At 75.5% G+C, this 56553-nt stretch carries 55 protein-coding genes and 2 riboswitches (1 of these 57 only partly in view); of the genes, 24 read left to right on the forward strand and 31 right to left on the reverse strand.

The features are described 5' to 3' along the window. Positions 1-265 precede the first annotated feature (265 nt). From sucB to ACI8AA_RS17170, 3 genes are all read right to left on the reverse strand, one after another. Positions 266-2116 (reverse strand): 2-oxoglutarate dehydrogenase, E2 component, dihydrolipoamide succinyltransferase, encoded by a 1851-nt coding sequence (sucB, locus tag ACI8AA_RS17160; protein WP_457045606.1) that lies wholly within the window; start codon positions 2114-2116, stop codon positions 266-268. Positions 2117-2176: 60 nt separating this feature from the next. Beyond that, positions 2177-3556 carry a dihydrolipoyl dehydrogenase gene (gene lpdA, locus ACI8AA_RS17165; RefSeq protein WP_457045607.1) on the reverse strand — a complete coding sequence of 460 codons (1380 nt, stop codon included), beginning with the start codon at positions 3554-3556 and terminating at the stop codon, positions 2177-2179. A 141-nt stretch (positions 3557-3697) separates the two neighbouring features. After that, a complete protein-coding gene (locus ACI8AA_RS17170; protein ID WP_457045608.1) occupies positions 3698-5209 on the reverse strand; it encodes a leucyl aminopeptidase in 1512 nt (503 codons plus the stop codon). 104 nt (positions 5210-5313) lie between these two features. Between ACI8AA_RS17170 and gcvT the strand changes: the two genes are divergently transcribed. Then, positions 5314-6423: a glycine cleavage system aminomethyltransferase GcvT gene (gcvT, locus tag ACI8AA_RS17175; protein ID WP_457045609.1), complete on the forward strand. Its 1110-nt coding sequence runs from the start codon at positions 5314-5316 to the stop codon at positions 6421-6423. A gap of 25 nt (positions 6424-6448) precedes the next feature. On the opposite strand, the gene ACI8AA_RS17180 is transcribed toward gcvT, so the two are convergent. From ACI8AA_RS17180 to ACI8AA_RS17195, 4 genes are read right to left on the reverse strand one after another with little or no spacing between them, the layout of a single operon-like run. Then, a complete protein-coding gene (locus ACI8AA_RS17180; RefSeq protein ID WP_457045610.1) occupies positions 6449-7585 on the reverse strand; it encodes a YihY/virulence factor BrkB family protein in 1137 nt (378 codons plus the stop codon). 37 nt (positions 7586-7622) lie between these two features. Further along, positions 7623-7898, reverse strand: coding sequence for a DUF4235 domain-containing protein (locus ACI8AA_RS17185; protein WP_457045611.1), 276 nt, complete (start codon positions 7896-7898; stop codon positions 7623-7625). Continuing rightward, positions 7895-8356 (reverse strand): DUF3618 domain-containing protein, encoded by a 462-nt coding sequence (locus ACI8AA_RS17190; RefSeq protein ID WP_457045612.1) that lies wholly within the window; start codon positions 8354-8356, stop codon positions 7895-7897. Before ACI8AA_RS17190 ends, ACI8AA_RS17185 begins: the two co-directional genes overlap by 4 nt. Next, a complete protein-coding gene (locus ACI8AA_RS17195; RefSeq protein WP_457045613.1) occupies positions 8353-8790 on the reverse strand; it encodes a phage holin family protein in 438 nt (145 codons plus the stop codon). The genes ACI8AA_RS17190 and ACI8AA_RS17195 overlap by 4 nt, the downstream gene beginning before the upstream one ends. A 136-nt stretch (positions 8791-8926) precedes the next feature. On the opposite strand from ACI8AA_RS17195, the gene ACI8AA_RS17200 reads away from it, so the two are divergent. Then, positions 8927-9139, forward strand: coding sequence for a hypothetical protein (locus tag ACI8AA_RS17200; protein ID WP_457045614.1), 213 nt, complete (start codon positions 8927-8929; stop codon positions 9137-9139). Between the two features lie 36 nt (positions 9140-9175). Here ACI8AA_RS17200 and ACI8AA_RS17205 read toward each other — a convergent pair whose 3' ends face one another. Both ACI8AA_RS17205 and ACI8AA_RS17210 read right to left on the reverse strand, forming a co-directional pair. Continuing rightward, positions 9176-10159 (reverse strand): aldo/keto reductase family protein, encoded by a 984-nt coding sequence (locus ACI8AA_RS17205; protein ID WP_457045615.1) that lies wholly within the window; start codon positions 10157-10159, stop codon positions 9176-9178. Positions 10160-10180: 21 nt separating this feature from the next. Continuing rightward, a complete protein-coding gene (locus ACI8AA_RS17210; protein ID WP_457045616.1) occupies positions 10181-10795 on the reverse strand; it encodes a DUF3043 domain-containing protein in 615 nt (204 codons plus the stop codon). Positions 10796-10938: 143 nt separating this feature from the next. Here ACI8AA_RS17210 and ACI8AA_RS17215 point away from each other — a divergent pair, with 143 nt between their 5' ends. Beyond that, complete coding sequence (locus ACI8AA_RS17215; RefSeq protein WP_089402984.1) at positions 10939-11295, forward strand: HesB/IscA family protein; 357 nt, start codon at positions 10939-10941, stop codon at positions 11293-11295. A gap of 65 nt (positions 11296-11360) precedes the next feature. Here ACI8AA_RS17215 and asnB read toward each other — a convergent pair whose 3' ends face one another. The 3 genes from asnB to ACI8AA_RS17230 are packed head-to-tail and all read right to left on the reverse strand — an operon-like array spanning position 11361 to position 14025. Beyond that, entirely contained in the window at positions 11361-13295 is a 1935-nt protein-coding gene (asnB, locus tag ACI8AA_RS17220) for an asparagine synthase (glutamine-hydrolyzing) (RefSeq protein ID WP_457045617.1), read from the reverse strand. A 30-nt stretch (positions 13296-13325) separates the two neighbouring features. Further along, positions 13326-13670: a DUF3817 domain-containing protein gene (locus ACI8AA_RS17225; RefSeq protein WP_456926568.1), complete on the reverse strand. Its 345-nt coding sequence runs from the start codon at positions 13668-13670 to the stop codon at positions 13326-13328. Next, the gene (locus ACI8AA_RS17230; protein ID WP_457045618.1) at positions 13660-14025 is read right to left on the reverse strand and encodes a metalloprotease; all 366 of its coding nucleotides are present in this window, start codon (positions 14023-14025) and stop codon (positions 13660-13662) included. The genes ACI8AA_RS17225 and ACI8AA_RS17230 overlap by 11 nt, the downstream gene beginning before the upstream one ends. Before the next feature lie 255 nt (positions 14026-14280). Here ACI8AA_RS17230 and ctaC point away from each other — a divergent pair, with 255 nt between their 5' ends. Further along, positions 14281-15153: an aa3-type cytochrome oxidase subunit II gene (ctaC, locus tag ACI8AA_RS17235; RefSeq protein ID WP_457045619.1), complete on the forward strand. Its 873-nt coding sequence runs from the start codon at positions 14281-14283 to the stop codon at positions 15151-15153. A 54-nt stretch (positions 15154-15207) separates the two neighbouring features. Then, complete coding sequence (locus ACI8AA_RS17240; protein ID WP_456938679.1) at positions 15208-15612, forward strand: cytochrome c oxidase subunit 4; 405 nt, start codon at positions 15208-15210, stop codon at positions 15610-15612. A gap of 867 nt (positions 15613-16479) precedes the next feature. Here ACI8AA_RS17240 and qcrB read toward each other — a convergent pair. From qcrB to ctaE, 4 genes are read right to left on the reverse strand one after another with little or no spacing between them, the layout of a single operon-like run. Then, on the reverse strand, positions 16480-18198 hold the full coding sequence (gene qcrB / locus ACI8AA_RS17245) for a cytochrome bc1 complex cytochrome b subunit (protein ID WP_457045620.1): 1719 nt from the start codon (positions 18196-18198) through the stop codon (positions 16480-16482). Next, positions 18198-19310, reverse strand: coding sequence for a cytochrome bc1 complex Rieske iron-sulfur subunit (gene qcrA / locus ACI8AA_RS17250; RefSeq protein ID WP_457045621.1), 1113 nt, complete (start codon positions 19308-19310; stop codon positions 18198-18200). The genes qcrB and qcrA overlap by 1 nt, the downstream gene beginning before the upstream one ends. Further along, positions 19307-20185: a cytochrome bc1 complex diheme cytochrome c subunit gene (gene qcrC, locus ACI8AA_RS17255; protein WP_457045622.1), complete on the reverse strand. Its 879-nt coding sequence runs from the start codon at positions 20183-20185 to the stop codon at positions 19307-19309. The genes qcrA and qcrC overlap by 4 nt, the downstream gene beginning before the upstream one ends. A gap of 7 nt (positions 20186-20192) precedes the next feature. Next, positions 20193-20807: an aa3-type cytochrome oxidase subunit III gene (gene ctaE, locus ACI8AA_RS17260; RefSeq protein ID WP_457045623.1), complete on the reverse strand. Its 615-nt coding sequence runs from the start codon at positions 20805-20807 to the stop codon at positions 20193-20195. A gap of 144 nt (positions 20808-20951) precedes the next feature. Here ctaE and ACI8AA_RS17265 point away from each other — a divergent pair, with 144 nt between their 5' ends. Next, positions 20952-21365, forward strand: a complete 414-nt coding sequence (locus ACI8AA_RS17265) for a hypothetical protein (RefSeq protein WP_456926577.1) — start codon at positions 20952-20954, stop codon at positions 21363-21365. Next, positions 21362-22420, forward strand: a complete 1059-nt coding sequence (gene trpD, locus ACI8AA_RS17270) for an anthranilate phosphoribosyltransferase (protein WP_457045624.1) — start codon at positions 21362-21364, stop codon at positions 22418-22420. The genes ACI8AA_RS17265 and trpD overlap by 4 nt, the downstream gene beginning before the upstream one ends. A 36-nt stretch (positions 22421-22456) precedes the next feature. On the opposite strand, the gene ACI8AA_RS17275 is transcribed toward trpD, so the two are convergent. Then, complete coding sequence (locus ACI8AA_RS17275) at positions 22457-22741, reverse strand: Lrp/AsnC family transcriptional regulator (protein ID WP_457045625.1); 285 nt, start codon at positions 22739-22741, stop codon at positions 22457-22459. Between the two features lie 10 nt (positions 22742-22751). After that, entirely contained in the window at positions 22752-24704 is a 1953-nt protein-coding gene (locus tag ACI8AA_RS17280; protein WP_457045626.1) for a DEDD exonuclease domain-containing protein, read from the reverse strand. Positions 24705-24869: 165 nt separating this feature from the next. Between ACI8AA_RS17280 and ACI8AA_RS17285 the strand changes: the two genes are divergently transcribed. From ACI8AA_RS17285 to ACI8AA_RS17305, 5 genes are all read left to right on the forward strand, one after another. Next, a complete protein-coding gene (locus ACI8AA_RS17285; protein ID WP_457045627.1) occupies positions 24870-26600 on the forward strand; it encodes an NlpC/P60 family protein in 1731 nt (576 codons plus the stop codon). A gap of 110 nt (positions 26601-26710) precedes the next feature. Continuing rightward, positions 26711-26998, forward strand: coding sequence for a hypothetical protein (locus ACI8AA_RS17290; RefSeq protein WP_456903171.1), 288 nt, complete (start codon positions 26711-26713; stop codon positions 26996-26998). 159 nt (positions 26999-27157) lie between these two features. Next, positions 27158-27338: riboswitch (cyclic di-AMP (ydaO/yuaA leader) on the forward strand. Positions 27339-27354: 16 nt separating this feature from the next. Further along, positions 27355-28542, forward strand: a complete 1188-nt coding sequence (locus ACI8AA_RS17295) for an NlpC/P60 family protein (protein ID WP_457045628.1) — start codon at positions 27355-27357, stop codon at positions 28540-28542. A gap of 165 nt (positions 28543-28707) precedes the next feature. Beyond that, a complete protein-coding gene (locus ACI8AA_RS17300; protein ID WP_457045629.1) occupies positions 28708-30033 on the forward strand; it encodes a M48 family metallopeptidase in 1326 nt (441 codons plus the stop codon). Continuing rightward, on the forward strand, positions 30030-31172 hold the full coding sequence (locus tag ACI8AA_RS17305) for a glycosyltransferase family 4 protein (protein WP_457045630.1): 1143 nt from the start codon (positions 30030-30032) through the stop codon (positions 31170-31172). Before ACI8AA_RS17300 ends, ACI8AA_RS17305 begins: the two co-directional genes overlap by 4 nt. Before the next feature lie 43 nt (positions 31173-31215). Here the strand turns inward: ACI8AA_RS17305 and ACI8AA_RS17310 are convergent, their stop codons facing one another. Next, complete coding sequence (locus ACI8AA_RS17310) at positions 31216-33015, reverse strand: AMP-dependent synthetase/ligase (protein WP_457045631.1); 1800 nt, start codon at positions 33013-33015, stop codon at positions 31216-31218. A 155-nt stretch (positions 33016-33170) separates the two neighbouring features. Between ACI8AA_RS17310 and ACI8AA_RS17315 the strand changes: the two genes are divergently transcribed. From ACI8AA_RS17315 to ACI8AA_RS17330, 4 genes are read left to right on the forward strand one after another with little or no spacing between them, the layout of a single operon-like run. Continuing rightward, positions 33171-33602, forward strand: coding sequence for an SRPBCC family protein (locus ACI8AA_RS17315; RefSeq protein WP_457045632.1), 432 nt, complete (start codon positions 33171-33173; stop codon positions 33600-33602). A 5-nt stretch (positions 33603-33607) separates the two neighbouring features. Then, the gene (locus ACI8AA_RS17320; RefSeq protein ID WP_457045633.1) at positions 33608-34819 is read left to right on the forward strand and encodes an ArsA family ATPase; all 1212 of its coding nucleotides are present in this window, start codon (positions 33608-33610) and stop codon (positions 34817-34819) included. Further along, positions 34816-35121: a hypothetical protein gene (locus tag ACI8AA_RS17325; protein WP_457045634.1), complete on the forward strand. Its 306-nt coding sequence runs from the start codon at positions 34816-34818 to the stop codon at positions 35119-35121. The genes ACI8AA_RS17320 and ACI8AA_RS17325 overlap by 4 nt, the downstream gene beginning before the upstream one ends. Then, the gene (locus tag ACI8AA_RS17330; RefSeq protein WP_457045635.1) at positions 35122-36114 is read left to right on the forward strand and encodes an ROK family glucokinase; all 993 of its coding nucleotides are present in this window, start codon (positions 35122-35124) and stop codon (positions 36112-36114) included. On the opposite strand, the gene ACI8AA_RS17335 is transcribed toward ACI8AA_RS17330, so the two are convergent. Next, positions 36111-36821, reverse strand: a complete 711-nt coding sequence (locus ACI8AA_RS17335) for a hypothetical protein (protein WP_457045636.1) — start codon at positions 36819-36821, stop codon at positions 36111-36113. The genes ACI8AA_RS17330 and ACI8AA_RS17335 overlap by 4 nt on opposite strands. A gap of 144 nt (positions 36822-36965) precedes the next feature. Between ACI8AA_RS17335 and ACI8AA_RS17340 the strand changes: the two genes are divergently transcribed. Next, the gene (locus ACI8AA_RS17340) at positions 36966-37727 is read left to right on the forward strand and encodes a lysophospholipid acyltransferase family protein (RefSeq protein WP_457045637.1); all 762 of its coding nucleotides are present in this window, start codon (positions 36966-36968) and stop codon (positions 37725-37727) included. On the opposite strand, the gene ACI8AA_RS17345 is transcribed toward ACI8AA_RS17340, so the two are convergent. From ACI8AA_RS17345 to ACI8AA_RS17355, 3 genes are read right to left on the reverse strand one after another with little or no spacing between them, the layout of a single operon-like run. Beyond that, entirely contained in the window at positions 37724-38299 is a 576-nt protein-coding gene (locus ACI8AA_RS17345; RefSeq protein ID WP_457045638.1) for a TetR/AcrR family transcriptional regulator, read from the reverse strand. The genes ACI8AA_RS17340 and ACI8AA_RS17345 overlap by 4 nt on opposite strands. Before the next feature lie 11 nt (positions 38300-38310). After that, entirely contained in the window at positions 38311-39252 is a 942-nt protein-coding gene (locus ACI8AA_RS17350; RefSeq protein WP_457045639.1) for an alpha/beta fold hydrolase, read from the reverse strand. Beyond that, positions 39249-40781, reverse strand: coding sequence for a flavin-containing monooxygenase (locus ACI8AA_RS17355; protein WP_457045640.1), 1533 nt, complete (start codon positions 40779-40781; stop codon positions 39249-39251). The genes ACI8AA_RS17350 and ACI8AA_RS17355 overlap by 4 nt, the downstream gene beginning before the upstream one ends. Before the next feature lie 103 nt (positions 40782-40884). Here ACI8AA_RS17355 and ACI8AA_RS17360 point away from each other — a divergent pair, with 103 nt between their 5' ends. After that, a complete protein-coding gene (locus ACI8AA_RS17360; protein ID WP_457045641.1) occupies positions 40885-41793 on the forward strand; it encodes a short-chain dehydrogenase/reductase in 909 nt (302 codons plus the stop codon). Between the two features lie 20 nt (positions 41794-41813). Beyond that, positions 41814-42302: a polyadenylate-specific 3'-exoribonuclease AS gene (locus tag ACI8AA_RS17365; RefSeq protein ID WP_457045642.1), complete on the forward strand. Its 489-nt coding sequence runs from the start codon at positions 41814-41816 to the stop codon at positions 42300-42302. Between the two features lie 40 nt (positions 42303-42342). On the opposite strand, the gene ACI8AA_RS17370 is transcribed toward ACI8AA_RS17365, so the two are convergent. Beyond that, positions 42343-44460, reverse strand: a complete 2118-nt coding sequence (locus ACI8AA_RS17370) for a methyl-accepting chemotaxis protein (RefSeq protein ID WP_457045643.1) — start codon at positions 44458-44460, stop codon at positions 42343-42345. A 124-nt stretch (positions 44461-44584) separates the two neighbouring features. Further along, positions 44585-44980: a PaaI family thioesterase gene (locus tag ACI8AA_RS17375; RefSeq protein ID WP_387989316.1), complete on the reverse strand. Its 396-nt coding sequence runs from the start codon at positions 44978-44980 to the stop codon at positions 44585-44587. Between the two features lie 98 nt (positions 44981-45078). Between ACI8AA_RS17375 and ACI8AA_RS17380 the strand changes: the two genes are divergently transcribed. The 3 genes from ACI8AA_RS17380 to ACI8AA_RS17390 all read left to right on the forward strand — a co-directional run bounded on the left by ACI8AA_RS17380 (position 45079) and on the right by ACI8AA_RS17390 (position 48550). Next, positions 45079-46101, forward strand: a complete 1023-nt coding sequence (locus ACI8AA_RS17380) for an ATP-dependent 6-phosphofructokinase (RefSeq protein ID WP_457045644.1) — start codon at positions 45079-45081, stop codon at positions 46099-46101. A gap of 28 nt (positions 46102-46129) precedes the next feature. Further along, entirely contained in the window at positions 46130-47467 is a 1338-nt protein-coding gene (locus tag ACI8AA_RS17385; protein ID WP_457045645.1) for a class II 3-deoxy-7-phosphoheptulonate synthase, read from the forward strand. A gap of 72 nt (positions 47468-47539) precedes the next feature. Then, complete coding sequence (locus ACI8AA_RS17390) at positions 47540-48550, forward strand: threonine aldolase family protein (protein WP_457045646.1); 1011 nt, start codon at positions 47540-47542, stop codon at positions 48548-48550. A gap of 45 nt (positions 48551-48595) precedes the next feature. Here the strand turns inward: ACI8AA_RS17390 and ACI8AA_RS17395 are convergent, their stop codons facing one another. The 4 genes from ACI8AA_RS17395 to pknB form a co-directional block, all read right to left on the reverse strand. Then, positions 48596-49774, reverse strand: coding sequence for a S8 family peptidase (locus tag ACI8AA_RS17395; RefSeq protein WP_457045647.1), 1179 nt, complete (start codon positions 49772-49774; stop codon positions 48596-48598). 206 nt (positions 49775-49980) lie between these two features. After that, entirely contained in the window at positions 49981-50850 is an 870-nt protein-coding gene (locus ACI8AA_RS17400; protein WP_457045648.1) for a hypothetical protein, read from the reverse strand. Positions 50851-50973: 123 nt separating this feature from the next. Then, a complete protein-coding gene (locus tag ACI8AA_RS17405) occupies positions 50974-51852 on the reverse strand; it encodes a deoxyribonuclease IV (RefSeq protein WP_457045649.1) in 879 nt (292 codons plus the stop codon). After that, positions 51849-53840, reverse strand: coding sequence for a Stk1 family PASTA domain-containing Ser/Thr kinase (gene pknB / locus ACI8AA_RS17410; protein ID WP_457045650.1), 1992 nt, complete (start codon positions 53838-53840; stop codon positions 51849-51851). The genes ACI8AA_RS17405 and pknB overlap by 4 nt, the downstream gene beginning before the upstream one ends. 166 nt (positions 53841-54006) lie before the next feature. Between pknB and ACI8AA_RS17415 the strand changes: the two genes are divergently transcribed. Then, a complete protein-coding gene (locus tag ACI8AA_RS17415) occupies positions 54007-54144 on the forward strand; it encodes a hypothetical protein (RefSeq protein ID WP_457045651.1) in 138 nt (45 codons plus the stop codon). A gap of 48 nt (positions 54145-54192) precedes the next feature. On the opposite strand, the gene ACI8AA_RS17420 is transcribed toward ACI8AA_RS17415, so the two are convergent. After that, positions 54193-55650, reverse strand: coding sequence for a glycine hydroxymethyltransferase (locus ACI8AA_RS17420; RefSeq protein WP_457045652.1), 1458 nt, complete (start codon positions 55648-55650; stop codon positions 54193-54195). Between the two features lie 25 nt (positions 55651-55675). Continuing rightward, positions 55676-55759, reverse strand: a riboswitch (ZMP/ZTP riboswitch). Positions 55760-55798: 39 nt separating this feature from the next. On the opposite strand from ACI8AA_RS17420, the gene ACI8AA_RS17425 reads away from it, so the two are divergent. Beyond that, entirely contained in the window at positions 55799-56137 is a 339-nt protein-coding gene (locus ACI8AA_RS17425; protein ID WP_457045653.1) for an Rv2175c family DNA-binding protein, read from the forward strand. A 9-nt stretch (positions 56138-56146) separates the two neighbouring features. Here the strand turns inward: ACI8AA_RS17425 and ACI8AA_RS17430 are convergent, their stop codons facing one another. Further along, a protein-coding gene (locus ACI8AA_RS17430; protein ID WP_457045654.1) for a phytoene/squalene synthase family protein crosses the window boundary here: on the reverse strand, positions 56147-56553 show its 3' portion. 517 nt of this gene lie beyond the right edge of the window; 407 of the gene's 924 nt are visible here — the last part of the coding sequence; its start codon lies beyond the right edge, outside the window; its stop codon occupies positions 56147-56149.

Here is a 56553-nt window from a genome sequence, read left to right on the forward strand (position 1 = left end):
GCTGCCCCTGCCCCCGCCGCTCCCGGCGGCCGCGGGCCAGCTGCTGGACCAGGCCACCCGGGCCCTGGCCGAGGCCCGGCACGCCCCCGACGCGTGCCGCCGCTACGCCACCGCGCACCTGGCGGGGGGGGGGGGCGCCGGGGGCGGGCTGGGCGCCCGCCCCCCCGCCCCCCCCCCCCCCCCCCCCCCCCCCCCCCCCCCCCCCCCCCCCCCCCCCCCCCCCCCCCCCCCCCCCCCCCCCCCCCCCCCCCCCGACCGGGGGACGTCAGCTCAGGCCGAGCTCGCCCTGGAACTGTCCGGCCTCCAGCCGCTCCTTCACCGTGCCGAGGAACCGCGCGGCGTCGGCGCCGTCGACGATCCGGTGGTCGTAGGTGAGGGCCAGGTAGACCATCGAGCGCACCGCGATGACCTCGCCGAGGTCCGGGTCCTGCACCACGACCGGGCGCTTGACCACGGTGCCGGTGCCCAGGATCGCCACCTGCGGCTGGTTGATGATCGGCGTGTCGAACAGGGCGCCGCGGCTGCCGGTGTTGGTCAGCGTGAACGTGCCGCCGCCCAGCTCGTCCGGGGTCACCTTGTTCAGTCGGGTGCGCTCGGCCAGGTCGGCGATCTTGCGGGCGAGCCCGCCGATGCTCAGGTCGCCGGCGCCGTGGATGACCGGCACGAGCAGGCCGCGCTCGGTGTCGACGGCGACGCCCAGGTTCTCCTGGTCGTGGTAGGTGACCGTGCCGGCCTCCACGTCGACCGAGGAGTTCACGGCCGGGTGGGCCTTGAGCGCCTCGACCGCCGCCTTGGCGAAGAACGGCAGGAACGACAGCTTGACGCCCTCGCGGGCCTCGAAGTCCCGCTTGGCCCGGTCGCGCAGCTTGGCGATCCGCGTGACGTCGACCTCGACGACGGTGGTCAGCTGGGCGCTGACCGCCAGCGACTCGACCATCCGCCGGGCGATGACACCGCGCAGGCGGGACATCTTCTCGGTGCGGCCGCGCAGCGAGGTGTCCGGCTGGGCCGCCGGCGACGGCGTGGTGGGCCGGCCGGCGGCGGCCGGAGCCGCGGCCGGGGCGGCAGCAGGAGCCGCGGCCGGGGCGGAGGCGGCCCCCGCGGCGGCCAGGACGTCCTGCTTGCGGATGCGGCCGCCCACGCCGGTGCCGGTGACGCCGGCCAGGTCGACGCCGTGCTCGGCGGCCAGGCGGCGGACCAGAGGGGTCACGTAGGTGCCGCCACCGTCGGCCGGAGCCGCGGGCGCCGGGGCCTGTGCCTGTGCGGGCTGCGAGGGCTGGTTGCTCTGCTGCGCGCGGACGGTCTCGGCCTCGCCGGACCCGTAGTCGGCCCCGGCGGGGACCGACGGCGGCGCGGCCGGCGGCTGGGGTGCGGGCTGCTGCTCCTGCCGCGGCTCGGGGGCGGGAGCCGGGGCAGGGGCGGGAGCCGGGGCCTCCTGCGGGGCGGGGGCGGGTGCACCGCCACGGGCGGCACCGGACCCGATCACGGCCAGCTGGGCGCCGACCTCGACGGTCTCGTCCTCGTTGACCGTGATCGACAGCAGGGTCCCCGACACCGGGGCGGGGATCTCGGTGTCGACCTTGTCGGTCGACACCTCGAGCAGCGGCTCGTCCGCGGTGACCTCGTCGCCGACCGCCTTGAGCCAGCGGGTGACGGTGCCCTCGGTGACGCTCTCGCCGAGCGCCGGCATGGTCACCGGCGTCCCCTCGCCACCGCCCTGACCGCCGCCCTGGTCGGCGGGGGCCGGGGCCTCGGCGGCGGGGGCGGGCTGCGCCTCGTCGGCGGCGCCGGGGCCGGCGTCCTCCACCTGCTCGACCGGGGTCTGCGGGGTGGTGGCGTCCTCGGCGGAGGCCGGACCGCCGGCACCCGCGCCGTCACCGTCGCCGCCGATCACGGCGAGCTCGGCGCCGACCTCGACGGTCTCGTCCTCGGACACGAGGATCTTGGTGAGGACGCCCGCCGCGGGGGAGGGAATCTCGGTGTCGACCTTGTCGGTCGAGACCTCGAGCAGCGGCTCGTCGACCTCGACCTGCTCACCCTCCTGCTTCAGCCAGCGGGTGACCGTGCCCTCGGTGACGCTCTCGCCCAGGGCGGGCATGGTGACGGAGGTCGGCATCGGGGCGGGGCTCCTTCGTGGTGGCGCGGGTGGGGGAGACGGAGAGCGGAGCCGGCCGGCTCAGCTGTGGGCGTGCAGCGGCTTGCCGGCCAGGGCCAGGTGGGCCTCGCCGATCGCCTCGCTCTGCGTGGGGTGCGGGTGGATCAGGGAGGCGACCTCGTCGGGCAGGGCCTCCCAGTTGAAGATCAGCTGGGCCTCGGCGACGAGCTCGCCGACCCGGCTGCCGACCATGTGCACGCCGACGACCGGGCCGTCCTTCTGACGGATCAGCTTGACCGCGCCCTGGGTCTTGAGGATCTGGCTGCGGCCGTTGCCGCCCAGGTCGTAGACGAGGGTCTCGACGTCGCCGTACTTGTCGCGGGCCTGGGTCTCGGTCAGGCCGACCGAGGCGACCTCGGGGTCGGAGTAGGTGACCCGCGGGACGCCGGCGTAGTCGATCGGCACGACCGGCAGGCCCGCCAGCCGCTCGGCGACGAGGATGCCCTCGCCGAACCCGACGTGGGCCAGCTGCAGGGTCGGGATGAGGTCGCCGACGGCGGAGATGGTCGGGACGTTGGTCTGGCAGTACTCGTCGACCAGCACGTAGCCGCGGTCCATCGCGACGCCGGCCTCCTCGTAGCCCAGGCCCTGGCTGACCGGGCCGCGGCCGATGGCCACCAGCACGATCTCGGCCTCGAACTCCTTGCCGTTCTGCAGGGTGACCTTGACGCCGTTCTCGGTGGACTGCACCGAGGACACCATGTTCCCGAGCTCGAAGTTGATCTTCCGGCGGCGGAAGGCGCGCTCGAGGAGCTTGGAGGAGTTCTCGTCCTCCAGCGGGACCAGGTGCTTGAGGCCCTCGATGATCGTGACGTCGACGCCGAAGGACTTCCAGGCGCTGGCGAACTCGCAGCCGATGACCCCGCCGCCCAGGATGATCGCCGAGGTCGGGACGCGGTCGAGCGCGAGGGCCTGCTCGCTGTCCATGACGCGGACGCCGTCGAGCTCGACGCCGGGGATGGAGCGCGAGTAGGAGCCGGTGGCCAGCAGCACGTGGCGGCCCTCGTAGGTCTGCCCGTTGACCGCGACCGCGGTGGGGGAGACCAGCCGGCCCTCGCCCTCGACGTAGGTGATCTTGCGGCTCTTGATCAGGCCCTGCAGGCCCTTGTACAGCCGCGAGATGACACCGTCCTTGTAGGAGTTGACGCCGTCCATGTCGATGCCGGCCAGCGAGGTCTTCACCCCGAACTGCTCGCCCTCGCGGGCCAGGTCGGCGACCTCGCCTGCGTGCAGCAGGGCCTTGGTGGGGATGCACCCGCGGTGCAGGCAGGTGCCGCCGACCTTGTCCTTCTCGACCAGGACGACCGACATCCCCAGCTCCGCGGCCCGCAGCGCGGCGGCGTAGCCACCCGAGCCACCACCGAGGATGACCAGGTCGGCGGGGGTGGTGGGTGCGCTCACGACGTGCTCCTCGATGCTCTCGGCCTGCCCCACCCGAACGGGTGGGGGATGGTCCTCGACCATCCTGCCACTCCGGGTGACGGGGCAGGCCGAGGGCGGTTGCGTGCCGCGTGCGGCCGGGGTCCCCGGCCGCACGCGAGGTCAGCGGGTCAGCAGGTCCTCGATGGTCGCCAGCAGGGTGCGGACCGGCACCCCGGTGCCGCCCTTGGGCGTGTAGCCCCAGGGCGCGCCGGTGTTGAAGCTGGGGCCGGCGATGTCGACGTGCGCCCAGGGCAGCCCGGCCGGGACGAACTCGGCGAGGAAGTGCGCCCCGACGAGCATGCCGCCCATCCGGTCGGCGTTGGCGTTGACGAAGTCGGCGACCGGCGAGTCGATGCCGCGCCGCAGCTCCTCCGGCATCGGCATCGGCCACATCGGCTCGCCGCTGCGCCGGCTGGCCGCGACGACGGCGTCGCGCATGTCGTCGCTGCCCATGACGCCGGCGGTGCGCGCGCCGAGCGCGACCAGCTGCGCGCCGGTCAGCGTCGAGGTCTCGAGCAGGACGTCGGGGGAGTCCTCGGCCGCGCGGGCGATCGCGTCGGCCAGGATCACCCGGCCCTCGGCGTCGGTGTTGGTGATCTCCGCCTTCTTGCCGTTGCGGAAGGTGACCACGTCCGCGGGGCGGTAGGCGGTGCCGCTGGGCAGGTTCTCCGCCATCGGGACGGTGGCGGTGACCTCGACCGGCAGGCCGAGCTGGGCGACCAGGCAGACGGTGGCGATCACGGCCGCGGCGCCGGCCATGTCGCTCTTCATCTCGTCCATCTTCGCGGCGGGCTTGATCGACAGGCCGCCGCTGTCGAAGGTGATGCCCTTGCCGACGAGGGCGACCTTCTGCTGCGCCTTCTTGCCCGTGTAGGTCAGCCGCAGCAGCCGCGGGCCACGCGCCGAGCCCTTCCCGACGGCCAGGATGCCGCCGTAGCCGCCGGCGGCGAGGTCGTCCTCGTCGAGCACCTCGACCTTCAGGCCGGCTGCCTTGCCCGCGGCGGCGCCGCGGGCGGCCATCTCGGCCGGGTAGAGGTCGTTGGGCGGGGTGTTGACCAGGTCGCGCACCAGCGCGACCGCGTCGGCCACGGCGCGGACCCGTGCCAGCGGGGCCTTGGCCGTGCCGGCGTCGGGGACGACGACGGTGAACTCGCGCGGCGGGGTGGGCCGGTCGGCGGGCAGGCCGGACTTGTAGGCGGTGAACTCGTACGCGCCGAGCAGGGCGCCCTCGCCGACGGCGTGCAGCCGCTCGGCGTCCGGGGTCCCGCCGACGGCGGCCAGCAGGGTGACGACCGAGCCGCGGCCGGCCAGCGCGCGGCTGGCCGCGCCGGCGGCGCGCCGGATCGCCTCGGGGGAGTAGCCGCCGGTGGCCTCGGAGGCGCCGAGCCCGACCGCGGCGACGACGGGGAACGGCCCCTGCCCGAGGCTGGCCACCCGGGTGACCTCGTCCTGGGTGCCGCGCGCCCCGAGGTCGGCCAGGGCGGGCAGCAGCCGGCCGCCGAGCAGGCGGTCCACGGCCTCCGCGCCCGGTGTGGGCAGCGGGCCGGAGGAGCCCTTCCCGATGCCGACGACGACGGCGTCGGCGGGGGTCTTCTCGAGCGGGCGGTCGGTGGCGGTGATCGTGGGCGGCACCGCTCGATCCTAGAAGGACCCCCGTGCCCCCCACGCCTCGCAGGCTCGGCGCGGGCCCCTGCACGGGGGGCCGGTTCCAGCAGGTCGCCGGATAGCGTGCGGGGGTGACCGCGCGGACCTCGCCCCTCCACGACCGCCACGTGGCGGCCGGCGCCAAGCTGGCCGACTTCGGCGGGTGGTCGATGCCGATCGAGTACACCGGCGGCGGGGTGCTCGCGGAGCACGCCGCCGTGCGCGAGGCGGTGGGCCTGTTCGACGTCTCGCACCTGGGCACCGGCACCGTGCGCGGGCCCGGTGCCGCGGCCCTGGTCGACGCGTGCCTGACCAACGACCTCGGGCGGATCGGGCCCGGGCAGGCGCAGTACACGCTGTGCTGCGTCCCCGACGGCGAGGCCGACGCCGGCGGCGTGGTCGACGACCTCATCGTCTACCTGCACTCACCCGACGACGTGCTGCTCGTGCCCAACGCCGCCAACGCGCAGGAGGTCCTCGCGCGGATCGCCGCCGCCGCACCGGCCGGCGTCACGGTGACCGACCGGCACGAGGAGGTCGCCGTCCTCGCCGTCCAGGGGCCGCGGTCGGCCGCCGTCCTCGAGGCCGCCGGGCTGGCCGCGGACCTGGACTACATGGCCTTCGCGGGCGGCGCGGGGCAGGAGGTCACCGTCTGCCGCACCGGCTACACCGGCGAGCACGGCTACGAGCTGCTCGTCGCCGCCGAGCGGGCCGGCGCGCTGTGGGACCGGCTGCTCGAGGCCGGCGCCGCCGAGGGCATCCGCGCGTGCGGGCTCGGCGCGCGGGACACCCTGCGCACCGAGATGGGCTACCCGCTGCACGGGCACGAGCTGTCCCGGGAGATCACCCCCAACCAGGCGCGCAGCGGCTGGGCGGTCGGCTGGAGGAAGCCGGCCTTCTGGGGTCGGCAGGCGCTGCTGGCCGAGCGCGAGGACGGCCCGACCCGGCTGCTGTGGGGCCTGCGCGCCACCGGCCGCGGCATCCCGCGTCCCGGCATGGACGTCCTCGACGAGGCCGGCCGCCGCGTCGGCGAGGTCACCAGCGGCACGTTCTCCCCGACGCTGCGCACCGGGATCGCGCTGGCCCTGCTCGACGCCGCGGCCGGCGTCGCCCCGGACACCCCGCTGGCCGTCGACGTCCGTGGCCGCCCGCAGCCCGTGGTCGCCGTCCGGCCGCCGTTCGTGCCCTCGCACGTGCGCTGAGGAGGGCGCCCGCTGGGGGAGGCCGTCAGGCCTTCTTCTTCGACTCCTTGGTCGGCTCGGGCGGGTCGGGCAGCTCGTCGGCCATCGTGGCGTTGCGCTGGCCCATGGGGACCGGCGGGCCCTCGGTGGTGTCCTCGGCCGTCTGGTGCTCGGCCTCGGAGTTGATCTCTGCGCCCAGCAGGACCAGGTAGCAGGTCAGGTACAGCCACAGCATCAGCACGATGACGCCGGCGATGGCGCCGTAGGTCCTGTCGTACGAGCCGAAGTTGTTGACGTAGAAGCTGAAGCCCAGGCTGACCAGCGCCCAGATGACCGTGACCACGATCGCGCCGAGGCTGACCCACTTGAGCTGCGGCGCGTCGCGGTCGGGCGCCACCCGGTAGAGCACCGCCAGCGAGCCGGCGAACACCCCGAGCAGCAGGACCCAGCGCACGACCTGCGCCAGGACCGTCCCGACGACGCCCAGCGGCAGCGCGTCGAGCACCGCCGGGACGACGGCGACCAGCGTGAAGGTGACCAGCACGAACACGATGGCGCCGAGCGTGAGCCCGAGCGCCATGGCCTTGCGCTTGACGAAGCCGCGGGTCTCCACCTCGTCGTAGGCGATGTTCACCGCGGTGATGACGTTGCCCGTGCCGCCCGACGCCGACCACAGCGCCGCGAGCACCGAGATCACCAGCGACACCGACAGCGCGCCGCCGCTGTTCTGCGTGATCGCGGTGAGCTGGTCGCCGATCAGGGCGGCCGCCTCGTCGGGGAGCTGCGCCGACAGGCTCTCGACCTGCCGGGCGACGGTCTCCGGCGAGGCCACCAGGCCGTAGATGGAGATCGTCGCGATCAGCGCCGGGAAGATCGCGAGGAAGGCGAAGAACGCGACACCGCCGGCGATGATCGGCATGTTGTCGGCGTTGTTCTCCGCCCACGCCCGCTTGACGATCTGCTTCCAGCCCCGGGCCGGGATCTCCGTGGGCTTGTCCGCGTGCATCCCGGGGAGCTCGGCCGGGGTCGGGCCCCCGGGCGGCACCCGGCCCGCGTCGGCCGCCTCCTCGCCCCGGGCGGCCCGCTCGGCCGCCTCCCGCGCGGCCGCCCGCCGGGCGGCCTTCTCCTCGACCCGCTCGCGGATCCGGTCGACCGCGCTGTCGCGCTGCCTGGTCCCGGACATGCCAGGCCCCCTCCCGTCGGTCGCCGTCGTCCCGGCGTCAGTCGCCCGGCCAGCTGCCGGTGAGCTTGGTGAAGCCACGCGCGCCGGCCCGGTCGATCGCCGCCTTGGTCGCGGCGAAGATCGCGCCCTGGATCGCCGCGGCGAGGACCACCTCGCGCATGCGGTACTCGCTCTGCAGCGCGTCGGGGGCGTCGTCCTCCCCGGAGATGCGCTTCCACACCTGCTTGAACACCGCCCCGGACACGATGCCGGCGAGGATGCCCCCGACCAGGCCGACCGGGCGGTAGACGAGCTTCGCGCCCTTGCTGCTCACGTGCGCACCTTCCTCGCGGCCTTCCGGGTCCGCTGCTTCGTCCTCCGCGCGTTCCGCGCCACCGCCCGGCGGGCCCGGGCCGCCTCGCGGGCGGCCTCCTTGCGGGCCCGGTGGGCCTCGGCGCGGGCCTGCGCCACGGCGGCCGCCGACCCGGCGGCCGGGGCCCGGCGGCGCTTGCGGCGCCGCCGCCAGACGACCAGCCCGACCAGGCCGGCGAGCGCGGCGCCGGCGCCGATGACGGCGGGCGGGCTCTCGCGGTAGGTCTCGACGGCGGTGTCCTTGGCGCGGGCCGCGCCCTCCTTGGCCCGGGCGGGGACGTCGAGGCGGTGGCTGAGCTCGTCGACGGTGCGGCTGAGCTGCTCGCGGGTGGCCTCGATGTCGGCCTTGATGGCCTCGGGGTCGGTCGGGCCGTTCGCCGCGGCGTCGTCGGGACGGGAGCTCCCGGTCGGGGTGCTCATCGGCGCGCACTCTCCTTCACCGTCGCGATGTCGGCCTTCGTGCTGGCGATCGCCTCGGTGGGCACCGGCGGCGTCCCCTTCTGCACGTCCTTCCTGCCGACCAGCGCCAGGACCCCGGCGACGGCGAACAGCACGACGGCGACGATCAGGGCGGCGAGCCAGGCGGGCAGGACGACGTCCAGGGCCAGGACGGCGGTGGCGACCAGCACGCACAGCCCGAGGAAGCCGAACAGCCCGGCGCCGCCGAACAGGCCGGCGCCGACGCCCAGGCGCTTGGCCTTCTGGGTCATCTCGGCCTGGGCCAGCCGGGCCTCGTCGCGGACCAGGCGGGAGACCTGCTCGGTCAGCTGGCTGATCAGCTGGCCGGTCGAGGCCTCGTCGGCCGTCGGCGGCGGGGGTGTGGCGCGCGAGGCGCCCGCGGGGGGCACGGTCATCGGTCCTCCGGGGGAACGGGGCGGTCGATGACCTCCCATGCCCGGGGAGATCGGCGGCGTAACCCCGCAGGTGGTCACACCCCGGACACGGCGCGGGACGCGGGGCGTGTCGCGGCGCGGTCACTACCCTCGCGCCATGAGCTGGACGTGGCGGCTGGAGGACCCGACCGGCGCGACCCTGGACCCGGCCGCGCTCGGCGTCGAGATGCCGCCCGCGGACAACCAGGGCGACGCCGAGTCGTGGCTGGGGGAGAACTGGCGGGACCTGCTGGCCCGGGGCGTGGCCACGGTGAGCCTGTTCGACGGCGACACCCGGGCCTACGGGCCGATGGCGCTGGCCCCGGCCTGAACCTCGACTCGAGGTCGAGGTCCAGGCCGGGGTCGGTCAGCCCCGGGCGGTCTTGGCCGGGTCGCGCTCCACGACGTCGCCGAGCACCTCGTCGATGCGCGCCATCACGTCGTCCTCGAGGCGCACCCCCGCGGCCTTGACGTTGTCGTGCACCTGCTCCGGGCGGGTCGCGCCGATGATCGCCGCGGCCACGTTCTCGTTCTGCAGCACCCAGGCGACGGCCAGCTGGGCCATCGACAGGCCGAGGCCGTCGGCGACCGCCCGCAGCTCCTGCACGCGGGCGAGGACGTCGTCGCGAAGGAAGCCGCGCATCGACCGGCCGGCCTCCTCGTGCCCGGCCCGGCTGTCGGACGGCGGCTGCTCGCCCGGCCGGTACTTGCCGGTGAGCACGCCCTGGGCCAGCGGCGACCAGACGATCTGCGAGACGCCCTCGCGCTGCGACGTCGGGACGACCTCGTCCTCGATGACCCGCCACAGCATCGAGTACTGCGGCTGGTTGCTGATCAGCTGGACGCCCAGGTCGCGGGCGAGCGCCGCGCCGGCGGCGATCTCCTCGGCCCGCCACTCGGAGACGCCGACGTAGAGCACCTTGCCCGCCCGCACCAGGTCGGCGAAGGCCGTCATCGTCTCCTCGAGCGGCACCGTCGGGTCGTACCGGTGTGCCTGGTAGAGGTCGATGTGGTCGGTCTGCAGCCGCCGCAGCGAGGCGTCGCAGCTCTCGGTGACGTGCTTGCGCCCCAGGCCGCGGTCGTTGGGGCCGGGGCCGGTGGGCCAGTAGACCTTGGTGAAGATCTCCAGGCCCTCGCGGCGCTGACCGGCCAGGGCGCGGCCGAGCACAGACTCGGCGCGGGTGCCGGCGTAGACGTCGGCGGTGTCGAAGGTGGTGATGCCGGCGTCGAGGGCGGCGCGCACGCAGGCCTGCGCGGCGTCCTCCTCGACCTGGCCCCCGTGGGTGAGCCAGTTGCCGTAGGCGATCTCGGAGATGGTCAGGCCGGAACGGCCGAGGCGTCGGTACTCCACGTGCCCCGACGCTAGTGCCGGTCAGACCTCGGCGCCGACCGCCACCTCGGGCTTCGGGAACCGCCAGCGGCGGATCATCGTCGCGCGGCTGACGCCGTACCAGACCAGGCCCTTCATCCGGTGCGGCTGGTCGGGGAAGCGCTGGCGGACCGTCTTCGAGATCCGCCGGCCCAGGAACACCGAGTCGACGATGATCACCAGGAAGAACAGGAACCAGACGAAGACCGTGTAGTTCTGCACCGCCGGGCTCGGGATGAAGTACCCGACCAGCACCAGGGCGGCGACCGGCAGGAAGAAGCTGCCCGCGTTGCGGCGCGCGTCGACCATGTCGCGCACGAGCTTGCGCACCGGGCCGCGGTCGCGCGCCGGGAGGTAGGCGTCGTCGCCGCGCGCCATGCCCGCGCGGGTGTCGGCCCGCCGCTGCGCCTGCTGCTGGCGCATGCGGGCGTAGGCCTCCTTGCGCGTGGTGGGCGGCGGCGGGGGCGGACCGGGACGGCGGCCCTGCGCCTCGGCGCGCCTGGGCGTCGGGCGGCCCTTGCCGCCGGCCTTCACCAGCTGCTGCTCGGTCAGGTCGGCGGCGGTGTCCGGGGCGGTCTCGGCGGTGCGGTCCCGGCGCCCGGGCAGGCGGAGCTTCACGCCCGCGAGTCTACGTGCGTCCCCGCGAGGGACTGGCCTCCCGCGGTGCGCGCCGTACAGTGGGAAGAGGGCCCGCCACGGCGGTGTTGACCCGCGGCAGGGACTGCCGCAACGGACGCCCTCGGATGTGGGAGGACAACGACATGACGGTGCAGGACACCGAGACCACCGGCAGCACCGGCGTGCTGCTCAGCGAGCCGGCCGCCTCGAAGGTCAAGGCGCTGCTGGACCAGGAGGGTCGTGACGACCTGCGTCTGCGCATCGCCGTCCAGCCCGGTGGCTGCTCCGGCCTGCGCTACCAGCTCTTCTTCGACGAGCGGTTCCTCGACGGCGACCAGACCTACGAGTTCGGTGGCGTCGAGGTCATCGTCGACCGGATGAGCGGCCCGTACCTGGGTGGCGCGGTGATCGACTTCGTCGACACCATCGAGAAGCAGGGCTTCACGATCGACAACCCGAACGCGCAGGGCTCCTGCGCGTGCGGTGACTCGTTCCACTGAGCGCCCGCGCCTGAGCGCGAGAACGGCGCCCGTCCCCTCCCGGGGGCGGGCGCCGTTCCGCGTTCTCAGAGCTTGACGGGGTAGACCGTCTCCGGGACGTCGACGACGATCCGCTCCTCGACGAAGATCCCGTGCCACACCATGAAGACCAGCACCGACCACAGCTGACGGGCGATCCGCTTGCTCGGCACCTCCTCGGCGCGCAGCCGGTCGAGCAGGCCGAGGACGACGTCGCGGTCCAGCCACTCCTGCGTCTGGCTCGAGGTGACGATCTCGCGGGCCCACTCGTGCAGCGGGCCGGCGAGGAAGTCCGCCGTCGGCACGGGGAAGCCCAGCTTGCGGCGGTTCATGATCCGCGGCGGCACGATCTGGCGCATCGCCTGGCGCAGCGCGTACTTGGTCGCGTCGCCGCGGCGGGGCACCCGCTGGTCGACCGGGAGCGAGCTCGCGATCGCGAAGACCTCGGGGTCGAGGAACGGCACCCGCAGCTCGAGCGAGTTGGCCATGGTCATCTTGTCGGCCTTGACCAGGATGTCGCCGCGCAGCCAGGTGAACAGGTCCACGTACTGCATCGCCGTCACGTCGTCGTAGCCGGCCTCGCGGGTGCGCCGGTACAGGTCCTCGGTGACCGCCACGTGCGACAGGTCGGGGTCGCGGCCGGGCAGCAGCGCGGCCAGCTCGTCGTCGCGCAGGTTGCGGGCGTTGCCGTAGTACCGCTGCTCGAGCGGGATCGACGCCCGGCGCAGCAGGTCCTGGCCGCGGACGCCCTCGGGGAGCACGTCGGCGATCCGGGCCATCGCCCGGCGGGCGGCCGGCGGCAGCTTCGACGCCCACGCGAGGCTGATCGGCTCGCGGTAGATGGTGTAGCCGCCGAACAGCTCGTCGGCGCCCTCGCCGGACAGCACGACCTTGACGTGCTTGCGGGCCTCGCGGGCGACGAAGTACAGCGGCACGAGCGCGGGGTCGGCGACCGGGTCGTCGAGGTACCAGACCACCTCGGGGATGGCCGCGGCGAACTGCTCGGCGGTGACCTCGACCGGCACGTGCTTGACACCGAGGATCGACGCCGACTCGGCGGCGATCTCGATCTCCGACTGCGCCTGCCGCTGGAAGCCGACCGTGAACGTCAGCAGGTCCGGGTTGTAGCGGTGCGCGAGCGCGGCGATCGCGGTGGAGTCGATGCCGCTGGACAGGAACGACCCGACGGTGACGTCGGCCCGCATGTGCTTGGCCACCGACTCGTCGAGCACCTCGGCGATGCGGTCGTGGAGCTCCTGCTCCCGGCCGGCGGGCACCGGCTGCGGCGTCCAGGCGGGGTGGAAGTAGCGCGCGGTGGACAGTTCGCCGTCGACGACGGTGAAGGTGGTGCCGCTCTCGATCCGGCGGATGCCGCGGTGCAGCGTCGCCGGCTCCGGCACGTACTGCAGCGTCAGGTAGTGCTGCAGCGACGCCGGGTCGACCCCGCCCGCGGCCGCGCTGCCGCCGAGCAGCTGCAGCAGCGCCTTCTTCTCCGAGCTGAAGACCAGCCCGCCGTCGGCCAGCCGCGCGGTGAACAGCGGCTTGATGCCGAACGGGTCGCGGGCGCCGAAGGCGGTGCGGGTCTCGGTGTCCCAGATGACGAAGGAGAACATCCCGCGCAGCCGCCGGACGACGTCCTGGCCCCACAGGTGGTAGCCCGCGACGATCGTCTCCGTGTCGCCGTGCGTGGCCAGCTGCGCGCCGGCGGCCTGCAGCTCCTCGCGCAGCTCGACGTAGTTGTAGATCTCCCCGTTGAAGAGGATCCGGTAGCGGTCACCGGCGTAGGGGAGGGGCTGGGGGCTGCCCTCCACGTCGATGATCGACAGCCGGTTGAAGCCCAGGACGACGTTCTCGTCCGACCAGACCGCGGTGTCGTCGGGGCCGCGGTGGTGCAGGCAGTGCAGCGCCTCGCGGACGTCGTCGACGTGCCTCTCGGCGACCCGGGGCGCGTCGGTGGACAGGTAGGCCAGCAGGCCGCACATGCGGAGTTCTCCCGGGAGTGAGGAGGACGGTCAGAGGGGGCGGCCGGCGCGGACGCGGGTGGTCACCCGGCGCTCCGCGACGAACGACACGAGGGGGACGACGCCGGCCAGCAGCACCAGCAGGGTGCCCTTGGCGGTGAACCGCGCCTTGAGGGCCAGGTCGAACGCCGTCAGGAGGTAGACGATGTAGAGCAGCCCGTGGACGGGCGAGACCACCGCGGACACCTCGGGCACCCCGGCCGCGTAGCGCAGCGGGATGGCGACGGCGACGAGTACCAGGAGCATCACGCCGACGGCGTAGGCCATGACGCGGTAGCGGGTGAGCGCGCCGGCCACCTGGGGGGTCAGCGTCACCTGCTGCGGCTCAGCGGCCACCGGGACCCCGCTGGCCGAGCGCCCGCTCGTTGAGATCGGCGAGGTAGGCGTTGTAGGCGGCCAGCTCCGGGTCCCCGCTGGTGTCCACCCGCGGCCGCTGGTACAGCACGACGGCGGTGGTCGGCTCGTCCTCGTCGGGGTGGCGGTTGAGCTCGACGCGGACCATGCGGACGTAGAACCACAGGCCCATGAACCCGTACAGCGGCCACTGCAGCGCGTAGCTCCAGTTGACCGCGCCGCCGCCGTTCTCGGCCTTGGACAGCTGCCAGTAGCCGAGGAAGAACGTGGCGACGAACAGGGCGGCCACCAGCAGGTGCAGCAGCACCCAGCGGAAGGTCAGCAGCCGCGTCCACACGCCCTCGACTCTAACCGCCCCCGCCGCCGGCGAGGCGGCACGGTGAGCAGGGCCACGGGCGGCCGTCACCGGTGTCCCGGCGGTCCCGGCCGACCCGCCGGTACCGGGTCTCCGGTGGTCGGCCGCCGTGCGGGGTCGGCTAGTCTCGGCCCAGACTGAGGTCGGCGCACGGACCAGGGCGGGTACCCGCCTCGTGGCCGCGCCGGGAGAGCCGCCCGGGGAACCGCCGGGTGGAGGACGAGGAGGCAGCGAGCAGTGGCTCGACGCAGCAGGCTCGCGCGGGTCGCCGCGCTCGGTCTCCTGGGGGTGCTCACCCTCACCGGGTGCGACCTCAACAACGAGTTCTGGCGCTTCGGGTTCCCCGAGGGCGTGACCGAGGAAGCGACGGAGATCCGTCAGCTGTGGACCGGCTCGGTCATCGCCGCGCTGATCGTCGGCTTCATCGTGTGGGGCCTGATCATCTGGTCGGTGGTCATGCACCGGAAGAAGGGCGACGACCTGCCGCGGCAGACGGCGTACAACCTGCCGCTGGAGATCGCGTACTCGATCTTCCCGTTCATCATCATCGCCGCCCTGTTCTTCTTCACCGTCTCGGTGCAGAACGACGTGCAGGAGCGCAGCGACGACCCCGACACGACGATCGCTGTCAACGCCTTCAAGTGGAACTGGCAGTTCGTCTACCCGGAGACCACCGGTCCCGACGGCGAGCCGGTGAACACCGTCGGCGCGACCGACGAGATCCCGATCCTCGTGCTCCCGGTCGACCAGGACATCCGCTTCGAGGTCGCCTCCGCCGACGTCATCCACTCGTTCTGGGTGCCGGAGTTCCTGTTCAAGCTCGACGTCATCCCGGGCAACGAGAACGGCCGGGACAACGTCTTCGAGCTGCACCCGAACGAGACCGGCGCCTACGTCGGGCGCTGTGCGGAGCTCTGCGGCTCCTACCACGCGTACATGAACTTCGAGGTCCGCATCGTCGAGGCCGAGGACTACGAGGCCTACCTGGCCGCTCGCGAGTCGGGCCAGAGCACCCGCGAGGCGCTCGAGAGCATCGGCCAGGACGGCGAGGCCATCACCACCGAGCCGTTCCGCGTGGGCGACGGCTACTACCAGCGTGCGGCCGACTGACGTGTCCGCCGGCACCGAGGACCACCGCACCGACGCTGCGCAGGGAGGACGGCCGTGAAGGTCGAGGCGCTCATCTTCAACCTGATCGCGGTGTTCTGCATCGTCGCCGCGGCCGTGTACGGCTTCTGGGCGCAGGAGCCGATCGGCACCACCGCGCTGATCCTGTCCGGGGGTCTCACCGGCCTCATCGGCGGATTCTTCTGGTTCATCTCCCGCCGCATCGACGCCCGGCCCGAGGACCGCAAGGACGCCGAGATCGCCGAGGGCGCCGGTGAGCTGGGCTTCTTCCCCCCTGCCAGCTACTGGCCCTTCGGCCTCGCCTCGGCCGCGGCCGTCACGGGCCTCGGCCTGGCCTTCTGGTACGACTGGCTGATCATCATCGGGGTCGTGAGCCTGCTCGTGACGATCGGCGGCCTGCTGTTCGAGTTCTACGTCGGGCAGAACGCGCAGTCCAGCTGACGTCCGCCCGCTGACGAGGGCCCCCTCCCGCACCGCGGGAGGGGGCCCTCGTGCTCTCCCACGGCCGGGGGCTGCCCTGTGCGGCTGGGCTGCCGTCGGGGCCGGCCGTGGAAGTGGCGTCCGCGGCCTGACGTACGACGCCCTGACCGAGGGCCGGGCGCTGCCCGGGGGCGCCCCTCCGTCCGCTGCAGCGCGTCTCGGCCGCCGGGTCCGTTCCGTGCCCCTGGCCCGTCGGCCGGGACCGCGACGTCGCCGCCACGGCGTTCCTGCGGCAGGGCGTCGACGGTGTCCCGTTGCTCGACGTGCAGAGACGGGAGCCGGCCGACGGCGGCCGGCGGGTGCCCGGCGGCCGCGAGGGGCCCGGGGACGGGTCGACGGAGCCCCGCCCGCGACCCGCCGACCTGGGAGGTCCGGCGGTGAGCCACGGTCAGGGGGGAACCGTCAGGACGGGGAGCGGCCGAGCCGGACCGGGCAGGGACCGCTGGGTCTCCTGGGCAGAACTGTGGATGGCCGAGGAGGTCCACGTCCTGCGCGTCGGCACCCCGCTCGTGCCGGTCGCCGCCCACGGGTGCGCGGTCGTCGTCCGGACGGGGGCCGGGCCTGGGCTCGCGGCACGGGATGCGTCGGGCGCGGTCCTCGGCCCGGTCCCCGTCCGCGGGGTCGACCGGCGGGGCGGAGCCTCGTCGGGTGGCGCCGGCCCGCGAGAGGGCCCGGAGCGCGAGAGGGCCGAGAGGACGTGCCCGACCCGAGGGGGACGTCCCGGGGCCCGCCGACGCTGCGGTGCAGCCCGGAGATGCAGCAGGGCCCCGGTGGAGTGCTCCACCGGGGCCCTGCGTGCTCAGTGCCGTGCGGCCTGAGTGCCTCGCGTCAGTCGCGCGGTTCCTGCGGGCGTCCACCCTCGGCGGGCCGGCCGCCCTCGGCGGGACGGCCACCCTCGGCCGGGCGCCCACCGTCGGCGGGACGGCCGCTGGTGGTGAGCTCGCGGCCCGGCTCGGCCGCGGACAGGCCCCGCTCCTCGCCGCGCTGCTCGAGCTCCACCGCGGTCGGCTCCTCGATCGGCGAGAAGAACCCGCGGATGGCGCGGCGGGCGCCACCGACCTGGTTCATCTTCTTGGGCACCGGAGCCCCGCCGTAGGCCAGCTGGCTGTGGCCGTGCGCGTCCACCGGGCCGAGAGGCTGGTGGACCTCGATGAACTCACCGTGCGGCAGCCGGCGGATGACACCGGTCTCGATGCCGTGCTCGAGGACCTCGCGGTCGTGCTGCTGCAGACCGAGGCAGATCCGGTAGGTGATCACGTACGCGATCGGCGGCAGGACGATCAGGCCGATGCGGCCGATCCAGGTCATCGCGTTGAGGCTGATCTGGAACTTGTCGGCGATGACGTCGTTCGCGCCCGACAGCAGCAGCACCACGTAGAAGGCGATCGCCATCATGCCGAGCGAGGTGCGCACGGGCACGTCGCGCGGGCGCTGGAGCAGGTGGTGCGAGGCGGTGTCGCCGGTCAGCTTCCGCTCCAGCACCGGGTAGGCGAGCAGGAGCGTGAAGATGATGCCGGGGAGCACCACCGTCGGCCAGAACAGCGCCGGGATGTTGTAGTTGCCCGGCAGGTAGATGTCCCAGGCCGGGAACAGACGGGTCGAGCCGTCGAGGAACATGACGTACCAGTCGGGCTGCGACGCCGAGGACACCTGCGCCGGGTTGTACGGGCCCCACAGCCACACCGGGTTGATCTGCACGAGGCCGCCGAGGGCGGCGCAGACACCGAAGACCACCAGCAGCAGACCGGTCGCCTTGCCGGCGAAGGTCGGGAAGAGCCGGTTGCCGACCACGTTGTGCTCGGTGCGGCCCGGGCCGGGGAACTGGGTGTGCTTCTGCTTGACCAGGATCAGCAGGTGCACCGCGATCAGCGCCAGGATGATCGCCGGGATGAGCAGCACGTGGGCGATGTAGAGCCGCCCGACGATCAGCTCGCCGACGTAGTCACCGCCGAAGACCGCCCAGTGCACCCAGGTGCCGACGACCGGGATCGACAGGATGATCGCCGACATGATCCGGAGGCCGGTGCCCGAGAGCAGGTCGTCCGGCATCGAGTAGCCGGCGAAGCCCTCGAAGATGCCGAGGATCAGCAGCGTGACACCGATGAGCCAGTTGGTCTCGCGCGGCCGGCGGAAGGCGCCGGTGAAGAAGATCCGCAGCATGTGGCAGACGATCGCGGCCATGAACAGCAGCGCCGCCCAGTGGTGGATCTGCCGCATGAGCAGGCCGCCGCGGACGTCGAAGGAGATGTCCAGCGTCGAGGCGTAGGCGATCGACATGTGCACGCCGCGCAGGGGCGCGTACGAGCCGTCGTAGGTGACCTCGGTCATCGAGGCCTGGAAGAAGAACGTCAGGTAGGTGCCGGTGAGCAGCAGGATGATGAACGAGTAGAGCGCGATCTCCCCGAGCAGGAACGACCAGTGGTCGGGGAAGACCTTGTTCAGCGTCCGGCGGAGCGGACCGGCGACGATGAGCCGGTCGTCGACCTCGACAGCGGCCTTGCCGAGGCGCGTGGTGGGCGCCCCCGGCGCGGTGGCGGTGCGAGCCATCAGATGCGCTCCCGGTTCCAGTAGGTGGGACCCACGGCCTCAATGTAGTCGCTGCGCGCGACGAAGAAGCCCTCGTCGTCGACCGTGATGGGCAGCTGGGGGAGCGACCGGGTGGCGGGCCCGAAGACCGGCTTGGCGCCCTGCGTCACGTCGAACTGCGACTGGTGGCACGGGCAGAGGATCCGGCTGGTCTCCTGCTCGTACAGCGACACCGGGCAGCCGGCGTGCGTGCAGATCTTGGAGTAGGCGACGTAGTCGCCGTAGCCGAAGTCCTCCTGGCCCGCCCGCGGCACCGACTCCTCCTGCTGCGAGGGACGCAGCCGGATGAGCATCGTGGCGGCGTCGGACAGCCGGTTGCCGCCGGGGACGGCCGGGAAGACGGTCTCCAGCGAGCCGGGCACCTGGTCACCCGGGCGGATCGGGGTGCCGTCGTCGCGGACGAGCCGGACGCCCTCGGCCCACTCGGTCGTGCCCAGCGGGTTGCCCCGGTTCGGGTTCTTGATCAGGCCGCCCAGCGGGGCGATCAGCATCAGGCCCAGGCCGCCGCCCATGAACAGCAGGCTGCGGGTGAGCAGCTTGCGCCGCTTCAGACCGCTGTTGTGCAGCCCGCCGACGAGGGTGGCGCCGGTGGTGACGCGGTCGAAGTGCGAGCCGTCGTGCTTGTCCTGCACCGCCGTCTCGTGCGGCAGCAGCTTCTTCGTGTAGAGCACCAGGCCCACGCCGAAGAAGGTGAACGCCAGGCCCATGAGGGCGCCGAGCAGCGGGGTGTAGAGCGTGCTGAAGGTGCTGCTGCCCAGCTCCCACTGCCAGTCGGGCAGGAACCAGCCGGCGCCGGCGTAGACGACGACGAAGGCGAACGCCGACAGCCCGGCCAGGCCGAACATGAGGCCGACCTGGCGCACGGCGCGCCGCTCCACCGCCGACCCGGGCTCGGGGCCCGGCTCGACGTGGAGGACCTGCACGCCGTCGTACCGGGCTCCGAGGCGGTCGAGCTCCTCGCGGGGGAGGGCCGCGAGCTGCTCGGGGGTGTAGTCGTCGTCCGGGCCGCCGTGCAGCGGGCCCGGGGTGTCCGCCCCGCCGGTCGAGCCGGGGCGGGTGTCGTGCGTGGTCACGCCTTGCTCCCCATCCAGAAGATCCCGAACATCAGCGCGGAGATCGCGACGGTCCAGATGACCAGGCCCTCGCTGACCGGGCCGATGCGGCCGATGCCCGCGCCACCCGGGTCGGGCATGTCGGTGATCGTCTGCACGTAGTTGATGATCGCCCGCTTCTCCTCGGGGGTGATCTGGTTGTCCCCGAAGACCGGCATGTTCTCGGGGCCGGTCAGCATGGCGGTGTAGATCTCGAGGTCGTTGGAGTCCTCGAGGCTGGGCGCGTACTTGCCGGACGACAGCGCGCCGCCCTGGCCGACGAAGTTGTGGCACTGCGAGCAGTTGAGCCGGAACAGCTCACCGCCGGCGGCCAGGTCGCCGTCGCGCAGGTCCCCGGAGGGGAGGGTCGGGCCGCCGCCGTTGGCCTGGACGTAGGCCATCAGCTGGTCGATCTCCTCGTCGGAGAAGACGGCCGGCTTGTCGGGGGCCTGCTCCGCCTGGCGCACCAGCGGCATGCGGCCGGTGTGCACCTGGAAGTAGACGGCGGCCTCGCCGACGCCGATCAGCGACGGGCCGCGGTTGGGCACGCCCTCGAGGTTCTCGCCGTGGCAGCTGATGCAGCTGCGCTCGTACAGCTCGCGGCCGGCGGCCTCGGCGCTGGACTCGCTGCCCTCGTCGGCGGCCTGGGCGCCCGGGGCGAGGGTCGAGTAGAGCGCGCCGGTCAGGACCAGCCCGGCCATGAGGGCGGCGACGTTGCCGACGCGGCGGCGCTGCTTGGAACGGCGGCGGGCGCGGGCGGCGGCAGCCGGGGTCCCCTCGGCCGGACGGCGCGACCAGCGCGACCGCCGCGGCTCCTCGTCGGGCAGGGTGTCGGACTGCGGGTTCGTGGTGGACACCGGTTCCCTAGCGGATCAGGTAGATCGTGGCGAAGAGCCCGACCCACACGACGTCGACGAAGTGCCAGTAGTAGGAGACCACGATCGCCGAGGTCGCCTGCGCCGGCGTGAAGCGGCCCATGGTGGACCGGATGAGCACGTAGATGAAGGCCACGAGGCCACCGATGACGTGCAGGGCGTGGAAGCCGGTCGTCAGGTAGAAGACCGAGCCGTAGGTGCTGCTCGAGATGGTGGTCGCGTGGTCGGTGACGAGCACCCGGTACTCGTTCGCCTGGCCGAGCACGAAGACCAGCCCCATGACGAACGTGATCGTGAACCACCGGCGCAGGCCGTAGACGTTGCCGCTCTCGGCCGCGAACACGCCGATCTGGCAGGTGACCGAGGAGGCCACCAGGATCAGCGTGAAGACCAGCGCGTACGGCAGGTTCAGCTCGGTGGGTTCCGGGGGCCAGCCCTCGGTCGAGCGCGCCCGCGCGGTGAAGTACATGGCGAACAGCCCGGCGAAGAACATCAGCTCGCTGGAGAGCCAGATGATCGTGCCGACGCTGACCATGTTCGGTCGGGTCAGGGAGTGCACCCGCGAGGTGTCGAAGGTGCTGCTCGCCACGGGGGCCGTTGTCACGCCGCCCATCATGGCATCGGCCGCCGACGTGCACAGACCGTGGGTGGCACGGCGTGGCCGCGCCGTGACCCGCCCGAGACCGTCCCCCGGACGGGGGTCCGCGTCCACCCGGACGGGAGCCGCGCGGGCACTAGGCTGCCGGTCGTGAGCGACGCGCCCGCCACCGTCCTGGTCTACAGCTCCCGGCCCGAGGTCCGCGAGGCCGTCCGCACCGCCGTCGGCCGCCGGCCGGCGCCCGACGTCGGGCCGCTGACCTGGATCGAGTGCGCCACCGGCGAGGACGTCGTCGACACCGTCGACGGCGGCGGCGTGGACCTGTGCATCCTCGACGGCGAGGCGCAGCCGACCGGCGGCCTGGCGCTGTCCCGGCAGCTGACCGTCGAGGTCGCCGACCGGCCGGCCCTGTGCGTGCTGATCGCCCGCCAGCCCGACCGCTGGCTGGCCCACTGGTCGCAGGCCGACGCCACGCTCGCGTTCCCGGTCGACCCGTTGGCCGCCCCCGAGGTGGTCGCCGGCCTGCTGCGCGCGCACGCGGGCCGCCGTCCCGTCTCGCGGTGAGCGCGGGCACCGCCGCCGGGCCGACGTGGCCCGGCCTGCTGACGCGCCTGCTGGCCCGCCAGGACCTCACCGCCGCGGACACCGCCTGGGCGATGCGCGAGGTGATGTCCGGCGAGGCGACGCCGGCGCAGGTGGCCGGGTTCGCCGTCGCCCTGCGCGCGAAGGGCGAGGCGCCGGAGGAGGTCGCCGGGCTCGCCGCCACGATGCTCGAGCGCGCGACGCCGGTCGAGGTGCCGGTGCCCACCGTCGACGTCGTCGGCACCGGCGGCGACGGCGCCCACACGGTGAACATCTCCACGATGGCCGCCGTGGTCACCGCGGCCGCGGGCGTGCCGGTGGCCAAGCACGGCAACCGCGCGGCGTCGTCGTCCTCGGGGGCGGCCGACGTGCTGGAGGCGCTGGGCGTCGTCATCGACCTGCCGGCCCCGGCCGTCGCCCGCTGCGTGCAGGAGGCCGGCATCGGGTTCTTCTTCGCGCCGGTCTTCCACCCGAGCTTCCGGCACACCGCGGCGCCGCGGCGGGAGCTGGGCATCGGGACCGTCTTCAACTTCCTCGGGCCGCTGACCAACCCGGCGCGGCCGGTGGCCGCCGCGATCGGCTGCGCCGACCCGCGCATGGCGCCGGTCCTGGCCGAGGTGGTCGCCGGGCGCGGCGCCCGCGCGCTGGTCTTCCGCGGCGACGACGGGCTGGACGAGCTGACCACCGCGACGACGTCGAGCGTGTGGGTGGCCCGCGACGGCGCGGTGACGCCCGGGCGGGTGGACCCGGCGGCCCTCGGCATCGCCCCGGCCGGGCCGGACGCCCTGCGCGGCGGGGACCCGGCGCACAACGCGGCGGTGTTCCGGCGGGTGCTCGACGGCGAGCGGGGACCGGTGCGCGACGCCGTCCTGCTCAACGCCGCCGCGGCACTGGCCGCCTTCGACGAGCGCGGCGGGGAGCTCGGGGACCTGCTCGGCGCGGGGATCGAGCGGGCCGCCGGCGCGGTCGACGACGGCCGGGCCGCCGCGCTGCTGGACCGGTGGGTGGCCGTCAGCCGCGAGGCCGCCGGCCGCTGAGGCCGCCCGGCGGGCGCCGGGTCGCCGGGCCCCGGGTCACTGGCCCTCGAGGCCCAGGGAGAACGCCGCCTCCAGGTCGTGCCGCGAGTAGGCGCGGAAGGCGATGTGCGTCTCGGTCTCCAGCACGCCGGGCACCTTGTTGATGCGCCCGGCGATCACCTCGGCCACCTGGTCGAACTCGCGGACCCGCACGACCGCGATCAGGTCGACCTCCCCGGCGGTCGAGTAGACCTCGCTCACGCCGTCGAGGTCGGCGATCGCCGCCGCCACCTCGGGGATCGCGTCGGTGGCCGCGTCGATCATCACGATGGCGGTGATCACGCCGGCGATGCTAGTTGAAGGGCCCTCCTGCCCCCCACGCCTCGCTCCGCTCGGCGCGGGCCCCTGCAGGAGGGCCGTTCCAGTACGTCACCGGGCCGCCGGGCGCCGGGCCCGCGGCGGACGAGCCCTCGGGGGCGACCCGCTCGGGGCGGGCGCGGGTGCCCAGCTGCCGGCCGTCGTGGAAGGGGTCGCGCAGCGCCCGGCCGGCCTCCACCCGGGCGAGGAACCCGCCGAGCCCGCCGGTGCCCGGCGCGACGCAGGCGAGCGTGCCGGTGACCTCGACCAGCCGGGTGCCGGGCTTCTCCATCCACCGCATGACCAGCTCGGTCTCGTCGACCGTGGCGGCCAGCCCGCCGTCGTCGGGGGTGGTCTCGGCGGTGGCGCGCAGGACGGCGAGGGTGTCGCGGACCGACGTCCCGCGCGGTGCGCACCCGGCCGCGACCAGCCGGCCCCGCCGGACGACGGACAGCGCCCACCCGCCGGTGCCGTCGGGCCGGGCGATGGTCAGCTCCGGGACGGCGGCCAGCGACTCCAGCCGCTGCCGCCGGCGCACCGCGCGCACGAGGACCGCGACCCGGTCGCGCAGCACCCCGGCGTCCTCGAACCGCTCGGCGGCCGACAGCCGGTCGACCCGGTCCAGCAGCGGCGCCACCAGGGCGCTGGGGTCGCCGGCCACCGCCGCGCGCAGCACCGCGGCGATCGCGGCGTACTCCTCGACCGACTGGTGGCCCGCGCACGGGCCGCCGCAGCGGCCCATGCCGAACAGGGCGCAGGTGTTCGTGTGCACCCGCGGGGACAGCCGGGCGGTGCACTGCCGCAGCGGGAGCGCCTCGTGGATGGCGGCGGTGGCCATCTCCGCGGCCCGCCGGTCGGCGAACGGGCCGAGGAAGAGCCCCGCGTCCGGCCGGACCCGCCGCACGGTCGACAGCCGGGGGAAGGGCTCCTCGGTGAGCCGCAGCCACAGCGCGCGCTCGGGGAAGCGCGAGCGGCGGTTGTACCGCGGCTTGTGCTCGGCGATCAGCCGCAGCTCCCGGACGGCGGCCTCGAGGTCGTGCGCGCACGGGACGGCCTCGACGCGCTGGGCCAGCGCGACCATCTCGGTCATCCGGCTGCGCTGCTCGCCGGAGGAGAAGTAGCTGCGCACGCGGGTGCGCAGGTCGTTCGACGTCCCGACGTAGAGCGGCTCCTCCCGCGGCCCGCGGAAGACGTAGACGCCCGGCCCGGACGGGACGCCGTCGGCCAGGTGGCGCTTCTTCCGGCGCTCCAGGTCGACCTGGCGGGTGAGCCCGTGCAGCTCCTCCAGCGACGTCACCCCGAGCGGGCCGAGTCGTTCGAACAGGCCGTGGAGGACGTCGACGGTCGCGCGGGCGTCGTCGAGGGCCCGGTGGCAGGGCGAGGTCGAGGCGGAGAAGTACGGCGCCAGGGTGGCCAGCTTGCAGTTGGGCACCTCGTCTCGGGAGAGCAGCCGCCGGGCGAGGACCGCGGTGTCGACCGAGGCGGCGGCCGGCCACGGCGTGCCGGTCTGCTCGCAGGCCGCCCTGAGGAACCCGAGGTCGAAGGGGGCGTTGTGCGCCACGAGGACGGCGCCGCGGGCGAACTCCAGGAACGCCGGCAGCACGGCGTCGATCCGCGGGGCGGTGGCGACCATCGCCGTGGTGATCCCGGTGAGCACGCTGATGTAGGGCGGGACCTCGCAGCCCGGGTCGACCAGCGTCTGGAACTCCCCGAGCACCTTGCCGGCGCGCACCTTGACCGCCCCGATCTCGGTGATCGCGCTGTCCTTCGGCGACCCGCCGGTGGTCTCCAGGTCGACGACGACGAAGGTGACGCCGGCCAGCGGCGTGCCCAGGTCGTCGATGCTCGCCTGGACGTAGGGGGTGCGGGGGAGCGGCCGCTCGCCGTGGGCGGGTGCCTGCTCGTGGCGCGGCACCGAGGAGCCCGTGCCGCTGGCGGGGAAGAGCACGGCGGGACGGTAGGCCGGGGGTCGGACAGTCCCGGGGACGCGCGCCCGGGGGAGACCTCGCCCGACCGGGGGACCGGCGGGGCGCGTCGCGCTTGCGGCGGCGGCCCCACGGAGATGACGATCCCCGGGCGGACCAGCGGGGTCCGGAACTGCAGAGGTGGTCCGATGCGCGCGCGTTCCCTGGGGCGCACCCGGCGGGGCGTGGTGTCCGTGCTGGTCACGGCGGTGGCGGCCGTCCTGCTCGCCGCCCCGGCCGCCGCCGAGCCCAGCGACCAGCCCGGCGGGACCAGCGGGGTCCTCGACAGCGAGGCGCTGGACCGGCTGCAGCAACGCGCCGCCGAGGTCCAGGCCGACCTGCAGCTGCGCCAGACCGAGGTGGCCGCCGCCCGGCAGCAGCTGGCCGACGCGCAGGCCGGCGTCGACGCCGCCCGCGCCACCGTCGACGCCGCCGAGGGCGAGCTGGCGCAGTACCGGGCGGTGGTGGCGCGGTACGCGTCCGCGGTCTACCGCGACGGCGGTGCGCTGACGCCGCTCACCGTGCTGCTCACCGGCGGCGACCCGGCCGACGTCGTCGCGGCGCTGGGCTACCTGGAGGCCGTCGACGCGCACACCGCCGACGTGGTCGGCGCGGCCGAGCAGCAGCGGCGGGCCGCGGTCGACCGGCAGACCTCCGCCGACGCCGTCCTCGCCGAGGCGCGGCAGCGGGCCGACCGGCTGGCCGCGGAGGTGGCCGACCTCGAGGCCGCCGCCGACGCGGTGACCGCGGAGCTCGACGTCGCGCTCGGCGACGTCGACCGGCAGCTGTCGGACCTGCAGCGCCAGCAGGTCGACGTCGACACCCAGACGGCGGCCAACTGGCGGGCCTACCTCGGCCAGCTGCGCGATGCCGGGGTGGCCGCGCCGCCGGCGGCCGAGCTGCTCGACCCCGTGCGGGGCCTGCCCGCAGGGCTCACCCCGGTCGGCGCAGCCGCCGGTGGCGCCCAGCGCGGCGCCGCGCAGCTGCCCCGCCAGCCGGTGTCGCTGCTCGTGCTGCCGGCGGAGACGCTGGCCGCGGTCACCGCGGCCATGGACGCCCTCGGCCGGCCGTACGCGCCGGGGACGGCCGGCCCGGACTCCTGGGACTGCGGCTCGCTGGTCTCCGCCGTCTACCGCGGCGCCGGCATCGACCTGCCCGGCGACCAGGCCGGCCTGTTCGCGGTCACCACGCCCGTCGACCTGGCCGACGTCCTGCCCGGCGACCTGGTCTTCCTCGGCACCCCCGAGTCGGGGCTGGGGCACGTGGGGATCGCGCTGGACGCGCAGACCATGCTCGCCGCCGACGCGCGGGCCGGCGCCGTCGTCGTCCGCCGGCTGCCCGCCGACCAGGTGGTCCACGTCGGGCGGCCGAGCCTCGGCCCGCGGCCGGAGGTGCCCGCCCCCGGCCCGGCCGGCGGCGCCCTGCGGGTCGAGTGCGGCAACACCGTCTACCCCCCGAGCTTCGACGGCGCCCGCGCCTGGGGCGGCTACCCCAACGGCCTCATCCCGCCGAGCGCGCTGTGCCCGATCGGGGTGGGCGGCCACTCGCTGCGCTGCGACGCCGCGGCGGCCTGGCGGGCGATGAGCGCGGCCTACGCGTCGGTGTTCGGGCGGCCGATGTGCATCACCGACTCCTACCGCACCTACGCCGGCCAGGTCCGCCTGTACGGGGAGAAGCCGGCGCTGGCCGCGGTCCCGGGCACCAGCAACCACGGCTGGGGGCTGGCGGTCGACCTGTGCGGCGGCATCGACGGCTTCGGCACGCCGCAGTACGCGTGGATGGTCGCCAACGCCGGCCGGTTCGGGTGGCTGCACCCGACCTGGGCCGACCCGGGCAACGGCCGCGAGGAGCCCTGGCACTGGGAGTACGCGGGCAGCTGAGCCGGGACTGTCGGTGGCCGTCCCTAGCGTGCCGGCCAACCGACAGGGAGACCCGTCCCGACCGCGGCCCGGCACCGGGCGGCGCGGCCGGGGCACGGAGGGACACGGCCATGCTCATCGACTGCGACTCGTGCACCGCGCGCGGCGCCGGCTGCGCCGACTGCGTCGTCACCGCCCTGCTGGGCGCCCCGCCCGCGGAGCGGGACACCGGGCCCGTGCTGCTGCCGGTGCCCCCGGTCCCGGCGGCCCGGACGGCCGACGGCGCCCTGCCGCGCCCGGGCGTCGTCGTGGAGCTCGACGACGTCGAGCGGCGGGCCGTGCGGGCGCTGGCCGAGGGCGGCCTGGTGCCGCCGCTGCGGCACCGGCCCTCGCGTGACGGGCGCCGGCGCACGGGCTGACCGGCGAGGGGCCACCCGAAACGGGTACGTACCGGAGTGGCGCGGCTGCTGACCGTGTGTGTTCTCACAGTCCACGCACCCCCCGTTTGTCACAACTGCATCACGTCCGTACTGTGGCGCCGTCCGGCCGGGTGGTCGTCACCCGACGCAGGGTGACCTCGGCCGACACCGCCGAGTCACCGGACGCCCTCCCCGGAGGTGCGCGAGGTGAGCCGGGGACCCACCGCAGCACTGGGGTGAGTTCTCGTGCGCGCCGGTCCCGACCGGGGCGCGGAGATAGGGCACGTCTTCCCAGCCCGAACCCGTCAGCTAACTCGGTAGGCGGTTGCTGAGGAAGAAACGGAGAGCCGCCGCCCGTGGCGACCCCCCGCCCCGCCCTGGGGCATGCACGCGAGAAGTCCACATCGGCCACCCGCACCGCCGGTCCGCACCGCCCGTCGCGGGCCCGCCACCTCGGCCGGGTCACCCTCGTCGGCACCACCGCCGCGCTGACCCTCACCCTGCTGTCCGGCACCGCGGCCGCCGACCCCGAGCGGGCCGGCACCCCGGAGCAGGCCGCCCAGCTCGCCGCCGAGGCCGGTCACCGGCTCGAGGTCGTCACCGAGCAGGTCAACGAGGCCCGCGAGGTCCTCGCCCAGCAGCGGGCCGCCGCCGACGAGGCCGACCGGGCCGCCGCCGAGGCGCAGGGCCAGCTGCAGGAGCTCGACGGCCAGATCCGCCAGGTGGCCCGCAGCGCCTACACCGCCGGCAACGGCGACGGCTTCGCCGGGCTCGACCTGCTGATGACCAGCGACTCCGCCGAGGACTTCGTCGCGTCGCTGGCCACCCTCGGCCAGATCGCCGACCACACCACCTCGGTCCTCGACCGGGTCAACGAGGCGGCCGCCGCCGCCCGGCAGGCGCAGGCCGACGCCGAGGCCGCCGAGGCCGAGGCGCAGCGCACCCTCGACGACCTGAGCGCCCAGGAGGCGCAGCTCCAGGACGACATCGCCGACTACCAGGCGCAGTTCGCCGCGCTCACCGAGGCGCAGCGGCAGGCGGCGCTCGCCGCGCAGGAGGCCGGCCTGGCCGCCGGCGCGCAGGCCGACGAGGACACCGGCGGCGAGCCGGGCGGCGAGGGCGCGCCCGCCGCCGCGGGCACGCAGGCCGCGGCCCCCGCACCGGCCCCGGCGCCGTCGGCGGTCGGCGGCAGCGGTGCCGCGCAGACCGCGGTGCAGACGGCGCTGGCCCAGGTGGGCGACCCCTACGTGTGGGGCGCCGGCGGGCCGAACGCCTTCGACTGCTCGGGCCTGACCCAGTACGCCTACGCGGCGGCCGGGATCAGCCTCCCGCACTCCAGCAGCATGCAGTCGCGCATGGGCACCGCCGTCTCGCGCGCGGACCTGCAGCCGGGCGACCTGATCTTCTACTACAGCCCGGTCAGCCACGTCTCGATGTACATCGGCAACGGCCAGATGGTGCACGCCTCCACGTCGGGGCAGCCGGTGAAGGTCGTGTCGGTCGACTCGATGGGCGGCATCACCGCGATGCGCCGCATCGCCTGAGGAAGGACCTCCCTGCCCCCCACCGCTCGCGAGCTCGCGGCGGGACCCTGCAGGGAGGCCGTTCCATCACGTCGCCGGGGCCGGTGACCCGTCCGGGTCGCCGGCCCTCGGCGTCCGTGGAGGGAGACCCCGGTGCGGCGCCGGCGCGCGCCTAGGATCGGCCGGGTGAGCAGGGCGGGCGGGACGAGCACCCGCCCCGGCCCCGCGGCCACCCGGCCCGACCGCACCGGCTCCCGCCGGGCCGCGCTGCTGGTCGCGCTCGTGCTCGGCGCGGCGCTCGTCGTCGTCATCGCGCTCCGCACGCCCTGGACGCTGCTGCCCACCCCGCCCGGCGGCGCGTCCCCGGTCACCGACGACGCCGGGCTGCCCGCCGAGGTCGTCCGCCGCGCCGAGGCCCTCGCCGCCGACATCCGGCCCGCGTCGCTGACCAACCTGGTGCTCGGGCTCGCGGTCTCGGCGCTGCTCGGCCTCACCCGCCTGGGCAGCCGGCTGGTCACCGCGGTCGGCCGGGCGGGCGGCCGCCGCTGGCCGCTCACCGTGCTGCTGGGCGCGGTCGCGCTGGTCGTCGTCGGCCGGCTGGTGACGCTGCCGATCTCCGCCTACGGCGAGGTGGTGCGGCACCGCTACGGGCTGTCCACGCGCTCCTGGCCCCTGTGGCTGCGCGACGTCGCGGTCTCCACGGCCATCGACGCCGGGCTCACCGCCCTCGGCCTGCTCGTGCTCGTCGCGCTGGCCCGCCGCGCGCCCCGCACGTGGTGGGCCTGGGCGGCCGGCGGCGCGGCCGCGCTGGTCGTCGCCGGCTCCTTCCTCTACCCGGTGGTCATCGAGCCGGCGTTCAACAGCTTCACGCCGCTGCCGGCCGGCGAGCTGCGCACCGACCTGCTGCGGCTGGCCGAGGAGAGCGGCTCCCCGGTCGAGGACGTCCTGGTCGCCGACGCGTCCCGGCGGACGACGTCGCTCAACGCCTACGTGTCCGGGTTCGGCTCGACCCGCCGGGTGGTCCTCTACGACACCCTGCTGGCCGACGTCCCCCCGGAGGAGATCGAGTCGATCGTCGCCCACGAGCTCGGCCACGTGGCCACCGACGACGTCCTGACCGGCACGCTCATCGGGGCGCTCGGCGCGGCCGCCGCCGTCGCCCTGCTCGGCTGGCTGCTGACCTCGGCGCCGCTGCTGCGCCGGGCCGGCGCGGACTCGGCGGGCGACCCGCGCGTGGTGCCGCTGGTGCTGTTCCTCGTCGCGGTCGGCTCCCTGGTCGCGACGCCGGTGCAGAACCTCGTCTCGCGGCACGTCGAGGCCCGGGCGGACCTGCACGCGCTCGACCTCACCCGGGACGCCGCCGCCTTCGTCGAGATGCAGCGGCGGCTGGCCGAGACCAACGTCTCCGACCCGAGCCCGCCGGCGGCGTGGAAGTGGTTCTTCGGCTCCCACCCCACGGCGGCCGAGCGGGTCGCGATGGCCGAGGACTGGCTGCGGCTGGGCGACCGGTGAGCGACCGCGGCCGCACGCTCGTCGTCACCAACGACTTCCCGCCGCGGCAGGGCGGCATCCAGACCTTCGTCGCGGCGCTGCTCGAGCGCCGCCCACCGGACTCCCTCGTCGTGCTGGCCTCCCGCTCCCCGGGCTGGGAGGCCTACGACGCGCAGCTGCCCTATCCTGTGGTCCGGCAGCAGACGGCGATGCTGCTGCCCACCCCGGCGACCGCCCGGGCCGCGACGGCGCTGGCCATCGAGCACGGCTGCGACACCGCCTTCTTCGGCGCCGCCGCGCCGCTGGGCCTGCTGGCGCCGGCCCTCCGCGACGCCGGGGTGCGGCACCTGGTCGGCGCCACCCACGGGCACGAGACCGGCTGGGTCGCGCTGCCCGGTGCCCGGCAGCTGATGCGCCGCATCGCCGGCGGCCTGGACGTGCTGACCTACATCAGCGAGTACACCCGCAGCCGCCTGGAGCCGGCCCTCGGCGGGCGCACCCGGCTGGCGCAGCTGTCGCCCGGGGTCGACGTGGACCTGTTCACCCCCGCCGTCGACGGCACCGCGGTGCGGCGGCGGCACGGGCTGGGGGAGGCGCCGGTCGTGGTCTGCGTGTCCCGGCTGGTGCCGCGCAAGGGGCAGGACGTGCTCGTGGCCGCCTGGCCGCAGGTGCTGGAGGCGCACCCGGGCGCGCGGCTGCTGCTGGTCGGCGGCGGCCCGGACGAGGCCCGGCTGCGGCGGGCGGTGGCCGAGCGGCGGCTGGGCGACTCGGTGGTGCTGACCGGCCCGGTGCCCCCGGACCGGCTGCCCGAGCACTACGCGGCGGGCGACGCGTTCGCCATGCCCTGCCGCACCCGCCGCGGCGGCCTGGACGTCGAGGGCCTGGGCATGGTCTACCTGGAAGCGGCCGCCGTCGGGCTGCCCGTCGTCGCGGGCACCTCGGGCGGGGCGCCGGAGGCGGTGCGCGACGGCGAGACCGGCACCGTCGTCCGCGACCCGCGGTCCCCGGACGCGGTCGCCGCCGCGGTCACCGCGCTGCTCGACGACCCCGTACGCGCCCGCGCCATGGGCGCCGCCGGGCGGGCGTGGGTGGAGCGGCGCTGGTCGTGGACGACGATCGCCGCCGACCTCGCCGCCCTGCTGGAGCCCGCGGACGACTGAGCCCCGCCCCGCACGTGGCGGGACGGGGCTCGGCCGGTCGGGTTCAGCGGCTGTAGAGGGCCTCGACCTCCTGGTCGAACTCCTTCATGACCACCGCGCGCTTGAGCTTCAGGCTCGGCGTCAGCATCCCGTTGTCCTCGGTGAAGTCCGTCGCGAGGACGCGGTACCTCTTGATCGCCTCGGCCTGGGACACCGCCTTGTTCGCGTCGGCGACGGCGGCGTCGAGCTCGGCCCTGACCTCCGGGTCGTCGACCAGCGCCGACGGCGGGGTGTCGGCCGGCTTGCCCTTGCCCTCCAGCCACGCGGGCAGCGCCTCGGCGTCGAGGGTGACCAGCGCGGCGATGAACGGCCGCTGGTCGCCGACGACGATGCACTGGCTGACCAGCCGGTGGGCGCGCAGCCGGTCCTCGAGCACCGCGGGGGCGACGTTCTTGCCGCCGGCGGTCACCAGGATCTCCTTCTTGCGGCCGGTGATCCGGGTGAAGCCGTCGGCGTCGATCTCGCCGATGTCGCCGGTGTGGAACCAGCCGTCGGGGTCGATCGCCTCGGCGGTGGCCTGCTCGTTCCTCCAGTAGCCGCGCATGACGACGCCGCCGCGGATCAGGATCTCGCCGTCGTCGGCGATCCGGAACGAGACGCCGGGCAGCGGGCGGCCGACGCTGCCGATCCGCAGCGCGCGGTCGTGGTTGACCGAGGCGGCGGCGGTGGTCTCGGTGAGGCCGTAGCCCTCGTAGACGGTGACGCCGGCGCCGCGGAAGAAGTGGCCGAGCCGCTCGCCGAGCGGGGCGCCGCCGGAGATGGCGCCGAGGCAGCGGCCGCCGAGCGCGGCGCGCAGCTTGCTGTAGACGAGCTTGTCGTACAGCGCGTGCTGGACGCGCAGCTTCAGGTCCGCGCCGCCGGAGTCCTGGGCGCGGGACCAGGCGATGGCCACCCGGGCGGCCCGGTCGAAGATCTTCCCCTTGACCGGGCTGTCGGCCTCGGCCTTCGCCTTGGCCTGGTTGAACACCTTCTCGAACACGCGCGGGACGGCCAGCACGAACGTCGGCTTGAACCCGCCGAGGTCCTCGACCAGGTTCTTCACGTCCGGCGTGTGGCCGATGACGGTGCGGGTCTTCACCGCGCCCACCTGCATGACGCGCGCCAGCACGTGCGCCAGCGGGATGAACAGCAGCAGCGAGCCCTGCACGTTCATGAACCGGTCGAGCAGGCTCATCCCGTTGCCGACCTCGAACAGGAAGTTGCCGTGGGTGAGCTCGCAGCCCTTGGGCCGGCCGGTGGTGCCCGAGGTGTAGATGAGCGTGGCCAGGCTGTCGGCGTCCAGCGTCGCGCGGCGGGCCTCGAGCTCGCTGTCGGGGACGGTCTCGCCGGCGGCGGTGAGCGTGCCGACGGCGTCGTCCTCGATGACGTACAGCGGACCGAGGTCGGGGGCCTGGTCGCGGACCGAGTCGACGGCCGTGGCGTGCTCGGCCTTCTCGACGATCGCGGCGACCGCGCCGGAGTCGGAGAGGATCCAGGCGACCTGGTCGGGGCTGGAGGTCTCGTACACCGGGACGGTGACCGCGCCGGCCGTCCAGATGGCGAAGTCGATGACGGTCCACTCGTAGCGGGTCTTGGCCTGCAGCGCGACCCGGTCGCCGGGCTGCACGCCCGCGGCGACCAGCCCCTTGGCCACGCCGGCCACCTGCTCACCGAACTCCCGCCAGGTGACGTCGACCCAGCGGCCGTCCCGCTGCCTCCGCAGGCCGACCTCGTCGCCGTGCTCGGCGACGTTCTCCGCCAGCATGTCGGTGAGCGCCTCCGAGGCGCCCACCTCGGTCGTCGCCGGGACGCTGTACTCGCGCACGCTCCGTCCTTCCTCCCCGCGCGGCCGGGGCGCCGCTGCCCGCGGTCCCCGCACGGGACACGTCCCGGCGAATCTACCGGCTGGGGCTACCGGTGAGTAGCCGTGCCCGGTCCACCCACCCTGCGGCTTTCGGGTGAACGGCTAGCCTCAGGCGCATGGCGGAGCAGTCCACCCAGTCGATCGTCGTCTCCGCGCCGGCGGCCGACGTGATGGCCGTGATCGCCGACTTCGAGGCGTATCCGCAGTGGGTGAAGGCGGCCCGGACCGTCGAGGTGCAGGAGCGCGGGCCCGACGGCCGCGCCCGCCGGGTCCGGTTCGTCATCGACGCCACCGTCCTCACCGACGAGTACGTCCTCGACTACACCTGGGACGGCGACCGGCAGGTCTCCTGGACCCTGGTGACCAGCAAGCTGATGAAGCGCCAGGACGGTTCGTACACGCTGCGCGAGACCGGCGGCGGCACCGAGGTGACCTACCGGCTCGCCGTCGACATCGGCGTCCCGATGCTGGGGATGATGAAGCGCCGCGCGGAGAAGGTCATCCTCGACACCGCGCTCAAGGAGCTCAAGAAGCGCGTCGAGGGCTGAGCCCCGTGCGCACACTGCTCCTCACCGGCCCCGGCGGGGCCGGCACGACCACCCTCGCCGCCGCGGCCGCGGTGCGCGCCGCCCGGGACGGGCGCCGGGTCGTGCTGGTGACCCGGCAGCCGGTCCCCGACGGGACGGCGGCCGCGGGCGTCGAGGTGGTCGTCGCCGAGCCGCAGGCCGGGCTGGAGGCGCTGTGGGCCGAGCGGGTGGCCGGCCCGGCGGCCGCGGTGCCCGACCTGGAGCTGCCGCCGGCGAGCTCGGTGGTGCCGCTGCCCGGCGCCGGCGAGCTCGGCGTCCTCGCCGCGCTCGGCCGGGTGCGGCCGGACACCGACCTGGTCGTCCTCGACGCCGGCCCGCTGCCCGCCGCCACGGGACTGGTCGCGCTGCCCGGCGCGCTGCGCTGGTGGCTGGGGCAGGTGCTGACCACCCGGGTGCGGGTGCTCGCCGCCGTCCGCACCGCCGCCGTCCGCGCGGGGACGGTGCGCCGGGGCGCCGCCGACCTCGCCCTCGACGCGCTGCCCGACCTCGAGGCGCTGCTCGACCGGCTCGCCCTGACCGACCCCGCCGCGACCGCGGTCTGGCTGGTGGGCCGGCCGCGGCCCTCCGCCGTCGCGGCGCTGCGGGCCGCGACCACCGCCCTCGCCGTCCACGGGCAGCGCCCGGTGGGCGTGCTCGCCCGCCGGCTGCCCGGCGGCGGGCCGGCGGAGTGGGCGGCCGCGCGGGCGGTCGAGGAGGACGCCGCGCGCGCCGCGCTGGCCGGGGTCGCGCCGGTGCGGGAGGTGGCCGAGGCCGCGGTCGAGCCGGCCGGCGCCGAGGCGCTCGCCGCGCTGCTGCCCGACCTGCCCGAGCCGGCCGGCGGGTCGGTCCCGCCGGTGCCCGCTCCCGAGCGCGTGGACGGCGGCTGGCGGCTGACGCTCCCGCTGCCCTTCGCCGAGCGCGCCGCGGTGCGGCTCACCCGCTGGGACGACGACCTGGTGGTCACCGCCGCCGGCACCCGCCGCTCGCTGCGCCTGGACGCCCTGTTGCGCCGGTGCGTGGTCACGTCGGGCACCCTGGCCGACCCGGGCACCGCCGCCGCGCGGCTGGAGGTCGGCTTCGCCGCCGACCCGCAGCAGTGGCCGGCCGACCTGCTGGCGGCGGTCGGGGCGGACAGTGCGGAGCGGGCGCCGTCGAGCAGTGCGGCGGACGGCCCGGCGGACGACAGGGGGACACGGTGACCGAGGGAGCCGACTGGCTCGATCAGGCGCGGCGGCTGGTCGCCGGGCTGGGACAGGCCTGGGCCGAGACCGGCGTCGCCGCGGAGGGGGAGACGGCCGGGCACGACCCGGGCGGGGACTGCCGCTGGTGCCCGCTGTGCCGGGCGGCCGCCGTCGCCCGCCGGCCGGACGTCAACGAGGCGCTCGCCGAGCTGCTGACCAGCGCCGCGGGGGCACTGCGGTCGGTGTCCACGCCGCCGCCCGCGCCCGAGCCGGCCCCGGCGCCGGAGCCGGCGCCGGTCCAGCACATCGAGCTCGGCTGAGTGGCCGGCGACCGGACCGGTCCCGCCGACCTGCCCGCGCTCGGCGTCGACGTCGGCGGGACCAAGGTGGCCGGCGGCGTCGTCGCGCCGGACGGGACGCTGCTGGACACCGCCCGCCGCTCGACGCCGACCGCGTCGGTGACCGAGACCGAGGCCGCGATCGCCGGGGTGGTCGAGGAGCTCGCCGTCCGGCACGGCGGCCCGCTGGCGGCGGTCGGCGTCGGCGCGGCCGGCTGGTTCGACCGCACCGGCGACGTCGTGCTGTTCAGCCCGCACCTGGCCTGGCGGCACACCGCGCTGCGCCGCGACCTCGCCGCCCGCCTGCGGCGGCCGCTGTGGGTGGGCAACGACGCCGACGCCGCCGCCTGGGCCGAGTACCGCTTCGGCGCCGCGCGCGGGGCGGAGCTGGCCCTGTGCATCACCCTCGGCACCGGCATCGGCGGCGGGATCGTCGCCGGCGGCCGGCTGCAGCGCGGCGCGCACGGGGTGGCGGGGGAGTGGGGGCACATGCGGGTGGTCCCCGACGGGCGGCTGTGCGCCTGCGGCAACCGCGGCTGCTGGGAGCAGTACGCCAGCGGCAGCGCCCTGGCGACCACCGCCCGCGAGGTGGCCACCCGCTCGCCGGCCGCGGCGGCGCGGCTGCTGGACCGCGTCGACGGCGACCCGGCGCGGCTGACCGGCGAGGACGTGGCCCGCGCCGCGGCCGACGGCGACCCGGTGGCGCTGAGCCTGGTGAGCGACGTCGGGGAGTGGCTCGGCCAGGGCATCGCCGACCTCGCCAGCGTGCTCGACCCGGACGTGGTCGTCATCGGCGGCGGGGTGAGCGTGCTCGGCGACATGGTGCTCGACCCGGCACGCGAGCGGCTCGGGCGGGCGCTGCCCGGCCGCGGCTTCCGGCCCGGCCCGCGGGTGGTCGCCGCGGCGCTCGGCGGCTCGGCCGGCCTGGTCGGCGCGGCCGACCTCGCCCGCGCGGCGGTCTGCGCCGGGCTCTAGACGACGGCTCCGTCGTCGCCGTCGTCGTCGCGGTCGCGCATCCGGGACAGCGCCAGGGCGGCGCTGCCGACCAGGGCCGCGACCCCGAGCACGAGGCCGGTCTCGGTCCGGAGGCCCAGCACGCCCGGCGCGCCGACCAGCACCACGCCGGCGGCGGCCAGCAGCACGGCGTACAGCGTCGACGGCGAGGGCATCGGCACCGGCGGGGCCGGCGGGGGCTCGTAGTGCTCCTCGGCGAGCAGGTCGTCCTCGTCCTCGTCGTCGGCCGGCGGCGCGGCGGGCCGGACGACGGCGGGCCCCGCGGGGCCCGCGTCCTCGACGACGGTGCGCCCGTGCTCGGCCTCGTAGGCGGCGACGATGCGCGTCCACTCGGCGTCCTCGTCCAGGTCGCGCCGCAGCGGGCGCCGCTCGGCCGCGGGCCCGCCGGCGGGGGCGTGGTCGTCGGCGTGCCGCTCGACCAGGGAGCGGCCCTCGCCGAGGCGGGTGCGGTCGACGAACAGCCGGTCGGCCGGCGGGCTGGGGAGGAAGACGGTGCGCGTGTAGGGCCCGACGTCGGCGGCCGGCTCGAGGTAGGCGGGGATGCCGGCGTCGCGCAGCACGTCGAGGAGGTGCTCGCCGACGCGCGGGTCGACGTCGCGCAGCGGCGCCCAGAGTGCGGCGTCCAGGCCGTTGTCGCGCCGGCCCCGCCCGCGCCGCGGCCCCGTCACGCCGCGGCTCCCCGGGGGAGCGGCCGGTCAGCAGCCACGGTGGTCCTCCTCCGGGGTCGGGCGTGGGGTGCGGCCGGTGCGACGCGCGGGGCCGATTGTCGGCGGGGCACCCGGATCCCTAGTCTGGCAGTTCCACAGGGAGGCGTGTTGTTCTACTGGTTCCTCAAGTTCGTGGCCATCGGGCCGGTCGTGAAGCTCGTCTTCCGCCCGCGGGCGGAGGGGCGCGAGCACGTGCCGGCCGACGGCGCCGCGATCCTGGCCAGCAACCACCTCTCGGCGTCGGACTGGATCTTCATGCCGCTGTCGCTGCGGCGGCGGGTCACCTTCCTGGCCAAGCAGGAGTACTTCACCGGCACCGGCGTGAAGGGGTGGCTGCAGCGGGCCTTCTTCTCCGGCGCGGGCCAGGTGCCCATCGACCGCGCCAGCGCCACGGCCGCCGAGGACGCCATCCGCACCGGCCTCCGGATGCTCCGGCAGGGCCGGCTGCTCGGCATCTACCCCGAGGGCACCCGCTCGCCCGACGGCCGCCTGTACCGGGGCAAGGTCGGCGTGGCGCGCATGGCGCTGGAGACCGGCGTGCCGGTGATCCCGGTGGCGATGGTCTACCGGCCGCGGCGGATGCCGTTCGGGAGGAAGCTGGTCCGGGTGCGCGTGCGCTTCGGCGAGCGGCTGGACTTCTCCCGCTACGAGGGCCTGGCCGGTGACCGCTTCGTCGAGCGGTCGATCACCGACGAGATCATGTACGAGATCATGACGATGTCGGGCCAGGAGTACGTCGACGTCTACGGCGCCACCGTCAAGAAGTCGATGCAGGCCACCGGCGCCAGTGCCTCCGACGTCGTCGGGCGGCTGCAGCCGCCGGCCGGCGAGGCCGGCGACCGGGCGCCCGACACCCTCGCCGGCTAGCGGTCGAGGAGCCGGCCGAGGAGGTCGGTGAGCAGGGCCAGCAGCTCGTCGCGGCTGGTCGCGGGCTCGCGCACCCACTGGTGCACGAGGTCCTCGGTGAAGGCGAACCACGAGCGCACCAGCTGCCGGCGCAGCGGGTCCTCGAGCCCGCCCAGCGCGCCGATGCCGAGGTCGACCAGCGCCTCGCGGGTCTCCTCGTAGACCTCGGCCACCCACGGGTCGCCGCCGGCCGCGCCGCGGACGAACGCCAGGTGCGACTCCCGGTAGGTCTCCACCCAGCCGACGTAGCGGTCCAGCATCCACGCCGGGCGCTCCGTGGCCGGCAGGTCCGCCGGCGGGGTGAGGTGGGCGCGCAGCAGGTCCGCCGCCGCCCGCGTCACCGCCTGGTAGTACTCCCGCTTGGACGGGAAGTAGTGGAACAGCAGGCTCCGGCTGATGCCGGCCCGCCGGGCCACCTCGTCGATGGTCAGCTCCTGCACCGGGGTCGTGGGCAGCAGCTGCAGGCCGATCCCGACCAGCTGCTCCCGCCGGTCGGCGGCCGACCGGCGGGAGCGGGCGGGGGGCGTGGGCACGGCCGGTCCGCTCAGGCGGCGGCCCGGGACGCCGCGGCCTCGGTGAGCAGCCGCGCGATCGAGGCGGTCACCAGGGAGGGCCGCTCGTTCGGGAGCATGTGCCCGGTCCGCGGGACCACCTGCACGTGCGCGGCGGGCAGGGCCTCGGCGAGCCGGCGGGTGTGGTGCACGGGGGTCAGCCTGTCGGAGTCGCCGACCAGCACCTCGACCGGCACGCGGGTGAGCGCGGCCAGCTCGGCGGACTTGTCGTGGTCGCCCAGCGCGGGCAGGAACGCGGTGAACGCCCGCACCGTGGTCGCGTGCACGATCTCCGCCCCGGCGCGCACCATCGCGTCGGTGGCGTCGGCGCCGTAGAGCAGGTCGCGCACGACCGCCCGGTGCCGCGGGTGCTCCGGCGGCACCAGCCGGCGCAGCCGCTCGACGACGCGGGCGCCGGCCAGGGCGAGCGACAGCGCGCCGGGGGTGAGCCGCTGCCGGACCCGCTCGGCGCGGGTGCGCGGCGGCGGCTGCAGGTCACCGGCCGACGTCGACACGAGCGCGACGCCGAGCACGCGGTCGCCGAACAGCTCCGGCCGGGCCGCGGCCAGGCACATGACCGTCATGCCGCCCATCGAGTGCCCGGCCAGTACCGCGGGGCCGGTCGGCGCCAGCTGGTCGAGCACGGCGGCGAGGTCGGCGCCCAGCCGGTCGATCGAGATCTCCGCGCCGCCCCAGGTGGACCGGCCGTGGCCGCGCTGGTCGTACCGGACCAGGCGCAGCCGGCCGTCGGCGACCTGCGGGGTGAGCAGCGCGGCGACGTCGTCCCAGGCGGCCTGCGACAGCGTCCAGCCGTGCGCGAGGACCAGCGTCACGGGGGCGTCGTCGGGACCCTCGACGGTGGCGTGCAGCAGGGCGCCGTCGGGGGTGGCGACGGCGGCGGTGCGGCGCAGCCGCAGGGGAGCGGTCGTGCTCACGCGGCCACCTCCGGGGTGCGGGCCGGGACGCCGGCGGGGGTGCCGACGTAGTTCTCGCGGTCCAGCCGCCGGGTCAGCCGCCGGAAGCGGAAGGTGAAGTCCGGCCAGAGCGTGGTGTTGTGCCCGTGCCGGTCGAGGTACCAGCTGCCGCAGCCGCCGGCCAGCCACACCGTGCCGCGGGACCGGCGGGCGATGAGCTCGCGGTAGGCCTCCTGCGCCTCGGGGGTGGTCTCGAGGGCGTCCAGGCCCTCGGCGGCCATGGTGCGCAGCGCGTCGTCGACGTAGGCCACCTGCGACTCGATCATGTAGACCATCGACGTGTGGCCGACGCCGACGTTCGGCCCGACCAGCAGGAACAGGTTGGGGAAGCCGGCGACGGCGCTGCCCCGGTTGGTGACCATGCCCTCGTCCCACACCTGCGCGAGGGTGCGGCCGTCGCGGCCGGTGATCCGCCGGGCGATGGGCAGGTCGGTGACGGAGAAGCCGGTGGCCAGCACGATCGTGTCGGTGGGCCGCTCGACCCCGTCGACGGTGACGACCGAGTGCGGCCGGACCTCGGCGATGCCGGCGGTGACCAGCTCGGCGTTGGGCGCCGACACCGCCGGGTAGTAGTCGTTGCTGATCAGGATGCGCTTGCAGCCGATCGTGTAGTCCGGCGTCAGCGCCTTCCGCAGCTCCGGGTCGCGGACCTGCTGGTGCAGGTGCGCCCGCGCCACCCGGCCGACCGGCCCGAGGAACCGCCGGTCCTTCGCCATGCCGAGGACGAGGAACTCGCGCGCCAGGTAGAGCACCGCGCGGACCAGCCGCTGGAAGCCGGGGACCAGCCGGTACAGCCGCTGCACCCGCGGGGACACCGGGTGGTCGGTGCGCGGCACGATCCACGGCGGCGTGCGCTGGTAGACGGCCAGGCTGCCGACGCGCGGCTGGATCGCCGGGACGATCTGGATCGCCGAGGCGCCGGTGCCGACGACGGCGACCCGCTCGCCGGTGAGGTCGTGCTCGTCGTCCCACCGCGCGGAGTGCACGACGGTGCCGGCGAACGAGTCCAGGCCGGGGATGTCGGGCCGGCTGGGGTCGGCCAGCGCGCCGGCGGCGGAGACGAGCACGCGGGCGCGGAACCGGCCGGCCGTCGTCTCGACGTCCCAGCGGCGGGCGGCGTCGTCCCAGCGCGCGGCGGTGACCTCGGCGCCGAAGACGCAGTGCCGCCGGACGTCGAAGCGGTCGGCGGTGGCCTGCAGGTAGGCCTGGATCTCCGGCTGCTCGGAGTAGGAGCGCGGCCAGTCCGGGTTGGGCGCGAAGGAGAAGGAGTAGAGGTTGGACTGCACGTCGCAGGCGGCGCCCGGGTAGTGGTTGTCGCGCCACGTGCCCCCGACGTCGTGCGCCCGCTCGAGCAGCACGACGTCGGTCTCGCCGCGCTGCACCAGCCTGATCGCCATCCCCAGGCCCGCGAAGCCGGTGCCGATGATCGCGACGCCGACCTCCCGGGTGTCCGCCGCGCCCGGGACGGGCCTGTCGAGTGTGCTGGTCACCGCTGCGCTCCTCCGGGTCCCCGCTTGCTGAGCAACGGTCGACAAGCTACAACCCTCGTTGAGCAATGCTCAACACGAGCACCCGAGACCCCAGGGAGCACCGATGCCGCTGTCGTCCCGCAGGAGGACCCGCACCCCGCTGGCCGGGAAGGCGGTGCTGATCACCGGTGCGGCGCGCGGGATCGGCGCCGAGCTGGCCCGCCGGGCCGCCGCCCGCGGCGCCCGGGTGGCACTGGCCGGCCTGGAGCCGGAGCTGCTGGCCCGGGTCGCCGACGAGCTGGGCCCCGAGCACCTGTGGGTGGAGTGCGACGTCACCGACGCCGAGGCGCTGCGGGCCGCCGTCGCCCGCACCGTGGACACCTTCGGCGGCCTCGACGTCGTCGTGGCCAACGCCGGGATCGCGCCGCTGACCACGGTCATGACCGGCTCGGCGCACGCGCTGTCGCGGACGATCGAGGTGAACCTGACCGGCGCGGTGCTCACCGCGCACGCCGCGCTGCCCGAGGTCGCCGAGAGGCGCGGGCACGTGCTGCTGGTCAGCTCCGCCGCCGCGTTCACGGTGCTGCCGGGCATGAGCGCCTACTGCGCGGCCAAGGCCGGGCTCGAGCGCTTCGGCGACGCGCTGCGGCTGGAGGTGGCCCACCGCGGCGTCACCGTGGCCAGCGCGCACCCGACCTGGATCGACACCGACCTGGTGCGCGACACCGAGGCGGCGCTGCCCACCTTCGCCGAGACCCGCCGGCGGCTGCCGGGCCCGCTCGGCGCCTACACCTCGGTGGAGGAGTGCGCCGAGGCGCTGGCGGAGAACCTGGAGACCCGCGGCCGCCGGGTGTTCGTGCCGCGCTCGGTCGGCGTCGTCTCGGCGCTGCGCCAGGCGGTCACCGGCGCGGTGGCGGAGAAGCTGGTGCTCCGGCTCTCCGCCGCCCGCGTGCCGCAGCTCGAGCGGGACGTCGCCGCGCTGCAGGGGCAGGAGTTCGGCCGGTCCTCGGTCGGCGGCCGCCGGGCGGGCTGAGCGCACCTACGGTGGTCGGTGTGCGGCGGTTCTTCTACGACACCGAGTTCATCGAGGACGGGACGACGATCGACCTCGTCTCGATCGGCGTCGTCGACGAGACCGGCCGCGAGTTCTACGCCGTCAGCACCGAGTTCGACGAGCGCCGCGCCATCCCGTGGGTGCGCCGCAACGTGCTGGACCAGCTGCCGCCCCCGGCCGACCGGGCGTGGCGCAGCCGCCGGCGCATCCGCGACGACCTGCTCGCCTTCCTCACCGGCCCGGGGGAGGAGGTCGAGCTGTGGGCGTGGTTCGCCGCCTACGACCACGTGGCGCTGGCCCAGCTGTGGGGGCCGATGACGGCGCTGCCGCGGGCGGTGCCCCGGTTCACCCGGGAGCTGCGTCAGCGGTGGGACGACGTCGGCCGGCCGGAGCTGCCGCCCAAGCCGGCCGGCACGCACGACGCGCTGGTCGACGCACGCTACAACCTCGCCCGCTGGCAGGCGATGGAGGCCGCCCGGCCCCGCTGAGCGGCGGGCCCGGGCGGCCTCCGGGCCGGGGGAGGCGGCCTCAGACCGTGAAGACGGCGAGCAGGCGGGTGAGCTCCTGGGAGAGCCCGTCGAGCTCCACCGCGGCGGCGTGCGCCCGGTCGACGTCGTCGGCGCTGTCGCGGGCGTCGGCGCTGACCGTGGTGAGCGTGGCGGACACCGAGCCCGCGCCCTCGGCGGCCGCGGCGACGCTGCGGGTCAGCTCGCGGGTGGTCGCCGACTGCTCCTCCACCGCGCTGGCGATGGTGAGCTGGTGGTCGTTCATCGCGTGCACGACCTCGGCGATCCGGGTGATCGAGCCGACCGCGGCGCCGGTGTCGGCCTGGATGGCCTCGACCTTGCGCGCGATGTCGTCGCTGGCGCGGGCGGCCTCCTGCGCGAGCTCCTTGACCTCGTTGGCCACGACGGCGAAGCCCTTGCCCGCCTCGCCGGCGCGGGCGGCCTCGATGGTCGCGTTGAGCGCGAGCAGGTTGGTCTGCTCGGCGACGGCGGCGATGACGCGCACCACCTCGCCGATCTCCGCGGAGCTGGTGCCCAGCGCGGCGATCGCGCCCTCGGTCCGGCGGGCGAGCTCGGCGGCCTGCCGGCCCACCTGCGCGGCCTCGGCGGCGCTGCGCGCGATGTCGGTGATCGACAGGCCCATCTCCTCCGCGCCGGCGGCGGCCGCGGACACGCCGGCGCTGATGTCGCTGGCCGCGGTGTGCGCCGACTGCGCCTGGTCGCGGCTGCGGGCGGCGCGGGTGGCGAGCCCGTCGGCGACCGCGGCCACGCCCGACGCCGACGCGGCCACCTGGCGGGCGCAGCCGCCGATGTCGCGCACGGTGCCGGCGACCTTCTCCACGAACCGGTTGAACGCCGCGGACAGCTGGCCGACCTCGTCGTCGCCGGTGACCGTCATGCGCTGGGTCAGGTCGCCCTCGCCGTCGGCGATCTCGGCCATGCGGGCGCGCAGCTGGTCCAGCGGCGCGGTGAGCCGGCGGCCGAGCTGCCAGGCGACGACCCCGCCGAGCAGCGCGACCAGGACGGCGGCGAGGACGAGTGCGGTCACCATCGCGGCGCGGCCGTCGGCGAGCCGGTCGACCGGGCCGGTGAAGTCGGCGTCGCGGGCGAGGGTGACCAGCACCCAGTCCCACGGCGCGTAGTAGGCGACCCGGGCGGTGGTCGGGCCGGCCTCGGGGTCGGTGAAGTGCACGGTGGCCTGCTCGCCGTCCTCGAGGCCGAGGGCGGCGTCGACGATCTCCCGCACGTGGGGGCGGCCGTCGGCGTCGGTGGCGTCGATCAGCTCCTGCCCGTCGCGGGCGCCGTCGGGACTGACCAGCACGGTGCCGGCGCGGTCGCCGGTGCCGCCCCACACCTCGACGTGCCCGTGCGCGCCGACCTGCGTGGCCTCCAGGCTCTCCCGCAGCGCCGGGATGGCCTGCTGCTGCTCGCCGACGTAGAGCATCCCGACCAGCTGGCCGGCCCGGTCGAGCAGCGGCGTGTAGGCCGCGACGTACCAGGAGCCGACGACGAAGGCGTTGCCGCGGTAGGTCTGCCCGGAGGTGACCGCGGCGACCACCGGGTTGGGCTGCCCGTCGGGGTTGACCGCGGGGATGTAGGTGCCGATCGCGCGCCGGCCGTCGGCGCCGGTGACGTTGGTCGCCACGCGCAGCATGTCGCCCGAGGGCGTGCGCTGGAAGACCGTGGCGGTGCCGCCGACCAGCGCCTCCACCTGGTCGACGACGGCGGTGGGCACGGCGGGGTCGGCGTTCTGGCCGAGCCACTGCCCGCCGACGGTCACCCGGGGCAGGTCGAGCGGCGTCACCTCGCCGGACTGCTGGTTCTTCGCCTCCCACCGCACGGGCCCGCCGGGGCCGCCGACGGTGAGCCCGCCGGAGCGGGCGAGCACGTCGAGGGCGACGGCGAGCTGGCTGTCGACCCGCGCGGCGGTGGACTGGCCCTGGGTGGCGACGACGTCCTGCACGCCGGCCGCGGTGCGCGCGACGCTCTCCTCGACCAGCTCGGTCACCGACTCCTGCGTGGTGTCGGCGAACCGCGCGCTCTGCCACGCGCTCACCCCGGCCATCGCGCCGCCGGTCGCCGCCACGCTGGCGACGGCCAGCGCGACCACCTTCGTCCTGATGCCCCAGCGTCCGAGCACGTCGTCCCCCTCCCGGCCCGGGCAGAGCGCCCGGCACCGCGCCGCAGCGTCGGCACGGTGCGGCCGGTCCTGTACCGGAACCCGCCGGCGTGTGGCGGCCGGGGCGGGTGGGGCGGACCGTGACTCAGGCGGGTCCGAGCACGGCCTGGGTCTGGGTGACCGAGGCCACCGGCCGGCCGTCGTCGTCGGTCACCTCGGTGAGGACGACGACCGTCGAGCGGCCGACGTGCAGCGGGCGGGCGGTGGCGTGCGCGGTGCCGCCGCGGACCGCGCGCAGCAGTGACGTCGACGAGGCGAGGGTCGACGTCGACGCCCCCGGCGGCAGGTTGAGGAAGGCGCAGACGGCGCCGACGGTGTCGGCCAGCGTCATCAGCGCCCCGCCGTGCAGCACCCCGCCGGCGGTGCACCGCTGCGGCGCCCACGGCAGCCGGCCGGCGACCTCGCCGGGCCCGGCCCGGTCCAGCTCGACGCCGGTGGCGACGGCGAAGGGCATCAGGGCGAGCAGCTCGGCGGGGTCCACGCCGGCGATCCTGCCGGTTCCGGCGCGCAGACGGTGACCGCGGTCCGGATCGGGTGCAGGATCGTGCTGACCTGCGGTTCGTCCCTCCGGGAGGCGTCGTGCGCATCGGGATCCTGACCGGCGGGGGAGACTGCCCCGGCCTCAACGCGGTCATCCGGGCCGTGGTCCGGTGCGGCATCGGGGCCGGGGACGAGGTGGTCGGCTTCCGCGACGGCTGGCGCGGCCTGCTCGACGACGACGCCGTGCCGCTGGACCTGCCCGCCGTCCGCGGGCTGCTGCCCCGCGGCGGCACCGTGCTCGGCACCTCCCGCACCAACCCCTACGCCATCGACGGCGGCCCCGCGCGGGTGATGGCCACCCTCGAGCGGCACGGGATCGAGGCGCTGGTCCCGGTGGGCGGCGAGGACACCCTCGGCGTCGCCGCGAAGCTGACGGGGGAGGGGGTGCGGGTGGTCGGCGTCCCCAAGACGATCGACAACGACCTCGACGGCACCGACTACACCTTCGGCTTCGACACCGCGGTCGGCGTCGCGATGGAGGCCATCGACCGGCTGCACACCACCGGCGACAGCCACCACCGGACGCTGGTCGTCGAGGTGATGGGTCGGCACGCCGGCTGGATCGCGCTGCACGCGGGGATGGCCGGCGGCGCCACCGTCGTGCTGGTGCCCGAGCGCCCGTTCGACGTCGAGGCCGTGGTCGCGCACTGCCTGCACCGCTTCGAGTCCGGCTACTCGCCGATCGTCGTCGTCTCCGAGGGGGCGCGGCCGGCCGACGGCGGCCTGGTGACCGCCACCGGCGAGCGCGACGCCTTCGGCCACGTCCGGCTCGGCGGCATCGGGGCGGCGCTGGCGGCGCTGCTCGAGGAGCGCACCGGCCGGGAGGCGCGCGCGGTGGTGCTCGGGCACATCCAGCGCGGCGGCACGCCGTCGGCGTTCGACCGGGTGCTGGCCACCCGGTTCGGCCTGGCCGCGGTCGGCGCGCTGCACGAGGGGCACTCCGGTGTCATGGTGGCCCTGCGCGGGACCGACGTCGTCCCGGTGCCGATCGCGGAGGCCACGGCGCGGCTCAAGCTGGTGCCCCTGGAGCGGTACGCCGAGGCCGAGGTGTTCTTCGGGTGACGGCGGTGACCGCCGTACCCTCGACGGCGTGAGCGTGTCCCCCTCCCCGCAGCCGGTGCCCGGTCTCGACCGGTGGCGCGAGCTCCCCGCCGCCCAGCAGCCGACCTGGCCCGACCGCGCCGCCCTCGACGGCGTCCTCACGACGCTGTCGTCCGTGCCGCCGATCGTGGCGCCCAGCGAGGTCGACGAGCTGCGCTCCCGGCTGGCGCTCGTCGCGCAGGGCAAGGCGTTCCTGCTGCAGGGTGGGGACTGCGCGGAGACCTTCGACCTCAACACCGACGCGCACCTGCAGAGCACCACGCGCACGCTGCTGCAGATGGCCGTCGTCCTCACCTACGGCGCGAGCGTGCCGGTGGTCAAGGTCGGGCGGGTGGCCGGGCAGTACGCCAAGCCGCGCTCGTCGGACACCGACGCCCTGGGCCTGCCGTCCTACCGCGGCGACATGGTCAACTCGCTGGAGCCGGTGCTCGAGAAGCGCATCCCCGACCCGAACCGGCTGGTGCGCGCCTACGCCAACTCGGCCGCGGCGATGAACATGATCCGCGCCTACGCGCACGGCGGCCTGGCCGACCTGCACGCCGTCCACGACTGGAACAAGGACTTCGTCGCCAACTCGCCGGCCGGCGTCCGCTACGAGGTCATCGCCCGCGAGATCGACCGGGCGCTGGCGTTCATGAAGGCCTGCGGGGTGGACGACAGCGCGCTGCGCGGCGTCGAGCTCTACAACAGCCACGAGGCGCTGATCCTCGACTACGAGGCCGCGCTGCTGCGGGTGCACGAGGGCCGGCCCTACGCCGCCTCGGCGCACTTCGTGTGGATCGGCGAGCGCACCCGCCAGCTCGACGGCGCGCACGTGGAGTTCATGTCCCGCATCGCCAACCCGATCGGCGTCAAGATCGGGCCCTCGACCACCCCGGAGCAGGCCACCGAGCTGGTCGAGCGGCTGGACCCCGACGGCGTCCCGGGCCGGCTGACGCTGATCAGCCGCATGGGCAACGGGAAGATCCGCGACGTCCTGCCGCCGATCGTGGAGAAGGTCACCGCCGGCGGCCACCAGGTCGTGTGGCAGTGCGACCCGATGCACGGCAACACCCACGAGTCCTCGACCGGCTACAAGACCCGGCACTTCGACCGGGTCGTCGACGAGGTCCTCGGCTTCTTCGACGTGCACCGCGCGCTGGGCACCTGGCCCGGCGGCATCCACGTCGAGCTCACCGGCGAGGACGTCACCGAGTGCCTCGGCGGGGCCATGGAGATCAGCGACGAGGACCTCAACAGCCGGTACGAGACCGCCTGCGACCCGCGGCTGAACACCGGGCAGTCCCTGGAGCTGGCCTTCCTCGTGGCGGAGATGCTGCGTGGGTGAAGGACCCCGCTGCCCCCCACCGTTCGCAAGCTCACGGCGGGCCCCTGCGGCGGGGCCGGAAAGCCTGACGGGATGACCTCCTTCACCGACCTCCGCTCCGACACCGTCACCCGCCCCACGCCCGGCATGCGCCGGGCGATGGCCGAGGCCGAGGTGGGCGACGACGTCTACGGCGAGGACCCGGCGATCCGGGCGCTGGAGGAGCGGGTCGCGGACCTGTTCGGCCACGAGGCGGCGCTGTTCGTGCCCTCCGGGACCATGGGCAACCAGATCGGCATGCGGCTGGTCTGCGAGCCCGGCCAGGAGGTGCTCTGCGACGCCGACGCGCACGTGGTCACCTACGAGATGGGCGCCGCGGCCGCGGTGTTCGGCATCTCCACCCGCACGGTCGTCTCCGACGGCGGCCTGCTCGACGCGGACGCGCTGATCGACCAGGTGCGCCCGCGCGGCGACTGGCACCTGACCGCCACCGCCGCCGTCGCCGTGGAGAACACGCACAACCGCGGCGGCGGGCGGGTGCAGCCGCTGGCCGAGCTCGAGCGGCTGTTCGCCTGGTCCCGCGAGGCCGGCGTCGCCGTGCACCTCGACGGCGCCCGGGTCTGGAACGCGCACGTCGCCTCGGGTGTCGAGCTCGCGACCTACGGGCGGCTGGCCGACACCGCGTCGGTCTGCCTGTCCAAGGGGCTCGGCGCGCCGGTCGGGTCGGTGCTGGTGGCGTCGGCCGAGCGGATCGCCGTCGGCCGACTGTGGCGCAAGCGCCTGGGCGGCGGCATGCGGCAGGCCGGGGTGCTGGCCGCGGCCGGGCTGTACGCGCTGGACTCCCACCTCACCCGGCTGGCCGAGGACCACGAGCACGCCCGGCTGCTGGCCAAGCGCCTGGGCGTCGACCCGGCCACGGTCGAGACGAACATGGTCGTCGTCGACGACGTGCCCGCGCCCGTGGTGGCCGAGGCCGCGAAGGCGCAGGGCGTGCTGGTGTCCCAGGTGAGCCCGCGCCGCATCCGGCTGGTCACCCACCTCGACGTCGACCGGGCCGCCGTCGAGCGCGCGGGCGACGTCCTCGCCGCCCTCCTCGACCGCTGAGGACACCCGCCGGCCACCGCGAGGGTGGCCGGCGGGCGCCGCGGCTCAGTACGAGCTGAACAGCAGCCGGTTCGGCGTGCCGGCCCGGGTGGCGGTGCGCGAGAGCGTCACGTGGTTCGTCGTCGCGGCCGCGGTGACCGCCCCGGCGACCGTGGCCGGCGCGGCGCCCGCGTGGCCCTGCAGGTACAGCGCGGCGACGCCCGCGACGTGCGGCGTGGCCATCGACGTGCCGCTGATCGTGCTGGTCGCCGTCGGCGAGGTGTGCCAGGTGCTGGTGATGCCGACGCCGGGCGCGAGCAGGTCCACGCAGGTGCCGTGGTTGCTGAACGAGGCGGCGGTGTCGGTGCGGTCGGTGGCGCCCACGGTGAGCGCGGCCGGCACCCTCGCGGGGGAGGAGGCGCAGGCGTCCTGGGCCACGCCCGCGTTGTTGCCGTTGCCGGCCGCGACGGCGTAGGTGACGCCGTCGGCGATGGAGTTGCGGACGGCGGTGTCGATCGCCGTGCTCGCCCCGCCGCCCAGGCTCATGTTCGCCACGGCCGGCGCGCCCGCCGCGTGGTTCGCGGTCACCCAGTCGATGCCGGCGACGACGCCGGCGGTGGTGCCGCTGCCGTCGCAGCCGAGCACCCGCACGCCCACCAGCCGCACGCCCTTGGCGACGCCGTACGTGGTGCCGCCCACGGTGCCCGCGACGTGCGTGCCGTGGCCGTTGCAGTCGTCGGCCGGACCGCCGTCGACGGCGTCGTACCCGGAGACCGCCCGGCCGCCGAAGTCGGTGTGCGCGTAGTGGATGCCGGTGTCGATGACGTAGGCGGTGACGCCGCTGCCGGTCGCGGCGTACCCGAACGTGCCGGACAGCGGCAGGTCGCGCTGGTCGGTGCGGTCCAGGCCCCACGGCGCGCCGGACTGCGTGCCCTCGGCGGTCACCACCTGGTCGCGCTCGACGGCGACCACGCCCGGGATGGCCGACAGCCGGCCCGCGGCGGCCTCGGGCAGCTCGACGGCGAAGCCGGTGAGCGCCGCGGTGTAGACGTGGGCGATCCGCCCGCCGAGGCCGCGGGCCCGGTCCGCCGCCTGGTCGGGGAGGGTCGAGCGGTCGACGGTGACCACGTAGGTGGCCCGCGGGCCGCCGTCGGCGGGCGCGGCGGAGGCGGGGCCGGCGGTGACGCCGAGGCCGGCGGTCGCCAGCGCGACGATGCCGACGGCCAGGGTGCGACGAGTGGGCAAGGACGGCTCCTCGGGGTGACTCTCCGCGGCCGGACGACTGCGGGGGGATGCGAGCCAATCCCGTGTCGTAGGTCACCGCAAGTGAAGACGCGAACCCGCAGGGTGACCGCGGCGTGTCGCCCTCCTCGGGCGCGCCGCCATCCCGGTGATCACCTCCCGTCCACGGCGGCCGGCCGGCCGGGCGAGCCACCGTGGACGCGTGATGATCACGCCACGAGGACGGCGGCGACCCGGAAGACGAGTTCCTCCGGGTGGTGGAGGTCCCGGGCGGTCACGAACACGACCCGCCAACCGGCGGCCAGCAGCCGGTTCAGCCGGTCCCGGTCGCGGGCGAACTGGCCCGGGTCGCCGTGCCAGGCGCGGTCGTACTCGAGGGCGAGGCGGCGGTCGGGCCAGGCGAAGTCGACCCGGGCCACGAAGCGGGAGCGGTGCCGGACGACGTGCTGCGCGACGGGTGCGGGCACCCCGGAGCGGCCGAGGAGGAGCCGCACCCGGGTCTCCTGCGGGGACTCGGCCAGCCCGTCGGCGAGAGCGGCGGCCGTCCTGGCCTGGGCGCTGCCGCGGCAGCGGGGGAGGGAGGCCGCTGCGGCGCGGACCGCCGCCAGGTCCGCCACGTCCGCCCGCACGAGCTGGTCGAGCAGGACGACGGCGTCGTCGAGCGACCCGCGCCGGACCAGGTCGAGCGCGGTGCGGGTGCGGCCGGTCCAACACCACCGCCCGTCGGTCACGACGTCGCCGGCGAGGGACGCGCTGCGCACGAGGACGCCGGAGGTCGGGTGCCAGCGCACGCCGGGCGGCAGGACCACCTCGACGGGGTCGTCGGGCCCGGCGAGGTGCCGGGCGCCGTGCCGCACAGCGGCGGTGCGGCCGCCGAACACCGCCTCGGGAGGCGCCACCAGCGCCACGGCGTCGGCTTGAGTGAGGTGGGTGACGGGTCGATCGGCGGCGAGGTAGACGTCCGGGCGCAGGCGCCGCCAGGCCGAGGTGCGCAGCTGGCCCCGGGTCAGGAGGCCCCGGCGGAGTGCCTCGCTGCCGCGGAAGGGGCCGCGCAGCAGGTCCGGCGGCGGTTCGGGCACCGCGGCAGCCTGCCGGTCGGCACGGGTGTCCCGCCGGCGCCGTCCACAGGCCGGTGATCACCACGCGTCCACGGCGGTCGGGGCGGGCCCCGGACGACCGTGGACGGGGAGTGATCACCTGCGTCAGGCGGCGGAGGACTCCGCCGGACGGTCGTCGCGGAGGGCGCACAGCAGGGCGATGTCGCGGGCGTGGCCGCGGTCGGCGCTCGGCGTCTCGACGACGACCGGCACCCCGGCCATCGCCGGGTGCGTCATCAGCTCGGCGAAGGCGCCGACGCCGATCGAGCCCTCGCCGATGGTGGTGTGCCGGTCGCGCTTGGAGCCGCGCTCGTCGAGGGAGTCGTTGGCGTGCACCAGGCCGAGCCGGCCCGGGCCGACGGTGGCCTCCAGCGCGTCGAGCGTCGCCGTCGTCCCGCCCGGGGTGGCCAGGTCGTGCCCGGCCGCCCAGGCGTGACAGGTGTCCAGGCAGACGCCCACCCTCGGGTGCCAGTCCAGCGCCGCGAGGTAGGGGCCGAGGTCCTCGACGGTGGCCGCCAGCGACCGGCCGCCGCCCGCCGTCGGCTCGACGAGCAGCCGCGGGCCGTCGTCGGGGAGGGCGTCGAGCACCGGCAGCAGCCGCTCGTGCAGCTGGTGCAGGGCGGCCTCGTAGCGGTCCTCGTCGACGGCGGACCCCGCGTGCACGACGACGCCGCGCACGCCGAGCTGCACGCCGCGCGCGAGGTCGGCGGCGATCGTCTCGATCGAGCGGTCGACGGTCGCCGGGGTGGGCGAGCCGACGTTCACCAGGAACGGCGTGTGCACGAATGACGGGACGCCGCGCTCGGCCAGGCCCGCGACGAACGCGGCGTCCTGCGCGGGGTCGCCGGCCGACCGCTTCCAGCCGCGCGGGTTCCCGACGAAGACCTGCACCGCCTGCGCGCCGACGGCGTCGGTGTAGCGCAGCCCGCCCGTGGCCAGTCCACCGGCGACCTGGATGTGCGCCCCGACGGGGATCCGCGTCACCCGAAGCTCAGCAGCAGGCTCACCTGGCTGCCCTGGTCGACGACGGTGCCCGCGCCCGGGCTCTGCCGGTACACGCGGTCGCCGGTGATGAAGGTGGAGGTGGTGACCGTCAGCCCCGCGGCCTCCAGGGCCGCGGTCGCCTCGCCCTCGCCCATGCCGGTCACGTCGGGCACGGTCACCTGCGGCACGCCGATGGAGACCTGGATGGTCACCTCGCTGCCGTAGGGCGCCTCGGTGCCCGGCCCCGGGGTGACCGCCATGACCGCCCCGGTGGGGACGTCGGCGCTGCGGCCCTCGGTGCGGACGACGGTGAAGTCCTCGGCCTCCAGGTTGGCCTGCGCGGCGTCGGCGGGCTGGCCGACGACGTCGGGGACCGCGACCGGCGCCGGCCCGCGGCTGACGTAGACGACCACCGGGTCCCCGCGCCTGACCTCCGTGCCGGCCTCGGGCTCGAAGCCGGTGACCGACCCGACCGGGACGTCGTCGTCGTAGTCCTGCTGCTCGGTGGGGACGACGGGGATGCCGGCCAGCGCCTCGCGCACCGCCTCGATCGGCTGCCCGACCAGGTCGGTGGGCACGGTGAACCGCTCGGGCCCCCTGGAGACCACCAGCTCGACGTCGGTGTTGCGGATCGCCTCGCCGCTGTCGGGGTCGGCGGCGATGACCACGCCCTCGGGCACGGTCTCGCTGAACTGCTCGTCGGCGAAGACCGGGTCCAGGCCCGCCTCCTGCAGCAGGTCGACGGCGGCGGCGCGGTCGCTGCCGATCAGCGAGGGCACCTGCGTCCAGCGGCCGGAGCCCATCCACCAGCCGATCGCGCCGATGGTGACCGCCAGCAGCAGCACCACGGCGACGGCCAGCCGGGCGCGGCGGCGCCGGACCTGCGGGGAGACGCCGGCGCGCTGCGGCGGGGCGGGCCGGCGGCCGCCGACGTCGGCCGTCGAGCCGGTGCCGACGTTCGGCAGCAGGCTGGTGCGGCCGGCGCGGGAGGGGCGGCCGCCGCCGAGCACCTCGGTGCCCGGCTCGGTGCCGCCGTCGCCGGGGTCGCTGGGGTGCCGGCGCGGGGGCCGGTTGGTCGGCCGGATGGTGGCGGGCCCCGCGGAGCTGCGCCCGGTGGGCACCGGCACGCGGGCCAGGCCCAGGTCGCTGCGGACGTCCTCCAGGTCGGCCAGGAAGGCGCCGGCGTCGAGCGGGCGGACGGCGGGGTCGCGGCGCGTCGTCCGCTTGACCAGCTCGTCGACCTGCCACGGCACGGTCGGCACCTCGGCCGAGGGCAGGGGCACGTCGTGGTGCACGTGCTGGTAGGCCACCGCCAGTGGGGTGTCGCCGCCGTAGGGCGGGTGGCCGGTGAGCATCTCGAACAGCACCAGCCCGGCGGCGTAGACGTCGCTGCGGGCGTCGGCGCGGCCGCGCTCGAGCTGCTCGGGGGACAGGTAGGCGACGGTGCCGATGAGCACGCCGCCGGTGTGGCTGGTCTGCCCGGTGCCGGTGAGCGCGCGGGCCAGGCCGAAGTCGGCGACCTTCACCGTGCCGTCGTGGCCGATGAGCACGTTCTCGGGCTTGACGTCGCGGTGCACGATCCCGGCGCGGTGCGCGGCCGACAGCCCGGCCAGGACCGGCTCGAGGACGGCGAAGGCCTCGGCGACGGTCAGCCGGCCGCGGGCCTGCAGCAGGTCGCGCAGCGTGCGGCCGCGGACCAGCTCCATCACCAGGAAGACCAGCCCCTGGTCGCTGCCCTGGTCGCTCACCCCGACGACGTTGGGGTGGCTGAGCATCGCGGCGGCGCGGGCCTCGCGGGTGAACCGGCCGACGAACGTCGGGTCGTGCGCGAGGTGCTCGGCCATGACCTTGACCGCGACGGTGCGGTGCAGCCGGAGGTCGGTGGCGGCGTAGACGGTGGACATGCCGCCGCGCGCCAGCCGCTCCTCGAGGCGGTAGCGCCCCTCGAGGACCAGGCCGACCACGGGGTCGGTCACGGCGGTGTCCACGAGCAGGAGTCTAGGAGCGCCCGGCCCCGGATCGGTCGGCACACGCGCAGGCGGACGGGCCGGCACACCCTCCCGTCACACCGGTCACGGGAGGGGTCGTCCGCGTGCACCCGCCCCGGCGGGGGTAGGCGTGCGGGCACCGACCGACGAGGGAGAGGGCGAGCACGTGAGCGAGCAGACACCGGAGCCGGGCCCGCAGGACGGCGTCGAGCGCGGCGGCGCGGACGAGGGCAGCGGTGCCCCGGTCACCGAGACCGAGGTCGAGACGTCGAAGAAGCCCGAGGACCGCGACAGCGACGTCTGACCGGCCCGGCCCGGGGCGCCCGCCCCGGGCCGGGCCGCCGTCGCGGGCTCAGGACAGCTCGAGCCCGGGGTAGAGCGGGTGCGCGGCGACCAGCTCGGCCGCGGCCGCGCGGGTCTTGTCGGTCAGGCCGGCGTCGACGACGTACTTCGCCTTCGACGGCGAGCCGTCCTTCGTGGCGGTGGGACTGGTGTGCGACAGCACGTCGACGATCAGCTCGGCGGTGCGGTCGAACTCGGCGGCGCCGAACCCGCGGGTGGTCAGCGCGGGCGTGCCCAGCCGGACGCCGGAGGTGTACCAGGCGCCGTTCGGGTCGGCCGGGATCGCGTTGCGGTTGGTGACGATGCCGGCGTCGAGCAGCGCCGACTCGGCCTGCCGGCCGGTGAGGCCGAAGCCGGAGACGTCGAGCAGCACGATGTGGTTCTCGGTGCCGCCGGTGACCAGCCGGGCGCCGCGGCGGGACAGCCCCTCGGCCAGGGAGACGGCGTTGTCGACGACGGCCTGCGCGTAGCCGGCGAACTCCGGGCGGCGGGCCTCGGCGAAGGCGACCGCCTTGGCGGCCATGACGTGCGGCAGCGGGCCGCCGAGCACCATGGGGCAGCCGCGGTCGACGGCGTCGCTGTACTCGGGCTGGGCCAGCACGAACCCGCCGCGCGGGCCGCGCAGCGACTTGTGGCTGGTGCTGGTGACCACGTGGGCGTGCGGCACCGGGTCGAAGTCGCCGGTGAAGACCTTCCCGGCGACCAGGCCGGCGAAGTGGCTCATGTCCACCACGAGCGTGGCGCCGACCTCGTCGGCGATCTCGCGCATCCTCGCGAAGTCGACCTTGCGCGGGTAGGCGGAGTAGCCGGCCATGAGGATCAGCGGGCGGAACTCGCGCGCGCGGGCGGCGACGGCGTCGTAGTCCAGCAGCCCGGTCCCCGGGTCGGTGCCGTAGGAGGACTGGGCGAACATCTTGCCGCTGATGTTCGGGCGGAAGCCGTGGGTGAGGTGGCCGCCGGCGTCGAGGCTCATGCCGAGCATCCGCTGGTCGCCGAGGGCGTGCCGCAGCGTCGCCCAGTCCTCGTCGGTGAGCTCGTTGACGTGCCGGACGCCGGCCCGCTCCAGGGCGGGGGACTCGATCCGCTGGGCGAGCACCGCCCAGAACGCGACCAGGTTGGCGTCGATGCCCGAGTGCGGCTGGACGTAGGCGTAGGGGGCGCCGAACAGCTCGCGGGCGTGCTCGGCGGCCAGCGCCTCGACGGTGTCGACGTTCTGGCAGCCGGCGTAGAAGCGGTGCCCGACGGTGCCCTCGGCGTACTTGTCGCTGAACCAGTTGCCCATGGTCAGCAGCACCGCGGGGCTGGCGTAGTTCTCGCTGGCGATGAGCTTGAGGGAGGCGCGCTGGTCGGCGAGCTCCGCGCCGATCGCGTCGGCCACCCGGGGCTCGACCTCGGCGATCACCGACAGGGCGCTGCGGTAGGCGGTGGACGCGGCGGCGGCGTCGAAGGAGGGGGTCACGTCGCTCATGGGGGCTCCTGGCGGGTGTCGGCGTCAGCGGTGCCCAGGCGCCCGGCGGGGGAGTGCAGGCCGCTCCCCGGTGGTGCCCCACCTCGATGCGCCAGTCACGGCCCGCCGCCGATGGTAGCCGGGTCCCGCGCCGTCCTAGGCTCGGACCGTGCAGCCCGACGAGATGAAGACCCTCACGCCGGCAGAGGTCGCCGACGCCCTCGGGGTCTCGCCCAACAAGGTCCGGCAGCTGGTCCGCGAGGGCAAGCTCATGGCCGTGCCGGGCAGCGGCAACAGCCGCATCCCCGCCGACTTCATCCAGGACGGCGCGGTCCTGCGGCACCTGCCCGGGCTGATCACCGTCCTCAAGGACGGCGGGTACAGCGACGCCGAGGTCTTCGAGTGGCTGTTCCGCGCCGACGAGTCGCTGCCCGGGACGCCGGTCGAGGCGCTGCGCGGGGACCGGCACACCGAGGTGACCCGGCGCGCGCAGGCCCTCGCCTTCTGAGACCGCCTCCTAGGCGCGCCGGGTCCGGAGCCGCACCGCCTGGGCGCTCGCGAGGCGGCGGGCGAAGATGCCGAGCCGGCGCGGCCTGGACACCGTCACCCGGCGGTCGAGCACCCGGAAGTCGGCCCGCTCGATCTCGGTGAGGATCCCGCCGTAGAGCGCCGTCGCCGCGCGCACGCAGTCGCGGGACTCCGGTGCGAGCATCGGCGTCCCCGGGGCCGCGTCGTCGTAGCGGCGGCGCACGATCGCGACCATCTCCTGCATGAGCGCGCGGAAGCGGGCGTCGTACCGCTTGGCCTCGATCTGCTCGCGGGTGACGCCGTGGGCGGCCATGACGTCGGCGGGCAGGTAGACCCGGCCGCGGTCGGCGTCCTCGGCGACGTCGCGCAGGAAGTTGGTCAGCTGGAACGCCTCGC

The sequence above is a fragment of the Geodermatophilus sp. SYSU D01180 genome (assembly GCF_054050415.1).

Excerpts from the sequence above, each read along its gene's own strand:
- sucB (WP_457045606.1), bottom strand. The coding sequence starts at position 2,116 with ATGCCGACCTCCGTCACCATGCCCGCCCTGGGCGAGAGCGTCACCGAG.
- ACI8AA_RS17180 (WP_457045610.1), bottom strand. The coding sequence starts at position 7,585 with ATGTCCGGGACCAGGCAGCGCGACAGCGCGGTCGACCGGATCCGCGAG.
- ACI8AA_RS17190 (WP_457045612.1), bottom strand. The coding sequence starts at position 8,356 with ATGAGCACCCCGACCGGGAGCTCCCGTCCCGACGACGCCGCGGCGAAC.
- ACI8AA_RS17195 (WP_457045613.1), bottom strand. The coding sequence starts at position 8,790 with ATGACCGTGCCCCCCGCGGGCGCCTCGCGCGCCACACCCCCGCCGCCG.
- ACI8AA_RS17200 (WP_457045614.1), top strand. The coding sequence starts at position 8,927 with ATGAGCTGGACGTGGCGGCTGGAGGACCCGACCGGCGCGACCCTGGAC.
- ACI8AA_RS17215 (WP_089402984.1), top strand. The coding sequence starts at position 10,939 with ATGACGGTGCAGGACACCGAGACCACCGGCAGCACCGGCGTGCTGCTC.
- asnB (WP_457045617.1), bottom strand. The coding sequence starts at position 13,295 with ATGTGCGGCCTGCTGGCCTACCTGTCCACCGACGCGCCCCGGGTCGCC.
- qcrB (WP_457045620.1), bottom strand. The coding sequence starts at position 18,198 with ATGGCTCGCACCGCCACCGCGCCGGGGGCGCCCACCACGCGCCTCGGC.
- ACI8AA_RS17285 (WP_457045627.1), top strand. The coding sequence starts at position 24,870 with ATGCGCGCGCGTTCCCTGGGGCGCACCCGGCGGGGCGTGGTGTCCGTG.
- ACI8AA_RS17290 (WP_456903171.1), top strand. The coding sequence starts at position 26,711 with ATGCTCATCGACTGCGACTCGTGCACCGCGCGCGGCGCCGGCTGCGCC.
- ACI8AA_RS17315 (WP_457045632.1), top strand. The coding sequence starts at position 33,171 with ATGGCGGAGCAGTCCACCCAGTCGATCGTCGTCTCCGCGCCGGCGGCC.
- ACI8AA_RS17360 (WP_457045641.1), top strand. The coding sequence starts at position 40,885 with ATGCCGCTGTCGTCCCGCAGGAGGACCCGCACCCCGCTGGCCGGGAAG.
- ACI8AA_RS17390 (WP_457045646.1), top strand. The coding sequence starts at position 47,540 with ATGACCTCCTTCACCGACCTCCGCTCCGACACCGTCACCCGCCCCACG.
- ACI8AA_RS17420 (WP_457045652.1), bottom strand. The coding sequence starts at position 55,650 with ATGAGCGACGTGACCCCCTCCTTCGACGCCGCCGCCGCGTCCACCGCC.